Here is a 55,928-nt window from a genome sequence, read left to right on the forward strand (position 1 = left end):
TGGGCATAGCAAAACCTCCTCGTGTAGTTCTATTATCCTACACGGGGAGGTTTTTTGTCTATTGTCTACTTTTTACGGACCTGTTCATCGTTCCGGCGGCGGGATGCTTTTTATTTTTGTTCGGATTCCGCAAGAGGCGTGCCGTCCAGCAATTCGGAAAGCAGATTTTCGTCATGCAGAGCGATCAGATACTGTGTCTGTTCGGACAGATCGCCTTTCATGTCGTCCCGGATCCAGGGCATCAGAACACCCATGGCGGCACCGGACAAAAAGCGGGACAGAAATTCCAGTTCCTCGGAACGCATACCTGGACGGCATTCCAACAGGCGCTGGTGATAATACCGCTTCATGAAGTCATATATGTATTCCATGAGGCTGTTCTGGCCGGTGTAGGCCAGCGCGTTTTTATAAAACACTTTGTTCTGGCGAAAATATTCTTCCAGGCCGATCAGGAGGGATTGCCAACTGCCATACTTGGTGTGTTCAAAAAGGAACGGAGTGATTCCGGTTTGAAAATACCAGGTGACCAGATCATACTTGTCCGCAAAATGATAATAGAAGGTGTTTCGGCCTACGCCTGCCTTTTCCACAATGTCATTCACGGAAATCTTCTCCAGCGGCATGGCGAGCATCAGCTGCTGCAGACTTTCGGCGAGCAATAATTTGGTTCGGCTGGTTTTTGGCATGGTACGGTCCTCCTTCCGGAGCGGCAGACAAAGAACAGGGACAACACAAGGACAATATTTACTTATATTACACCATAATTACGAAAAAATAAAGTCAGGCACTTCTCCTTGTTTTGCCCGTTTTCTGTCCCGGAGGCTGTCGCTTTTTGCACAAAACCACCGTTTTGACCATGTACAATGGTTTGAATTTTGCGCTAAAATAGGCGTAAAAACAGGAGATATGTCGATTTTGGAACAAAAATGGAGGGACTCCTGTTTTTTAAAAAGGAGAGATGGTTATGCCAACCAATAAGATTGTACACGCAGCACAACGCGCGGCGTTCAGTGCTGCCATCGATGCGACCATTCACGCGGTGCGGGGGAAAGGTACCGAAAAAATGGCCGAAAACGCTGTGAAACTGATCGACCTGGGGGAGCCTCTGCTGAAAGACCGCTATCCCGCCAGCGCTTTTGATGCCGCCCGCAAGCTGGTGCAGGATCCCAACGGAAAATGGATGCAGTTTGCCTATCGCGCCATCAATGAAATTGACCCCAACGTCCTGAGGATGAACGTGCTGAACCTTGTCTTTGAAGGAATGCTCAGCGGCTACAACCAGGTGTGCGAGCTGCGGGAAAAGTACGACTGCAACATGCCCTGGATTTTGTTGTTTGACCCCACCTCGGCCTGCAACCTGCACTGCAAAGGCTGCTGGGCGGCCGAGTACGGCAATCGCCTGAACCTGAGCTATGAGGATATGGACCGCATTGTGACCGAAGGGGAAGAGCTGGGAATTCATTGGTATATGATGACCGGCGGGGAACCCATGTGCCGCAAGGACGATATCCTGAAACTGGCAGAAAAACACCAGACATCGGTGTTCCACCTGTTCACCAACGGTACTCTGATCGACGACGACTTCTGCGAAGCTGTGAAGAAGGTCGGCAATATGGCTTTCTTCCTGTCTGTGGAAGGCATTGAGGATGCCACCGATGACCGCCGCGGCGAGGGCGTCTTCAAGAAGGTCATGCACGCCATGGATCTGATGAAGAAGCACGGCTTGCTGTTCGGCACCTCCATCTGCTACACCAGCGCCAACTACAAGGCTGTCACCAGCGATGAGTTCATGGATATGCTGATCGATCACGGTGTTCGCTTCAACTGGTATTTCCATTACATGCCCATTGGTGCCGGCGCCAGCGTGGATCTGATGCTGAATCATGAACAGCGGGAATACATGTACCATCGTGTCCGCGAAATCCGCGGTCTGACCGGCGGCAAGCCGATTTTCTGCATCGACTTCCAGAATGACGGCGAATACGTGGACGGCTGCATTGCCGGCGGCCGCCAGTATGCCCACATCAACCCTAATGGCGATGTGGAGCCCTGTGTGTTCATTCACTACTCCGGCGCCAATATTCACGAGAAATCTCTGCTGGAATGCCTCCAGCAGCCGCTGTTCCGGGAATATCACAAGGGACAGCCCTTCAACAAGAATCATCTGCGTCCCTGCCCCATGCTGGAAAATCCGGAGTATCTGGCCGGGATGGTGGAGCGCAGCGGTGCCCACAGCACCGATCTGGAAAAGCCCGAGTCCACTTCTGACGTGTATCGCCGCTGCAAGCCTTATGCCGACCAGTGGACGCCCACCGCAGACAAACTCTGGGCAGAAGATCATCCCGCTGTGAAATCCTGATTACCTGCCATTGACAATCCCCTGATTCGCATACACAAAGCGCCCTGCCGCGGCTCACCCAGAGCCCGGCAGGGCGCTTTGTATTGCTGCGCGTTTTGCGCATTTTCTCACGCCGACAGGCATACACTGGGTATATCAACGCGAGGGGAAGGACGGTGCCGTGGTGAAAACAGTCATATACCTGGATATCCTTCTTTTGACAAACTTTCTCACGGCGTATGCGTTGCTGTCCGCAGCCGGACTTCTGGCGGGGCGTCAGGCGAGCTTTCCGCGTATGGTGGCAGCGTCGGTGCTGGCGGCGCTGTCAGCGCTGATCCTGTTTGCGCCGGAGCTGCCTTACGCGGCTCAGCTGGCCTATAAGCTGGGGACCGCAGCCATGATTGTGTGGTCGGCTTTTGGGCTTCGCCCGGTGCGGGCATACCTGACGGCGGTGTGCTGGTATACGGCGCTGAATCTGCTTTTGGCCGGGCTGTGCGTTCTGGCCATCCTGCAGACGGGAACAGACCTTTTGCAAACCGGAAACCTGGTGGTCTACCTGCGTATTTCTCCGGTACTTCTTCTTTTTCTGGCCGGACTGTGCAGCTTGACGGTATGGATTATTCTTCATTTCCTTGCTGCACCCCGGGGACAGGAGAAAACAGCGGGAATCGAACTGGAACTGTGCGGCGCCACAGTGCGCCTGCGGGCAGCTCTGGATACCGGTTGCCATCTCAAGGACCCGGTGACCTGCCTGCCTGTGCTGCTGGTCAGCTATCCGGATGCCCGTTCCCGTCTGCCGCAAGCGGTCTGCCGGTTTCTGGACGGATGGTTTTCCGGCAAGGATCCGGACACCGGGATGGAAGGGCTGACGCTCCGGCTGATTCCCTGCGCCACGGCGGCAGGGCCCAGCGTGCTGCCCGGGTTTTCGGTACGTCAGATCGGACTGATCACCTCAAACGGCGTGCTGGCGCTGGGGCGTACGGCTGTGGCTTTTACACAGCAGCCCTTTTTGGGCGGGTATGAAGCGTTGTATGGCAGTGACTTTCTATGATGAGGGGGAGGGTGCATATGAAACCGTTTCGGATGGTGGGACAGGCGTTGAGCCAGCTTTTTCTGCGATTGGGAATGCCCCAGGAGCTGTATTATATCAACGGGCCGGACACCTTACCTGCTCCGCTGGATCCACAGGCCGAAAAGCAGGTGTTTGCCGACCTGGCGGCGGGAAAGCCGGGCGCCCGGGACACCCTGATCACACATAATCTTCGCCTTGTGGTGTACATTGCCAAAAAGTTTGAAAGTCCTGCCGCCGGGGTGGAAGACATGATCTCCATCGGGACCATAGGGCTGATCAAAGCGGTCAATACCTTTGAGCCGGGCAAGAACATCAAGCTGGCCACCTATGCCAGCCGATGCATTGAAAACGAGATCCTGATGTATCTGCGCAAAAGTTCCAACCGTCGCCAGGATGCCAGCATCGACGAGCCGTTGAACACAGACTCCGACGGGAATGAACTGCTGCTCATGGATGTGTTGACCAGTGACGATGGGGAAGTGGGGGAAGAGCTGGAGCGCACCGCCGAACGGGTGGCCTTGCGCCAGGCGGTGGAACGATTGTCCGAGCGGGAGCGCATCATTATGGAAATGCGGTTTGGCCTGAACGGACAAAGTGAACACACCCAGAAGGAGGTGGCGGACAGCATCGGGATATCCCAGAGCTACATCTCCCGCCTGGAAAAGCGGATCATCAAACGGCTGCGGCGGGAAATCGAAACGGTGGTGTGAGCGGGCAGCTCAGAACGAAGCCGCCGAACTTTGCCGCACAAAATCCGTGGCCACACCTCCCAGCAGGTTCATCTCTGGGGTCTCGGCAAACAGGGCAAAGTCGAAGCCGTCCCTGGTCCATTGCAGCATGCCGTTGCGCCCCGGGGACTGACTTTGGATCACGGTGATGTCGTCAATGAGATAAGACTGAACGCTCTCATATTCCTGGTCGGTGAATTCATCCGGGATATCCATCGTACCGGTGGGGGCAGCACGCAGACGAGCAAAATTGTCCGGGGTGATCACGTATTCAATCTCAGCGGTTCCGTGGTTGATCAGCCACATGCGGTGGGGGACCAGAATTTCACTGTCGGGGTGTGATGTGATGGCAAAGCCGGCTGTGCGGGCATAATTGGGCGCAGTGTATTCTTGCTGTACGTTTCCGGTATCGGCTGTGTCGGTGGCGGGGTGCAGGGTCACAAACAGGGCGGCTGCCGTAGCCACAAACAGGGCGGAAGCCAGCAGGAAAAGATAAAACCATACGAATTCGGGCATACCGATCGACCTCCTTTGCGTCAGAGTATGCAGCTGGTCCCGGTTTTGTGCAGAATTTACCAGTCCGGTCCCTGTCTGCGTACAGTTGACTTTGCCCATACTGTCTGTACAAACAGACAGGGGAGGATTGGCTGAAATGTACGCAGGAAAAGTAGAAATCTGCGGGGTAAACACCGCACAGCTGCCGGTTTTGACCGAACGGCAGAAAACGGAACTTCTTTTGGCGGCCCGCAGCGGCAACGCCGCAGCAAGGCAGCAGATGATCCAGGGAAACCTGCGTCTGGTACTCAGCGTGGTACAGAAATTTGCCGGACGGGGAGAGAATCTGGATGATCTGTTCCAGGTGGGGTGCATCGGGCTGATCAAGGCCATCGATAATTTTGATCCCACCCTGAAAGTCCGCTTTTCCACCTATGGGGTGCCCATGATTGTGGGAGAGATCCGCCGCTTTTTGCGGGACAATACACCGGTGCGGGTCAGTCGTTCCATCCGGGACCTGGCGTACCATTCCATGCGCGCCCGGGAAGAATTGCAGAAGCAGACCGGGCGGGAACCCCGCGTTTCCGAAATCGCCAGCAAAGTGGGGGCCGCGCCGGAAAATGTGGCCATGGCCCTGGAATCGGTGGTGGAACCGGCCAGCCTGTCCGAGCCGGCTTACAGCGACGGGGAGGATTCCGTATGCCTGATGGATCGGGTCCCCGAAGCCGGCGGAGAGGACAGCTGGATCAGCGGCATCATGTTCAAGGATACCGTCCGGGCCTTGTCCGAACGGGAACGGCGCATTATTTCCCTGCGGTATCTGGCCGGCAAAACCCAGGTACAGGTGGCGCGGGAAATCGGCATCAGCCAGGCGCAGGTCAGCCGGCTGGAGAAAAACGCCCTGTGCCGGATCCGGGAACAGATTTCCTGCGGCTGACAACAAAAAAAGGTCCCACGGCAAACGTCCGTGGGACTCTTTTTATTGTTGCTGTTGCTGCTGTGCGGCACGCTGGGACTCTTCCTGCTCCCGCTTTTTGGCCCGAATCAGATCCCGGATGTTGCGGGAATCCGGCAGTTCCACCTTGCACAGACGCAAGGCGCGCTCAAAAGATTTGTGGTTTTTGTACAGGATACCGGTGATTCCCAGGTTGTAGGCTGCCTGGGCATTTTGCTTGTTGTCGTCGATGAAGATGGACTCATCGTAAGCCAGATGGTATTTCTGCATCAGCAGGGTATAAATCTGGGGATCCGGCTTGCAGACATGCACATCACAGGAGACGATTCCGCCATCGAAAAGCGGGAAAAAGTCCCGACGGCTGATTTCCTCGAAGGTATCCGACGCAATATTGGACAGATAATACAGGCGGTACCCGGCCAGCTTCAACTTGCACATGGTTTTTAAGGTGCGCTGGTTGGTCTGCAGAATGGACTCCCATTCGTCAATGACTGTCTGCACTTCAAAAGTGCGCCCGCACCTGGCTGCATTTTCCAGCATGATCCGGTTGGCGGTGCCGCGGGAGATCACACCCCGGTCCAGGTCTTCCCATTCTTTGCTGCCGAAGGTGAGCGTGTATACAATATCTTCGGCCTTTTTATTCATAAAACGGTCCATCAAAAAATCCTTCGGGGTAAAGTTCACAACGACCCCGCCAAGATCGAAGATGATGTTTTTGTACATAGATGTTGTCCTCCGCATGGAATGTTGCTCCTATTATACACGGAAATGGCAAAAGAAACAAACCCCAATCCGGTGCATATAGTAAATTCTGAGAGGAGGAGACGAGATGACTGTCTATGAGTTGAGCCAAAAAGATGTGATTCAGATTCAGTCGGGCGAAAACCTGGGCCGGGTAGACGATGTGGTGTTTGAGCAGGAAACAGCCAGAATCAGCCATCTGGTACTGCGGGGCAGGCCACACTGGCTGGGGTTGTTCGGTCGGGACGAAGACCTGGAAATTGCCTGGAAAGACGTGCAGAGCATCGGTGCCGATGTAATCATGGTGGATGTACAACCGGCGCCCGGACGAACCCAGCACCCCCGCCGCCGGTGCTTCGGCTGAGAGGCTTTACCCGATTTTGCAGGCATAAAAATTACCGTTTTCATCACAGGCGGCATAAAATGCCTCCCCGATCTGGCCGATTCCCTCTGCGTGCAGCTTTTGCTGCAGCCAGGCTTTGTCGCGGCCGCATTCCGTCAGGTTCCCCTCCATGATTTTTCCGTCCAGAATCAGGTCATACCAGAGGGAAGCGGGCGCAGGGGAGACTCCCACATCTGTGGCGGCTGCGGGCTTGTACTCACTGCGCGGCAAAAAGCTGATCTGACCGTTGGTTTCCAGAATGGCGCTGTCCAGCTCATTCAGGTCGTGATACCCGGAAACCCGGGCCTGTGCGAGAAACTCGTTCAGGTCAATGCCGGCTTTGCCCAACTGTTCTTTTCGGATGGAACCATGCTTCATCAGTACAATGGAATGCCCGTCAATGAGCACACGCAGCCATATACTTTTGCAAGCGCCATAGTGAACCAGCCAGGTGACAAGTCCGTATACAATCAAGGCGGTAAAGGGACGATACCAGCTTTCCAGGTTGGTGGCCATTTCAGCAGCGATGGATCCCACCGTGATGCTGTTGGCATAATCGAAGATGCTCATCTGGGAAATCTGGCGTTTGCCCCCCAAACGGGTGGTGATAAACATGACCACCAGAGATACAAAACTGAAAAGGACGACCTGAAGAATCTCCATCGTGATTTCCATACGCACAAAATCCTTCCTGCAGCGTTTTAAGCCGATGCGCAAAGTCATTGTCACAGGCATTTCGAAGACTTTATTTCAATATTTTGTACGTTTTGTAACATATTATACCAGTCCCTTGCTATTTGACGAAAAAGTCGCTACAATATACATTGTATTTTTGTACACCGGCGAAAAAACACAGGAACGGAAGGTTGTGTCCGCCTTGCAGCAGGTCTTTATCATCAACCCCGTGGCGGGCAAAAAAGATGCCAGTCACTGGCTGGTTCCGGCCATCCAGCAGGCGGCTTCCTTGGCAGGAATGACCCCGGAGATCCTGTGTACCGAGTATGCCGGCCAGGCCCGTCAGCTGACCGAAAAACTGGCCCGCTCCGGCCAGGAAGTGCACATTTATGCCTGCGGGGGAGACGGTACCCTGAATGAGGTTCTGCAGGCCGCTGCCGGACAGGAAACTGTGGCTGTAGGGTGTGTTCCGTGCGGAAGCGGCAACGATTTTGTGCGCAATTTTGGTGCGGCAGAGGATTTCCTGGATATGAACACCCAACTGCAGGCTGTGCCGGTGGTTTCGGATGCCCTGCAGACCAATCTGGGGGTGGGCGTGGCTATCTGCGCTGCCGGTGTGGATGCCCAGGTAGCCTACGGAATCCCCAAGTTCCGGCGCCTGCCGGGATGCGGCGGGACCATGGCCTACTCGTTGTCCATTGTACAAGCCATGTTGTCTCCGTTCGGACACCGGCTGCGGCTGTCCATTGACGGGGAGGAACACACGGGCACCTACATGATGATGGCTGTGTGCAACGGTCGGCTCTACGGCGGCGGGTACATGGCGGCTCCATACGCCAGAATGGACGACGGTCTGCTGGATGTGGTGCTGGTAAAGCCCATGTCCCGTCTGCGGATTGCGTCGGTGCTGGCTTTGTACCGGGAAGGAAAGCATCTGCGGGAAGACGGAACCGTACTTCCGTCGCTCACGCGCTGGATGTCTGTTTGCCGAGCACACCGGGTCAGCCTGGATGTGCTGGATTCACGCCCCATTGTTGCCACGCTGGACGGCGAATGCCGGCCGGTGCGGCATCTGGATATAGAAAATGTACCGGGCAGGCTGCGTCTGCTGCTGCCGCCCACGGTGCTGAAAAGTCAAACTGTTCTTGCCGGGGTCGACCCGTGCATGGCAGGGGACTCTGTCCCCGGGAGGGAAAAGAATGTCTGAACAGAAGGTCAAAATCAAGGTGACCCACAATGTCGTGCATTTGCCGGCCATTGCGCTGCGCGGGCTTGTGGTGTTTCCCAACAATATCATCCATTTTGAAGTGGGCCGCGCCAAGTCCATTGCAGCCATCGAAGCTGCCATGCACGGCAACAGCAGCATCTTCCTGGTTGCCCAGAAGGAGACCGACACCGAGGAACCCACCGCTGCCGATCTGTACAGCTTCGGTGTGATTGCCGAAATCAAGCAGGTGCTGCGTGTTTCCGATGAGCTGGTCAAGGTGTTGGTGGAAGGCAAAACCCGCGCCAAGCTCCTTTCACTGGACGATACCGGCAAGTATCTCATGGCCGAAGTGCGTACCGCGCCGGTGCGCGGCATTCCGGCGGCCAAGCGCAACCAGACCGAAGCGCTGGTGCGCAGTCTGAAGGATTGCTTTGAGGAGTATCTTTCCTACAGCCCGCAGATTTCCAAGGACATTGTCTATAACATTGTCTCTTCGGACAGTCCGCTGTACCTCAGCGAGTACATGCCCGCCAATCTGCTGTTCAAGTATGAGGACAAGCAGGCCATTCTCAACGAATCCACCCTGCTGGGCCGGCTGGAAAAGCTGCTGGTTCTGCTGCACCAGGAGTGCGACATCCTGTCCATCGAGAAGGATATCGACGATAAGGTCAATGTCCAGATGGACAAGAGTCAGCGAGACTATTATCTGCGGGAGCAGATGCACATTATCAGCGAGGAACTGGGTGACAGCGAGGATACCCGGGCTGAGGCCGACAATTACCGGGAGAAGATCCGGGCCCTGCATCTGGTGCAGGAGAGCGAAGAAAAGCTGCTGAAGGAATGCGACCGCCTGGCCCGCATGCAGGGCAACGCGGCGGAAATCAGTGTCATCCGCGGCTATCTGGATACCTGTCTGTCTCTGCCTTGGCATACCTATACCAAGGATGACTACGACCAGGCCCATGCCCGCCGTGTGCTGGACAAGGACCATTACGGTCTGCGCAAGGTCAAGGAGCGCATCCTGGAACTGCTGGCTGTTCGCAAACTGAACACCGAGGTCAAGGGGCAGATTATCTGCCTGGTAGGCCCTCCGGGCGTGGGCAAGACTTCCATCGCACGGTCCATTGCGTCCTGCATGGACCGGCAGTTTGCCCGCATGAGTCTGGGCGGTGTGCACGATGAGGCGGAAATCCGCGGCCATCGCCGTACATATATCGGCGCCATGCCCGGCCGGATCATCAACGCCATGATCAGCGCCAAGTCTGCCAACCCGGTCATCCTGTTGGATGAGATCGACAAACTGGCGGGGGACTACCGGGGCGATCCGGCCAGTGCCCTGCTGGAAGTGCTGGACCCGGAGCAGAACCGTACCTTTAAGGACAATTTCTTGGATATTCCGTTTGATCTGAGCGATGTGCTCTTCATCACCACGGCCAACGACGCATCCACCATTCCGGGGCCGCTGCTGGACCGTATGGATGTGATTGAGCTGCCCAGCTATACCCGCGTGGAGAAATACAATATTGCCAAGCGGCACCTGCTGCCCAAGCAGCTGAAGAACAATGGCCTGACCGGACGGGTCAACCTGACCTCCGGGGCCATTTATGCCGTTATCGACAGCTACACCCGGGAGGCTGGTGTGCGCAGCCTGGAGCGTACCATCACGGCGGTGCTGCGCAAGTGTGCCCTGAAAATCGCTTCCGGCGAGGCAGAGCATATGAGTGTGACCGCACCCATGCTGAAAAACCTGCTTGGTCCCGAAAAGGTCAAGCCCACCTTCATTTCCCGCAGTGACGCCGTGGGCATTGCCAACGGCCTGGCCTGGACCAGCGTGGGCGGCGAGATGCTGCCGGTGGAAGTCAGTGTGATTCCCAACGGCGCAGGTAAGATCGAGCTGACCGGCAGCTTGGGGGACGTGATGAAGGAGAGCGCCCACCTGGCGGTTACCTATGCCCGGGTTCATGCCCAGCAGTACGGCATTGCGGCCGATGCGTTCAAGAACATTGATCTGCATATCCACGCACCGGAAGGCGCTGTTCCCAAGGATGGCCCCTCTGCGGGTGTCACCCTGACCACGGCCCTGATTTCGGCGCTGTCCGGTCTGCCGGTGCGCCATGACCTGGCCATGACCGGCGAGATTACCCTGCACGGCAGTGTTCTGCCCATCGGTGGGTTGAAGGAAAAGAGCATGGCGGCTTACCGGGAAGGCATCCACACCGTGATGATTCCCAAGGACAACGAATCCGATCTGTATGAAGTGGATGAGGAAGTGAAAAAGGCCATCCGGTTTATTCCGGTCAGCGATCTTTCTCAGGTCCTGAAAGAAGCCCTGATCCGTCCCGCCGTGGCTACGCCCCGCGCGTCGGTCACGGTACCGCCGGCCACCCAGCTCATCGCAACGGATGCTTCGGCGGCCAAAGAGCCCGCTACCGTGATGTAAAGGAGGGTGGGCATGAATTACAATCGCAGTGAATTTCAGGCTTCCTATGGTATTTCCAGCCAGCTGCCCGAAGCCGACCGCCCGGAATTTGCCTTCTCCGGACGGTCCAATGTGGGCAAGTCCAGCCTGATCAACAAACTGTGCAACCGCAAGAATCTGGCCCGTGTCAGTGCCACGCCGGGCAAAACGGCTACCATCAATTTCTATCGGGTGGACACTGCCTATTTTGTGGACCTGCCCGGCTACGGCTTTGCCAAGGTCTCCAACGCTGAGCGTGCCCGCTGGGACGAGCTGATCAACGGCTACTTTGAGGCCGGCCGTCCGCTGAAGCTGCTGGTCCAGCTGCTGGACTGCCGCCACGATCCCAGTGCCGACGACCGCCAGATGCTGGAGTATCTGCGGTATCATGGCATTCCTTTCGTGGTGGTGCTGACCAAGGCGGACAAGCTGAAGAAGTCGGAGCTGGCGCCTTGCCAGGCCCGCTTTGAGGCTATCTGCGCCGAGTACGGCTGCCGCCGGGTCTTCCTCACCAGTGCCGAAAAAGGCACCGGCGTGGAGGAAGTGCGGGCCTGCCTGGATGCACAGCTGGAGGCCGCGGACTGATGGCGTACAACGAATTTGCGTACTTTTATGATGAACTGAACGAGGCGGCGGATTACGGCGCCTTGTATCGGTATGTTGTTTCGGAACTGGCAGCCCACGGCGTAACCGATGGGCTGCTGGCCGATCTGGGGTGTGGCACCGGGGAACTGACTCTGATGCTGTCCCAGGCCGGATATGATGTGATCGGCATTGACCGGTCGGAAGAAATGCTCAGTGTTCTGCGGGAAAAGGCGGACGAGCTGGGCATGACGGGCCGGGTCCTGCTGCTGCAGCAGGACCTTTTGCAGTTGGATCTGTACGGGACCATTCGGGCGGCGGTGTCCACCTTTGATACCTACAACCACATCGGCCCGCTGGAAAACTTTGAAAAAGCCATTGCCAAGGCGGCCTTTTTTATGGAAAAGGACGGTGTGTTCCTCTTTGATCTGAACACACCGTATAAGCACGCCGAAGTATTGGGCGGCCAGACCTTTGATCTGGATGCTGAGGACGCCCTGTGCCACTGGACCAACCGATACGATGCGGCCAGCGGCCGGGTGGATATTTCCATCGAAATCCGGGAAAAAGAAACCGGGGACGTATGGAAAGAGGAATTTTCCGAGTACAGCTATCCGCTGCCCACCGTAAAGGAACTGCTGGACAAATATGGGTTCACGGTGGCGCGGGTGGCGGACGGAGAGGATTTCGGCCCCGTGCGCCAGGACAGCCAGCGCTGGATCATCACGGCTGTCAAACGCTATACACAAGAGGAGAAGTAAACCATGGCTCAGGATAATTTGCTGCGCGGAATTTCCGAAAACGGCGGCATTGTATTTTATGGGGTGGATTCCACCGAAATCGTGCGCGAAATGGAGCGCATGCACAAGACCAGCGCTGTTACCACGGCGGCGCTGGGACGCCTTCTGACGGCGGCGGCCATGATGGGGGCAATGCTGAAGAGCAGCAAGGACTCTCTGACGCTGCAGATCAAGGGAGGCGGCCCTGCGGGCCGTCTGATGGCCGTTGCCGACGGGGAAGGTCATGTGAAGGGGTACGTGCAAAACCCCGTTGTGGAGCTTCCCCCGCGGGCTGACGGGCATCTGGATGTGGGCAGTGCCGTGGGCCATGACGGGACCCTGGATGTGATCCGGGATATGGGGCTGCGGGAACCGTATATCGGGCAGGTGCCGCTGGTCTCCGGCGAGATCGCCGAGGATGTGACCCGCTACTTTGCTGTCAGTGAGCAGACGCCTACCGTCTGCGCTTTGGGCGTGCTGGTCAACGAAGATCTGAGTGTGCGCTGCGCCGGCGGCTTTATTGTGCAGCTGCTGCCGGGAGCCACAGACAGCGAGATCGACCAGCTGGAAAAGAACATTGCCGCCATGCCCAGTGTGACCTCCATGATGGAGCAGGGGAAGAGCGTGCAGGATATGCTGGATATGGCTCTGGACACTTTTGCGCCCGAAGTGCTGGATACCAGCTCGGTGGTCTACCACTGCGACTGCAGTGAAGAGCGGGTGCGCCGTATGCTGAAAAGTCTTGGCAAAAGTGAAGTGGAAAAATTGCGGGATGAAGATCCCACGGCAGAGGTGCATTGCCAGTTTTGCGACAAAATCTACCGTGTTGACTTGAATGATTTTTTGAAAAATTGGCCTGACAACGCGGAAAATAAAAAAGTTTGATTTTTTTCAAAAAAATGGAGAGAAAATGCTTGACAAATCGGGCTGGATGCAGTAAAATAACATTCGTCGCCCGGAGAGAGCACGACAAGCTGAAAGAAAGCGAAGCAAGCTAAACTCTCCAATATGCGGCCGTAGCTCATCTGGTAGAGCGCCACCTTGCCAAGGTGGAGGTAGCGAGTTCGAGCCTCGTCGGCCGCTCCATTAAGGGAGTTTAGCTCAGCTGGGAGAGCATCTGCCTTACAAGCAGAGGGTCAGCGGTTCGAGCCCGTTAACTCCCACTTGTGGCCCGGTAGTTCAGTTGGTTAGAACGCTAGCCTGTCACGCTAGAGGTCGTCAGTTCGAGCCTGATTCGGGTCGCCATTTGCCTCTGTAGCTCAGTCGGTAGAGCAGGGGACTGAAAATCCCCGTGTCATTGGTTCGATTCCGATCGGAGGCACCATTTTTCTCTGGCGTTCTCTTTGTAAAGAGAACGCAATATGCGGCCGTAGCTCATCTGGTAGAGCGCCACCTTGCCAAGGTGGAGGTAGCGAGTTCGAGCCTCGTCGGCCGCTCCAACAAAATAGCAAAGTACCGGCGCTAAGCCGGTATTTTGCTCATAAGGTGACGTGGCCAAGTGGTAAGGCAAGGGTCTGCAAAACCCTCATTCACCAGTTCAAATCTGGTCGTCACCTCCAAAAAAGCAGAGCGGACAAATTGTCCGCTCTGCTTTTTTGTTTGTGGAAACTGCTAGAAATTTTTAATTTAGCATTAGAATGATGGATTCCGTTATCAGAGGTTGTAACATAAGCCAACAGGAGAAAAGGTGAAATACAAATTCTCCTGCGGCGTATAACATGGGATACCTGGCGTGCAGAAGCGGCAGCGTTGCACGGAAAAAAATCCCCCGCTGCACAAAAAGAAGACCTTGTTCCAGCACGTGCCAGAGTTGAAGGATGAAGGCACTGATACCTACGCACGCCAGGGCGGCAAGCAAGGTTGATCCTGTTCGTTCTGGCGACAGTACGCTGCCTGTCCAGCTCCAATCGATCGCTGCCTGAGCGGGCAGCGAAAAGATCATCCGGAGTCCCTGCGCAACGGTCAACCAGAACAGGGCACTGCGGGCTCCGCTCCACAGGATGCGGCCGGGACGCAACATGGTCACAAAGTCTTCCAGTGTTTCGTCCGAAGGCGCCTCCTGTGCGCTGCCGGCATGCATCAGCTGGGACAAACTCAGCCCTAGGGCGTCCGCCAAGGGCTCCAGGGTATTGATGTCCGGAAAGCCGATGCCACGCTCCCAGCGGCTGACGGCCTTGTCAGTCACATGAATCTGTTCAGCCAGTTCCGCCTGGGTCAAACCTCGTTCCCGCCGCGTTGCGGCCAGAAAAGCTCCGAAAGTTTTCGCATCCATTTGACGGTACCTCCTTTGGTATAACCATACCACGGACAAGGCTGAAAAGTAAATCGACGATTCCTTTACTTCGGATATTGGAGAATAGTATATATAGAAAACCGCCTCCCGATACCATAGCGGGAGGCGGTTTGACTCATTTCAGGGTTCCATTCAGGATTTGCTGGTAATACCAGGGCTTTGGCGCGTGGAATACTTTTCCGGCCAGGGAGGCAAAGCGTTCATCCTTGATCTGTTTGGGAAAAGCCAGCTCCCAGGCGCACAGCGCCTGATATTTGAGCTTCAGTTCCCGGTTGGCGGCGTTGTTGCCGTATTTGCTGTCGCCCAGAATGGGGCAGCCGATGCTGGCCAGATGTGCCCGGATCTGATGGGTGCGACCGGTAACCAGATTCACCCGTAGAAGGGCCAGGCGGCCGCTTACAGCGATGGTGTCATAGGAGGTGACAATCTCCTTTGCCCCGGGCTTGGGAGCGTCCAGAACGCGTACCAGCCCGCGCTCGGCGTCCTTCATCAAGAAGCCTTTTAGCGTATCCGCCGGGGGGATGGGTCTGCCAAAAGTGACACACAGATAGGTTTTGCGGATCTGGTGTTCCCGGATGGTGTCGGTCAGGAACTGTTCTGTCTCGGGATTCTTGGCCAGCAGAACCAGGCCGCTGGTGCCGGTATCCAGCCGGTGGCACAGCCGGATGGCACTCTCGTCTTTCAAGCGGCCCTCCTCGTACAGTTTGCGCAACACCCTGCCGCGCAGCGTGTCGGCGTCGTCTCCGTCCACCGGGATGCCCGCCGGTTTCAGCGCCACAATCAGGTCATCGTTTTCGTAGGTGAACTCTGCCGGGGCGCGGCAGGCAAGAAACCAGGGACCGTCCTGCGCGGTCAGCCCCAGCTGGTCGTCCAACAGATAGATGCGGATTACGTCTCCATTTTGCACACGGGTGGAAAGGGGCTGCTTTTTTCCGTTCAGTTTGATTTTGTTTTCCCGCAGGGCCTTGTTCAACCTGCCGGGGCCCAACACGGGGAATTGCTGCATCAAATACTTGTCCAGGCGGACCGGCAGCAAAGATTTCACTTTCAGTTCTTGCATGGGATCGTCTCCAGTTCCTGCCCCCACAAAACGGTGGCATCTTCAATGTTCAGGGTAACCATCAGCCAACCGGGATCACTGTCGTCCAGGTCGATGATTGCGTAGGTCTGGCCGTTGGCTGTTATGGCTGCAGCGTCTTCCAGCTTTTGGCGTGCAAAGGGAGAGTCGGCAAAACAGACGGTTTTCTTGGTGCTGTCCAGAACGCCCTTGTTCCACAAGGCGTCGGTGTAGTCGGCAATGCGCAGGGGATAGTTCTCATCATAAGGAATGCAGGCTTCGTCCAGGGAGCAGCCGGCCATGCCGGGGGCAATCACGTACCAGCTGCCGTCGGCGCCATCGATTCGCCCGCACCAGGCGCCGCTGTCCTTTACCGGCTCTACCGCCTGTAGGAAAGCGCCTTCTTCCGCGAACAGATACAAGGTGTCTTCCCGCAGAATGCCTTGTGCCAGCTCTTGGCGATAGGTCTCCCGCTGGGTTTCCAATGCGGCGGCGTCATACCGAGCGGCGAAGGGATCGTTGGTGGACATCCCGTGGTCGGCCGCATACAGCGCCAAGTGCAAGGCATCAGTCTGCAGACCATTCATGGAAACAATCGAAGCATACCGCCCCTCGGCCTGTTGCCAGAAAGAACTGGTCAGGGTGGAGGGAAAGGCCTGGGTGGTTTGTGCCTGGTCAAATGCCTGATGCCGCTGTACAAGACCAGGAGCGATGTCCAGCAATTGGATTGCGGCCATACAGGTGATGGCAATGCAGCAAACCCGTTTGCGGGACGACAACCGGAAAATTCCCACACAGGCACACAGAATCAACAGATAGTACACCGGCCAGAACATTCGTCCGCCGGACCGGAACACCGAAAAAAGCTTAATCAAAGAGGCAGGCAGGGGGAGAACCGCCAGGGTGGCGCCGTTGGCGGTAATGACGTGGCTGACCGCAAAAGCCGTCAGAACCAGATAGACCAAGCAGAGCGTCCAATGGTGGCACAGCGTTCGCCAGAAAGCTGTGGGGTGGTGGAACAGATGAACGATCAGGCAAAGGACCAGTCCGCACAGCACCCCGAACCCCAGATAGGCAAAGGCATCGTAGTTGCCGCCAACCTGGTTCTGCATGGGCAGGATTAGGCTCCAGTCCACGCCGTTGACTCCGGCCGGATTCCACAGGCTGTTCAGGTTCATGCCGAAGTAGCCGTACAGCGCATCGCTGCCGCCGGTGGCGGTGCCGTAAAACAAACCAAAGACCCACCCTGCGGCGACGGTCAGGGCAAGGTCAGCCCCAAGCCACAGACCGGGATACAGCCATTTGCGATTGGCGACAGCATGGTGAAGCAGCAGCGCAAAGGTGATGGCGTAGGTCATGGGAACGAAGTACGGGTGAATGGTAATGGTCAGAATATTCAGGGCAAACAGTCCGGGAAAGGCAAATCGGTTTGTCCGGAATCCTTTGCAATAGTAATACAGAGCTGCCAGAAGGAAAAATTGGGCAGACAGGGAGGTATGGCGGAACACCCGCTCCCACAAAACAGGGCTGAATACAAACAGCAGGTCTCCCATAAGTGGGCTGGCTACACCCTGGCAGAACAGCCCCAACAGCCGGGCGCCAAATGCCCCTTGTGCCATCAGGCAAAGCAGAGTAAACCAGCCGAAATACTGGAAAGTATCCGGCAAAACAGGAGAAAGCAACCGGAACAAGGCAGCCAGCAGGGGAATCGAGTCGGTATATGCCACGCTGAGACCCTGAGGAGCGTTGATGTTGGTGGCAATACACAGGGGAAACGAAAAACCGCTTTGCCTGTAAAACAGCCAGCCGGCATAATGCTGCTGGATGTCTTTCTCTATGTACCCGCCCCGACAGAAAGCGTCGTTGGTCACATCCAGGGGGCTAAACCCAAATATCAGAAAAAAGGCGACCGCCCCCAGTGCGGCACCACATAAAAGCAGCAGGCGCTCCCGGTGTCTGGCTGCGGCTGTGATCATAATATGCATCACCCCGTATAGCTTGTTGGAATGACCTCATTCTATCATAAAAACCGACGCTTGTACAATGTCGGCAATGGGCGATGGTGCGGCAGCATTCGGCAGGAAGAAGCCATTGGATTGACAAGCAGGCATGCGTGCGATACAATAATTAGGCTGAAAGCATTGGATGACAGAGGCCGCCATGGTGGAATTGGCAGACACAAAGGACTTAAAATCCTTCGGAAGTGATTCCGTACCGGTTCGACCCCGGTTGGCGGCACCAAAGGAAAGCAGAGCATTGCGCTCCGCTTTCCTTTTTTGTTTGCATCAATCGGGATGAAACGGCTTTTTCCCTGCATAAATCTTCATTTTCTTTTGAAAAAGGGCTGAAAAATCATAAAAAAGCTTGTATCTTTCACCAAATTCGTTTATACTTATGTGTTGTATGTTCGGCCTTTGTGCCGTGCTACATCCCGTATTATAGAGGGAGTACCCGCGGGGTGCTCAAGAACGAGTCTGCAGGAGGGGAAGCATCCATGTCTGATTACCGTAAGATGACCAAAGAAATGCTCCTGGCTGAAAAGGCCAAACTGGAAAAGACCTATGCCGATTTCAAGGCAATGGGCCTGAAGCTGAACATGGCCCGCGGCAAACCGGGCCCGCACCAGATGGACCTGGCCATGGATCTGCTCAAGATGAGCGATTACACCACCGAAGACGGTACCGATGCCCGTAACTACGGCAATCTGGAAGGTCTGCAGGAGGCCCGTGAACTTTTTGGCGAAGTGATGGGCGTCAAGCCGGAAAACGTTTTTGTGGGCGGCAACTCCAGCCTGCAGCTGATGTACAATCTGGTTGCCATCGGCTATACCTTCGGCTTCCAGGACTCTCCCTGCCCGTGGTCTGCGGTGGAAAAGCCCAAGTTCCTGTGCCCTGTGCCCGGGTATGACCGGCATTTCCGCATCACCGAAGAATTCGGCATCGAGATGATCAACATTCCCATGACTCCCACCGGCCCCGATATGGATATGGTGGAAAAGCTGGTGGCGGAGGATGCCTCCATCAAGGGCATCTGGTGCGTGCCGCAGTATTCCAACCCGGATGGGTACACTTACAGCGACGAGACGGTTCGCCGTTTTGCCAGCATGAAGACCGCTGCTCCCGACTTCAAGATTTTCTGGGACGAGGCCTACATTGTCCATCATCTGACCGACGAGATCATCGAAACGCCGGTACTGTTGGAAGAGAGCCGTGCCTACGGCAACGAAGACCGCGTCTTCATGTTCACTTCCACCAGCAAGATCACCTTCCCCGGCGCCGGCGTTTCTGCCCTGGCCTGCAGTGAAAACTCCATGAAGTATATCTGCAAGCGCTTCGAAGTTATGATCATCAGCTACGACAAGATGAACCAGCTGCGTCATGTCCGCTTCCTGAAGAACAAGGCCGGCGTTCTGGCACATATGCAGAAGCATCGCCGCCGTCTGGTGCCCTGCTTTGACGCGGTCAAGTGCACTCTGGACCATGAGCTGACCCCTTGCGGCGATATTGCCCACTGGACCGATCCCAAGGGCGGTTACTTCATCAGCCTGTATGTCATGCCCGGCTGCGCCAAGCGCGTGGCGGAACTGTGCAAGCAGGCCGGCCTGGTGCTGACCGGTGCGGGTGCTGCGTATCCGTATGGCCGTGACCCCGAGGATTCTCATCTGCGCATTGCGCCGACCTATCCCAGCCTGGACGAGGTCGAAAAAGCGTCTTTGCTGCTTACCGTCTGTGTGCGCCTGGCAGTGGTGGAAAAGCTGCTGGCGGAACAGGAGTAAGTTTCGGGCTGTGCGGCCCGGCATAGAAGTCCTGCCCACGTGGGCAAATTTTGGAGGTACCTAATGAACAAGAGAGGAAAGTCATGGCGCTTTATTGCCATGGCGGCGCTGATTATTGTGTTTTCACTTTCGGCGCTCTTCGGCTTCAGCTATCAGTATGGTGATATTAAAACCACCTATCTGAAAGGCGCCGGCGATATTCGATTCGGCATCGATATCCGCGGCGGCGTTGACGTAACCTTTATGCCGGCGGATGACATCGATGCCACCGACGCTCAGATGGAAGCGGCCAAGACGGTTATTGAAGATCGTCTGGTGGGTCTTGGCATCACCGACTATGAGGCCTATGTGGATAACAACAAGGACCGCATCATTGTGCGCTTCCCCTGGAAGAACGATGAAAGCGACTTCGATCCGCAGAGCGCCATCGATGAGATCGGTACCACCGCCCAGATGGTTTTCCGTAAGGGAAGCACGGCGGATGGGGAAGAGATCCTGACCGGTGACGACGTAGAATCCGCCATGGCGGGCTATCTGCAGAACGAAGGCAACGTCGTACAGCTGAAGTTCACCTCTACCGGTGCCGAGAAATTTGCAGACGCTACCACCGAACTGGCTCCCAGCAACGGCACCATCAGCATCTGGCTGGATGACGAGAACATCAGCACCGCCTCGGTGGAAACCGCCATCACCAATGGCGAAGCCATCATCAAGGGCAGCTTTACCACCGAAGAGGCCGCTACGCTGGCCAACCAGATCAACTCCGGCGCACTGCCTTTTGCGCTGTCCGCCGAGAGCTACTCCACCATCAGTCCCACTCTGGGCGCCCGCAGCCTGGAAGTCATGGTCCTGGCCGGTATCATCGCCTTTGTGGCAGTGGCGCTGATTATGATCATTCGCTACCGGCTGCCCGGTACCATTGCGGCGCTGGCCCTGTTCGGTCAGGTGGCTGCCACCCTGGCTGTGGTTTCCGGTTATTTCCCGGTGTTCTCCGGCTCTACGCTGACCCTGCCCGGCATTGCCGGTATCATTTTGGGTATCGGCATGGGCGTGGACGCCAACGTCATTACCGCCGAGCGTATCCGTGAGGAGCTGGGCAAGAAGAAGACGCTGGATGGCGCTTTGACCAACGGCTTCAAGATGGGCCTGACCCCGATTATCGACGGTAACGTGACCATCGTCATTGTGGCCGCCATTCTGATGGGCGCCTTCGGTCCCACCGACGGATTCTGGGCCAAAGTCTTCACCCCGGTGTTCGGCTGGTTCGGTCCTTCCACCGCCGGCACTATTTATTCCTTCGGCTTTACCTTGCTGACCAGTGTGCTGCTGAACTTCGTGTTTGGTGTGTTTGCCACCCGCGTCATGCTGCGCGGCGCGTCTGCCATCAAGGCTCTGCGTAATCCGTGGCTGTACGGCGGCGCAAAGTCCGGCGAAACCCCGCCGTACAAGATTCCGCACATTAACTTTGTGGGCAACCGCAAGAAGTACTATATCTTCTCTTCCGCGCTGATCGTAGTGGTTCTGGTGTACAGCCTGGTCTTCGGCGTGTCCATGGACGTGGAGTTCAAGGGTGGTGTTGTGCTGACCCTGGGCTATGAGAACAGCCTGGATCTGGATGCCGTCGAGGATGTTGTGAGCAGCAATGTGGGCCAGAGCAACCTGACTCTGCAGACCGGCACCGACATCACCGGTCGTCAGACCCTGACTGTGACCCTGCCCGGCAGCGAGAACCTGAGCACTGACGAGATGGACAGCTTGCTCACCACTCTGAACGAGCAGTTCCCGGACAATGCCTTCGAGGAAAACGAGATCAGCAACGTCAATCCCACCATCGGTAAGGAATTCCTCTTCAAGAGCCTGGTAGCTGTGGTTACGGCGTGCGTTTTGATCCTGCTGTACGTGGCATACCGCTTCCGCAAGGTGGGCGGTTTGCAGGGCGGTGCCACCGCTATCGTGGCTCTGCTGCATGATATGTTCGTGGTGTTTGGCGTGTTTGCCATTCTGCGCATTCCTCTGAACGGCAACTTCATTGCCGCCATGCTGACCATCCTGGGCTACTCCATCAACGATACCGTCGTTATCTATGACCGTATTCGTGAGAATACCGCTCTGTATGGCAAGCGCCGCATGTCTCGTGCCGAATTGGTCAACCTCTCCATCAACCAGAGCTTTGGCCGTTCTTTGATGACCTCCATCACAACCTGTGTGGCGTTGGGCATCGTGTGCGTGGTTTCCGTTGTCTTCAAGCTGGACAGCATCTTTACCTTTGCACTGCCGTTGTTCTTCGGTATGATCAGCGGTGTGTACAGCACGGTTTGCATTGCCAGCCAGCTGTGGCTTGATTGGCAGGAAAAAACCCATCCGGAAATTGTAAAGAAGTAAACGGTTGTCGGCCGGTGCTGCCAAAACCGATGGATGGCATGTTCAGAAATCCAAGACAGGAGGATTGCCATGAAATGTCCGTACTGCGGCGCGATAGATTCCAAGGTGATCGATTCCCGCCCCACCGAAGACGGCGAAAAGATTCGTCGTCGCCGTGAATGCCTGAGCTGCAAAAAGCGCTTTACAACCTATGAAATCGTGGAGACAGTTCCCCTGATGGTTGTGAAGAAAGACCATTCCCGGGAAGTGTTTGACCGCCAGAAACTGCTGAACGGCATGCTGCGGGCTTGCGAAAAGCGCCCGGTCAGTTTCCAGCAGCTGGATGCGGCGGTCAGCCGTATCGAACAGATGCTGCTGAACTCCTATGACCGGGAGGTATCGTCGATTCATATCGGCGATCTGGCCATGGAACAGCTGAAGCAGCTGGATGATGTGGCGTATGTGCGCTTTGCATCGGTGTATCGTCAGTTCAGTGATGTGAATACCTTCATGGAAGAACTCAAGGATATGCTGGACAACCGTTCCAAGATGAGCGGAAACTGAATCTGATTCCCCTTCAACAGCGGGCAACCTGTTTAGCAGGTTGCCCGCTGTTTTTATGCCTGCTTTCGGATTTATATTTGCCTTTTGGCTGGGCAGACTGAAAGAAAAGAGGAGGGAGCAGCAGTGAAGGAACATCCGGAGGAGCGAATCTCCGCCAACCTGCAGGAAAACAAACTGTTTTTGCAGGAACGGTTCGGTGATTCATTGGATTTTTACAGCAAGGATCTTACATTAGGGCAGGTATCTTGCTGTATTGTGCTGTTTACAGGTCTTGCATCGCCCGAAAAGCTGACGGTGATGGCCCTGTCTTTATTGGAACAGCAAAACGAAACATTTCAGAATGGCGCCCGGCTTTGCCGTTATCTCTTAAGGCAAAGCCGTATTCCCACCGAAGGTACCCCCATCACCACCCGTACCATGCTGGTAGAGCGTCTGGCCAACGGTCTGGCAGTGCTTCTGATTGATGGCTGCCCCTGTGCGGTGGGGATTTCCACCCAGGAGATGCCCCAGCGTTCGGTATCCAATCCTGGGGGAGAAGGCAACATGCATGGCCCTCAGGAAGCCTTTACCGAACTGCTGCGCAACAACGTTTCGCTGCTGCGACGGCAGTTCCGCACCGACTCTTTTGTGGCGGAGCTGCATATTTCCCACACCCACGCCAAAACAGAATATTGCTTGTGCTATGACCGGCTGCGTGCACCGGCGGATACGGTAGCGGCCTTGCGCCGCAGACTGGAAAAGGTTCGGCTTCCGGTGTTGCTGGACTCGGCGTATTTTGCCTCTTTTCTCAAGCAGGATAAGCTGAACCTGTTTCCGGCCGCTGCTTATACCGAGCGTCCGGCCACGGCATGCGCACGCATCTGTGAAGGAAAGGTAGCCATCCTGGTTTCCGGAAGTCCCTTTGCCATGATTGTGCCTAGCTTTTTCAGCGAACATTTTGAATCCTTGGACGATTATTCATCGGGGGCTGTTTTTGCGGGAATCATCCGGCTGCTGAAATATATCGCATTTTTGTTGTCGGTGTTTGGACCGGGCCTGTATGTCATGGCGCTCACCTATGCGCCGGAAATGATTCCCATCCGTCTGTTGGGGACTCTGGCGCAGGCGGAGGCCCACACGCCGCTTTCTCCCATGCTGGAGATGCTGACAGTGACATTGCTGCTGGAAATTGTGCGGGAGGCAGGACTGCGTGCTCCCAAGGCCATCAGTCATACGGTCAGCCTGGTGGGGGCCCTGATTATCGGCGAAACGGCCGTCAGCGCAGGGATTGTAAGCGTCCCTGTGCTGACCATGGCGGCAGCTGCCACGGTGGCCACCTTGGCGGTACCGTCTTTGTACGAACAGTCCATTTTGTTCCGGTTCGCCGTGATCTTGTTGGCGGGCTTGTTTGGCGTGCCGGGATTTGCCTGCGGTGCATTGCTGATTCTGGCCATGGCCTGCGGCAGTGACCCCTTCGGGTATGATTATCTATATCCGCTTATGCCGCCATGCCGCGCCAGCGTGCGGGACGGATTTGTGCGGACCATCTGGTCTTCACTGGCCAGATCGGAGGAAGAGGGGAGATTATGAAGCGGGAAGCACCGAATCTCTTTGCGGCGCTGCTGCTGGGGCTGTTTGGTAACATTGTTTTGAGTTCTCAGATCGGCTACTTTGCGCGTACGGGAATTCTGCTGCTGCCGGTCAGTGTGGCAATATTGACGGTTGCTGCATGGGGCTTTTCTTTTGGATGGCGGATGCTGGGACAAAGCCCAATCATGAGGTGGTCTTTGTTGGCATTGCTTGCCATGAGTTCCGCGCTGGAAATTCTCCGTCTGTGGCGGCTGTTTGAAACCGCTTACCCGGACGGTATGAACATGCTTGGAATCTGCCTGATGATTGTGGTGCCGGTGATTTATCTGCGGCGAGTTTCTTCCATTGCCCAGACCGCCAATGTGGTGCTGGCGGTTTTGATTCTGGCATGTGGCCTTTTGGTGGTTTCCATTGCACCGCAGCTGCATGTGTCCAATTTACAGTGCGCACCTTTTGACCGTACTGAGGTGCGTACAACGCTGTGGGCCCAGCTGATTCTCTATCCGGAGCTTTTGCTTCCGGCACTTTGGCCTGGATCGGCCCGGTTCGGCAAGCACACCTTTTTGCGTCTGGTGGGATGGTCGCTGATGTTTTCCGCGGCAGTGCACCTTTTGCTGGAACTGTTTTTCGGCACTGATGCCATCCGGCAGGAAAATCCTCTTCACACGGCGGCACAGAGCGGTGCTTTGTCCATCTTCAACCGCCTGGAATGGATGCAGCTGATTCTGTGGACCATGGTTGTGACCATAAAACTGGCGGTGTACCTGTATGCCGGTGTGCGCCTGATGGGAGGGCATGCCTGCAAAAGTGAGAACAACGCGGTAGGGTTGGACCGGTTTCCGTTCTATTTTGCTTTGATGCTCTTTTTGTGCGCTTTGTGGCGCTCTGCGGATATCGGTACCCTGACGGCGATACGCAATATTCTGATGGGGCTGTATGCCGGCATGGTGATCTTGGGAGGAGGAATACGATGGCTGCTTTCGCCAGACACAAGGCCGGAATCGTGAGATGGATACTGGGCCTTTTTTGCTGTGCAGCGCTTTGCGGATGTGAGCAAGCGCCGCTGCTTTCCCAGAGAGAGGTGGTGAATGCTGTCTTTTTCGAAAGCCAAAACAATGGGTGTAAAGTGCTGTTACTTGTCGCCGATCACACGTCTTCGGAACAACAAACGCAAGCAGGATTTCGGGCTGTTGAGGGCGTAGGAAAAACGCAGGCCCAGGCATTGGCTGCTGCGGAGGATGCTCTGGACGGACAGGTCTTTTACGGGTTGATGGATCTGGCGGTGGTGCCTGTTTCCTACGGATGGGAAGAGGTTACCGAAATCGGCCGGTTGTTATACCAGAACGCGAAACCGGCACCGCAGATCACATTGCTGATGACAGAGCGCTTGCCTGATGGGGAAAAGGCGGGGGAGCTTTATACCGAAATGAAAGACGGCGTAGCCAGATATGGTCTGACAAACGGCTTGCAGGAGCTGTTTTCGGCGCAAAATGAATGTGCCCTGCCGATCTGGCAGGGCACAGGGTACGGATTTTCTATTTTGCAAAAAGGCCAACAAGCTTCCCGCTGGAATGAGAAACTGGCTGCACAGCTGGCAGCTGTACTTTGCGGGCAGACAGACCGGATAATGTGTACCTTTGACCAAGGGAAAATCGCCTTACAGACAAAGGTGATGGTGCAGGCAGAGGTCAGCGGGAGGGAAACGGTTGTGCATCTAACATTGGTGGAGCCGGAGCTGCAGGACTTGGAAAATATAGGCTACAGTGACAGTCAATTGCAGGCGTTGCTTTGCGATGAGCTGCAACAAGCGTATGCAGATATGACCGCGGATAGTTATACGGGATCCTTCGATCCATTCCACACTCGTATCCAGCGTTTTTCCGTTGTGGGGCGGGAAGAAACGATTCCCGTGCCCGCCTTGTGCCTTCATCTGGAAAGTTGACTTATTCGCTCTTTGTCAGGGTGGTGGGACGGTCCATATATACCACCCGATTGTCGGCGATAAAGGTCTGAAAATTATAAAGAATCAGAATCTGATCGTATCCTTCCGATTCAATGGTGGAATCCAGACCGTAAGAGAAATTGCGCAGGTCCACCACCCCGATCTTTTCATAATTGGCGGTCAGGAACGGAACAAAGCAGTTGGCATAACTATCCTTCAACACCAGAATACTGCCTTCTCCGTTTCCTTCAATCACCGAATAGCCGTTGTTTCCGTCCAGGAACGCGGCGTACTTATCCCGGGTTCCGAATTTTTCGGTATTGATCATGCTTTCGGTTGTGCGCGGGGTGTATTCAGTCTCCGCACCGATGTCAAAGATCGTCATAGGATTATCCAGCGGATAGTAGGTGATGGTATCCGGCTGCACATTCCAGCGCCGTGTGGCGGAATAATGGGTGCCATAGAAACCGGGAACGCTTTCAGCCTGGTAGGCGTTGGTATCGAAGGGGGACAGGCCCTTCAGCTGGCAGAACTGTTCGTAAGCCAGGTAGGCGCCCTGTGTGGTCCAGTGGTGATCGGTCTTGTAATAAAGATACTGCTCTTTTTGCTGGGTAAAGACCGGGCGCATATCAATTACATCGGCGGCAGAAGAAACCTGGGCAAAAATATCGTCCAGCAGAGCATTTTCGTCCACCATCGGCGCTCCCGCCGGCAGCATTTCGGGATAAATCACACTGGCAGAGGGAGCCAGCAGAAAAGTGACTTTTCCGGGATGACGGGAAGCAAAACTGGTGACAGCCTGCAGGTTTTTGTCAAGCTGCTTTTGGGTGCTGTCCGAGATATCAAACAACTTGGTGAACATCCAGCCGTCCTTGCCCAGCAGGATACCGCCCTCTTCCGTTTTGGCAAACACCAGATTGTTGAAGGCGCTTTCCAGGTCGATCAGACCATCCCGAAAGGCTACCTGATCCTGGACATATTCAGACAAATCGCCGAACCAGGTTCCGTTCAGCAGAGCTTTCACGCTGAAAGCCGGGATCTGTGCCAGTTTGCGGTTCTCCAGCTCAGACATGTCCCGTTTGGGCCAGAAAAGATTGAGGACCGAGAAACCGACCAGAAGAAAGATAAACAATGCCAGAAGGGCACCGGGGCGTGCGCCCGTATCGCGTCCGGCTTTGCGGTGAATATAGCGAGACATCGTAACAGGAACACCTCCTTAAAAATCTGCGTACAAAGCGGTGGAACCGGTGGCGGCAACCACAAAAGCGGTGCACAGAACGGCAATGCCGGCAAACAGGATCAACCGTACCGGCAGAATACGCTTGGTTTTGTCCCAAATCCAGGAAGGTAGGGGCGTGGAGCACAGACAGCCGAAAACAAGCAATACCCCGTAATTGCGCAGGAAATAGAGAGCGGAAACCCCTCCTTGCGGGATAAACAGACGGTTCAAGAGCAATCCCAGGGGGGCGCCTGGGGCGTTGGCGGTAAAGATGCCCCAGCCAAGAACCACAAAAAACAGGGTATATATGTGGGGCCAGACCCGCCCCTTGTTCAGATATTTCAGCAGGAAGTTCTTTTCGATGACCAGCAGGACAAAGTAGTACAATCCCCAGACGATAAAATTCCAGTTGGCACCATGCCACAGACCGGTCAGGGCCCACACCACCAGCATGTTCAGAATCTGCCGCAAGGCACCGCGGCGGTTGCCGCCCAGGGGAATATAGATGTAATCCCGGAACCACTGGGACAGGGTGATGTGCCAGCGACGCCAGAACTCGGTGATGCTGGCGGAAATGTACGGCAGATTGAAGTTGGCGGGGCATTCAAAGCCCATCATCAGGCTGAGGCCGTTGCTCATCTCGGAAAAACCGGCAAAGTCAAAATATAGTTGCAGAGAGTAGGCCAGCACACCCAACCAGGCCAGGGGCGTGGAGGCGTTTGCCAGACCGATACCATCCGAAGGGGAGATAATGCCCTGCCACAGTGCCGACAGAGAATCGGCGAGAATGACCTTCTTGGCGAGACCGAAGACGAACATGACCGCGCCGTCCTCCATCTGACGCAGGGAACAGCGGCCGCGTGTGGTGTGCAGGGCCGGTGCCATATCGCGGTAGCGGACGATAGGACCTACGATCAGCTGAGGATACAGGATGACATAGGTGGCAAAGGTGATGGGGTTTCGCTCTGCCTCCACCTTGTGCAGGTAGACGTCCGCGGCGTAGCTGATCAGCTTGAAGGAATAATAGCTGATGCCCAGTGGCAGCACATCCAGGAAAGACAGGGAAGCCAGACCGGCGCCGGAAATCTGGTTGATGGTGTCCAGCAAGAAGTTGGTGTATTTGAAAAACACCATGGAAGCGCCGCTGATCACGACAGCGAGAACAAGAATCAGCCGCCGCATCCCCGCCGCATTTATGCGCTGCATCAGAAGTCCGGCAATGTAATTGACAAGAATCAGAATCAGGATCAAGGGCAGCCAGGTGATGCCGGTCCAGCAGTAGAAAAGGATGCTTTCCAGCAGCAACACCGCATTTTTGGCACGCCCCGGCGCCAGATAATACAACCCCAATGCCAACGGCATGAAACAGAACAGGAAGATCACACTGTTAAATGTCAAAGGGGAACTCCTCCTTTCTCCACCATAAAAATACGGCAGACCGTGTTCCCGCAAAAATGATTTTCACCGCAAGGAAAAATCATTATGATACGGGGACAGCAGCCTGCCGTTTTTCATTGCTTCAAACCAAAAACCGGATCAGGCAAGCGCGCTGTCAATGGCAGCGTCAATTTCCGAATAATCCGGGCCGTTGAGAGAACCGATCACCATCACCACGAAGTCGCCGTTTACGACAATGCGGGCGTCCTGTGCCTTGGCAACCTTATCTGCAAATTCGGCATACAGGTTGCTGCTGGCGGCCTCTTTGTAAGCTTCCAGTTCGGTCTTGACGGCATCAGCACAGCCGCTCTTGGCCTGAATGGCCAGCACCAGACCACAGTCGGCCTGGTCGTTGGTGATGTCGCCATCATATGCCAGAACGTTATCCATGGTCAGGTTCAGGTCGTTCTCCAGCATGAAATCATCCAGTGCAATGGAATTGGGGATTTCGTTGACAGCCTCAATGGAAGAAACGATGGATTCCAGCTTGGCGGTATCGGCTACGGCGGTTTCGGTGCTTTCCTCCGACGTGGCGGCCGAGGACGTGTCAGTCTGGGCTGCCGAAGAAGAATCGGAGCCGGTGCAGGCCGTCAACAGACCGGTCATCAGCACAGCGGCGCACAGAACAGCAATCAGTTTTTTCATGGTAGATCTCCTTTTGTGATGCTCCCTTATAATAAGGGTAGTATGGCACATATTGGCGGCATTTACTCCAAAGCCGCCCATGCAGGCGCTATACGACTGCATGCTACTAGGATACACCATTTACGGGTGTTTTTCAAGGGTTGGAAAAGGGCAACGGTTGTTGAACTTTGTAAAATTTTATGGATGGTCTGCCCGAAAAATCGGGGTTGACAAATTCCCCGGTTTGGCCGTACACTAGCTTTGTAAAGGATGTTGGGAATATACGATGCAAAGTCAAAAAGCAAAAACCGTCGCCCGCCTTGGCATGTTGTTTGCCCTGGCCATGGCGCTTTCCTTTTTTGAATCCGTAATCACGCCGCTTTTGGGATTGATGCCGGCCATGAAACTGGGCCTGGCCAACATTGTGGTCATGTATGCCATGCTCTTTATGAAGCGTCGGCAGGCGTTGCTGCTTGTGCTGCTGAAGGCGTTTTTTTCGTTGCTTGCGCGCGGCGCGACAGCCGGCTTTCTGTCCCTTTGCGGTGGGCTGCTCTCCTGGTTGGTTATGGCGATCCTGTTATGTCTGCCATTTCCTGTGACCGGCTACATTTTTTCGGTTTGTGCTGCGCTGGCCCATAACGCAGGACAACTGCTGGGAGCGTCCGTTGTCCTGAGCAGTGCTATGGCACTGGGATATGCGCCGGTCCTTCTGCTCGTGGGGCTTGCGGTGGGCAGCGTTACATGGTGGGTGGCCAAAGGCGTTTTTCCGGTGTTGAAGAGGCTGTACCCGGAAGACGGTGCGCCGAAAAGCAAAATTTTGTTTTAAGAATTTGTCTTAAAAAATAAATAGAAGTATTGACATTGTATTTTTTGTGTGCTATTATGTAGGCAAGACACAAGACTGTGTCTTAAAAATGAAGCGACCAATGATTCGGAGGTAATAAACATGGCTAAGTACGTTTGCACTGTGTGTGGCTATATCGCGGAAGGCTCCATCCCGGAATTCTGCCCGGTCTGCAAGGCTCCCGCTTCCAAGTTCATCGAAAAGAAGGATAACACCTATGTGACCGAGCATGTCGTTGGCATCGCCAAGGACGCTCCGGAAGAGATCATCCAGGGCCTGCGCGAGAACTTCAACGGCGAGTGCAGCGAAGTCGGCATGTACCTGGCCATGAGCCGTGTTGCCGATCGTGAAGGCTATCCGGAAATCGCCGAGGCCTGGAAGCGCTATGCTTTCGAGGAAGCCGAGCATGCTTCCAAGTTTGCCGAACTGCTGGGCGAAGTGCTGACCGACAGCACCCAGAAGAACCTGCAGATGCGTGTTGACGCCGAGTGCGGCGCCTGCGCCGGCAAGATGGACCTGGCCAAGAAGGCCAAGGAGCTGAACCTGGATGCGATCCATGACACCGTTCATGAGATGGCCAAGGACGAAGCCCGTCACGGCCGTGGCATGCAGGGCCTGCTGGATCGTTACTTCAAGTAATCCGGCATACTAAGTTGATGCAAGACAAGCCCCGGAAGGCGCAATGCACTCCGGGGCTTGTTCTGTTTGTTCCGGCAGTTGACAAAGCTCCCGGCCGGACGATATAATAAAAAAGCAATCGGCGGTGTTGGAGCCTATCCGGCACCGCCCGTTTTTTCGCCCGGCTGTTCTCCGGGTGCAGGAAAAGGAGAAAACTATGCCATATCGTCTGATCCGTCAAGAGGGAACGGCCCGCCGCGGTGAGTTCAAAACCGTGCACGGCACCGTTCAGACCCCCGCTTTCATGAATGTTGCAACGGCGGCAGCCATCAAAGGCGGACTTTCCGCATTCGATCTCAAGGAGATCCGTGCGCAGGTCATGCTGTGCAACACCTACCACTTGCATCTTCGCCCCGGCGACAAACTGGTTGCCGATCTGGGCGGACTGCATCGCTTTACCCGCTGGGACGGTCCTATTCTGACGGACAGCGGCGGATTCCAGGTGTTCAGCCTGGCGAAACTGCGCCATATCACCGAGGAAGGCGTCACATTCAATTCCCATCTGGACGGCCACAAGATTTTTATGGGCCCGGAAGAGAGCATGCAGATTCAGGCAAACCTGGGTTCCACCATTGCCATGGCGTTTGATGAGTGCGTGGAGAATCCGGCAGAGCATGATTACGCCGCCGCCAGCTGTGCCCGCACGGCCCGCTGGCTCTTGCGCTGCCAAAAGGAACTGGCTCGTCTCAAGCATGAAGGTAAAGCGGTCAATCCCGATCAGCTTCTGTTCGGAATTAACCAGGGCTGCACCTACAAGGATCTTCGGGTGGAGCATATGAAACAGATTGCTGAGTATGACCTGGATGGTTACGCCATCGGCGGCCTGGCGGTGGGGGAACCGGCAGAGGTTATGTATGATATGATTTCCGCCGTGGAACCCTATGCACCGAAGGATAAGATCCGCTATCTGATGGGGGTCGGCACGCCCGGCAACATCATTGAAGGCGTTTACCGGGGTGTGGACCTGTTTGACTGTGTCATGCCCAGCCGCAACGCACGCCATGGTCATCTGTTTACCTGGAACGGCATCATCAATATTAAAAATCTGAAGTATGAGCGGGACGAAAGCCCCATTGATCCGGAATGTGATTGCCCGGTCTGCCGCAATTTCAGCCGTGCCTATATCCGCCATCTGCAGAAAGCCGATGAAATGTTGGGTATGCGCCTGGCGGTTATGCACAACCTGTATTTCTACAACCACCTTATGGAGAGAATCCGGGAAGAACTGGATGCCGGGACCTTTACCCAGTTCCATGACAAATATGTCAAACTTCTTGATACAAGAATTTGATAAAACACTTGCGCAACGGCGTCAAATTCGGTATAATCTTCTTATGTCTTAACAAAAAGCAGAAGGAGCCATTGAATATGATTCAATTTTTGGAGCAGACTGCCGGCACCGGCAACATTCTTTTGACCATGGTCCTGCCCATGGTTCTGGTGATCGGCTTTATGTATCTCATTATCTATGTGCCGCAGAAGCGCCAGGATAAGAAGGATGCGGCCATGCGCAATTCTATCGAGATCGGCGATGAGGTTACCACCATCGGCGGTGTCGTGGGCCGTGTGGCAGCCATCAAGGACGATACCTTCGTTCTGGAAACCACCAGTGATCGCGTCAAGATTCGTTTCCGTCGCTCTGCTATTTCTTCGGTGGAAAAGCTGGATATGGGCAACGGCAAGGATGATGCCAAGAAGGACGCCAAAAAAGACGCTCCCGTCAAGAAATAATCCGTTCCCGATCATCACATAACCAAACGCCCCCTTGCATACCGTTTAATGCAAGGGGGCGTTTTTGTATGAACAGAAAGAAATCCGTATCGAAAAGATTCACTTTGCCGAGAAACAAGCAATCCAAAAGCCGGGCAAAGAGCGGTAAACAAGGGCTCATTTTTTTGATCCTGCGCAGCTTCCTGGCGGGCGTGGGGGTTGCAGGTGTTTGCCTGTGTCTGTTGGCCGAAATTTTCTCTGTTACAGCACTTCCGCTGGGATGGGCCGGTCCGGCGGCTTGTGGGGCAGCTGCGCTGGGTACTTTCGTGTCGGGAATGGTTCTCAGCGCGGGGCTGCCAAGGGGGAAATTGCTGGCAGGATTGGGCTGCGGCGTATTTTACTGCATGTGCGCCCTGATGTCCAGTCTGTTGACGATGCGGCTCCCTGTCTGGGAGGGCTCCAATATTTCCTTGCTGTTGTGCCTGCTGTTCGGTGCCTTGGCCGGTGGGGCCGCCGGAGCGATGCGTACAGGCTCAACTGCGGGGGTGCGGTGATGCGGGCCGCCAAGGCGGCGCTGCCGCGAATCACGCAACTGCCCATCCGGTCCTGGCTGTCCAAACGCACGGTGCCGGGTACGGCGAAACCGGAATCCATCCAGCGTTCCTCTGCCGGCTGGAAAGCCGCGCTGCTATTTGGTATCTTATTTTTTATTGGATATCTGTCGGGCATAGGAAAAGGCAGGGCGGGATCCTCGGAATTCGGGGCCGCACTGGCTTCCTATTATACGGATTCCGCCAACTTTGCCGCAGTCTCTCCGCTTTTTATGACCTTGTTCGGCGCGGCGTTTTTGCAGGCGGTTTTGGTGTTTCTCTGCGGATTCAGCGCCCTGGGGTCGCTGTTCCTGGGAACCTATTTTGCAGCGCGGGGAGCGGTGCTGGGGCTGTGTGCCGCCGGTGTTTTTGTAAGCGGAGGCACCCGGGGTCTGGTGGTGCATTGGATGCTGACCTGCCTGCCGGATATGGGCGTTTTTCTGGTTATGCTCTGGCTGGCCGTGCGGGCTAACCAGTGTGCCGTTCTCATCTTTCGCAGCCTGATCAATGCGGGCGGACATGTACGTTCTGTGCCGCCGCTTAAAGCTTTGCTGATACGCTTTGCCGTTGCTTTGCTGCTGGCGGCGATGGTATGCCTTTTTGGGGCGGCATCAGGTGTCGTCTTCGCCGGAGTCCTTCTCTGATGCGGCTTGCTGCGGTGTAAAACGATGAGAGGAAAGGGGAGAGGCGGCGACGGCGTCCCGCAGCTGCTGTTGGTTGATGTGGGTATAAATTTGGGTGGTGGAGACGTTCTCATGCCCCAGAATTTCTTTCAGGGCCAGCATATCCACACCGCCCTGATACATCAGCGTAGCGGCCGTGTGGCGCAGCTTGTGCGGTGAATATCCACGGCCGGACAAGCCGGCGCTTTGCAGGCAGCGCTCCACAATCTGCTGCACACGTCTTGCGGTCAGACGTTTTCCGGTATGCTTGGATACAAACAGGGCGTTGGAGTCCGCCAAGTTCGGCAACGCTGCACGGGCCGGTAAATAGTGCTCCAAAGCGTCCTGACAAGCGTTGTTCAGGTATACCAGGCGTTCTTTTCCGCCTTTGCCGGTGATCCGGATGGTTCCATCCTTGAAGTCGCTCAGATTGATGGTGATGAGTTCGGCCAGGCGCATGCCGCAGTTCAAAAACAAGGTCAGGATACAGAAATCCCGCTCATAGAAGTCGCTTTGTATATTATTTAACAATTCGATGCTTTCTTCGGCGGACAGATACTTAGGCAAAGATTTTTTTGGTGATCCCAGGCTGATGTTGGCTGTGGGGTCTTCCTGCAGCTGATTGACCTGGTTGCACAGATATCCGAAGAAGCCCCGAAGTGCGGACAGCTTGCGAGCCCGTGCTTTGGGGCCGTTTTCATTGGTTCGCACATAGTCCAGATAATTCAAAATATCCCGTTTGTGAATGGTCCGGATTTGACCTATTGTGATGTGGGTCAGGTCAATCTCGGCGGGAGCATTTTCCAGTGTCTGCTGAGAGCACAGGGACCATGTCATCATCATGTACCGAAAAAAGCCGCGCAGGTCCAGATAATAGCCGTTGACGGTTCTGGGAGAACGAAGTTTTACAAAGTCAAGGTAATGCAAGTATTCAATTACCGCATCCGGTACGTCCAGGTACGGAGCGTGGCGCTCCGGATGCGCCACATCAATATAGCTGCTCATAGAATAGCACTGCCTTTCTGAATAGATAGTATATAGATAGTACGGAACATGGGAAGCCGGTTCGTTCATGGATCGGGGTCTGAATAAGTCCATAACGACCTGAAAACACTCCCCCATATTTCGCTAAACTTACATTTAGCGAAATAATGCATTTCGCTTTTTACTATAGCATGGTTTTCCCTGCCTGTCAATCCGGCTTGCGAGATATCAAAAAGCACGTCCAAGCTCTGCCACATGGCAAAAGGTCTGGACGTGCTTTTTGTGGTTTCAGCGGTTGATGGATAGCGCCATACGATGGTAAGTGTGACGTTCTCCGCGTATGGCAATGGAATATGCCAGAATGTTTTGCGGCAAGGCCATACCGGGAACCCCGGTATCTCCAATGTGGTGCAGGTCAGCCCCGGCCATCTTGCACCACAAGGCAATCTGCCGGATGGTGGCGGTGTCGGCACCTTCCTGGGATGTACCGATGGCGGTCATCAGCAACGCGCCACGGCTGTGTGCATAATCTGCCAAGGCGTGTACAGACTCCACCGTAATTCCCGGAACCGTTCCGGGAGCCGGGACCAATACGATATCCGCACCGGCGTCAATGAACTCCTGGGCATCCTGCAAAGTCATAATGGCAGAGCCGCTTTGGGAGCGGATTCCGGCCCCGTGCATTTTGCCGGCTGCCAGAATGAGACGCTCCCCTGCCGCGGCCTTCATTTCCAGCAGAGCATCCACAATGGCTTCATTACAGACACCGTTGCCGGGGTTTCCGGTGAGGAGAATCATATCCACCCCCATGTCGGCAGCCAGGACTGCGTTTTCGGCGGTGGCCAGTCGTCCGGCAGACATCTGCCACAAGGTCCCATCGTTGGAAGCGGCCATTTGGGAATCCACCGGTTCCAGGTTGATTCCGATAATACGCCCGGTCAGGCGTTTGAGTTCGCGGACCGTATTCTGCGGAGCTACCTTGGGCAACGCCTGAATCACCGGCTGACGGACATCAAACATATTCAGAAGAAGGATATCTGCTCCCAGCGCGGCCGCGTATTCGGCATTGGTCACATCGTTCAGCAGCGGCTGGGTGATGCCGATGGTCTCGCTGACCATCACCCGACCTTCACAGCCGGCAATGGCGTCCAGCAAGTCCTCTTTGCCGAAAGCAGCCAATTCACTGGCGGTACAATCCAGCAGGCGTTTGGCCATTATTCGTCCTCCTCGTCCAGATCAACGCGGCCTTTTCCGCGTACATAGAAAGGTTCGCTGTCACGCATGCCCTGCTGGCCCAGAGGCGTTTCGGAAGTGGTAATGTTCAGATTCATCTTTTTGGCCACGTTTTCCGGCGAGGACATGAACGGCCGTGCGGCTTGGGCAATAGCGGCAAACAGTTTGTCATCCTTGGGGGCGTCCAGCACAAGCAGATAGTAATGATCGGTTTCATTGACCAGCATAATCTGCAGATAGGCAGCCGCTACCCCCTGCTGCTGTGCAAACAACTCACACAGCGGGTTCAACAGAGCGTCCGGGTAGACGGTCGGCTCCACGATGGTAATCTTGTCGCCGGGCTTGATCTGGGTCTGGCGCAGACCGGCCTTGGCGCGCAGAATGGCCGCATCGCGCTGCTGTTTGATGGAAGCCACCATTTTGGACTCAAAGCGCAGATTGTCACCGAAGGGATCCACCACAAAGCCGGCCACTTTCTCGTTCTGCTGCAGCATGCGGGCATAATCGTCAAACCGCAGCGCCATCACCTGCATGGGGCCGTTCTGTTTCCATTTCAGCATTTCTTCCTCATTGGTAAAGGCGGGAAAGAAGGAACGGCCATCCGCCGCCTTCACCAGAGAAAAAGTGATACGGGTGTCTTTGGGCATCTGTACCCGGCCGTTGGCATCAGGCTTGGGCATCTCCCCGGGAACCTCTACCTTGGCGGGGGCCAGGAAGATGGCACGGGTCAATTCATTGATGACGATGTTCAAATTCTGCGGGTTGTTTTCCTGGCGGAGCTTTTTAGCCGCGGCGTTCAGCGCGGGATTGCCGATCGGCTGCTTGGTCACCGGGTTCAGGATATGCTGACCGGCGGCCGGCGTGGGGGCGGCGGGTTGGTTGGTCTTTTTCATGTTTCTCTCCTCGTTTTTTTATCGCAACAGGATATTTATATTTTTTTAATCCTTCAGTTTGATGGCGTTGACGGCTTCGCGCAGATAGGAAACGCCCACCAGACGTAACCCGGGAAATTGATGAGGGTCCAGCATTTTCATGTTGTGTTTGGGGATGATGGCCGTGTCAAACCCTACACGCTGGGCTTCCCGCAGCCGGGTTTCCAGGTGAGGAACACTGCGCACCTCCCCGCCCAGGCCCACTTCCCCGATGGCCAGGGTCTTTTCCGCGATGGGCAGATCCAGCAGGCTGGAAACCATGGCCAGACAAGCCGGCAGATCGCAGGCGGTCTCGTCCAGGCGAAGCCCGCCGACCACGTTCAGATACACGTCCTGGTTGCCGAAGAAATGTCCGGTCCGCTTTTCCAGTACGGCCAACAGCAGATACATGCGGTTATAGTCGAATCCGCTGGCGGTGCGCCGCGGGCTGGGAAAGGAAGTCTTTGTCACAAGAGCCTGCAGTTCTCCCAAAACCGGGCGTGTGCCCTCCATCACGCAAGCCACACAGGTGCCGCTGATGCCCAGGGGGCGGCCTTCCAGCATGACCTGAGAGGGATTTTCAATCTGTTCCAATCCTCGGCCGGTCATATCGAACATGCCGATTTCGTTGGTGGAACCGTACCGGTTCTTGACAGCACGAAGAACACGATAAGGCAAGGTTTTGTCACCCTCGAAATACAGCACCGTATCCACAATGTGTTCCATGACCTTGGGCCCGGCGATGGCGCCGTCTTTGTTGACATGGCCCACAATGAAAGTAGGAATCTCGTAGGTCTTGGCCACGTTCAGGAATCGGGCAGTGCTTTCCTTGACCTGGGACACCGTGCCGGAGGAAGAAGCAATGTCGGTGCAGCGCATGGTCTGGATGGAGTCGATGACCACAAGGTCCGGCTTCATCTGCTCGATCAGACCGCAGATTTCATCCACATCGCTTTCGGCCACCAGGGAGATGTTGTCCTGGGGAACGTTCAGCCGCACCGCACGCAGCTTGATCTGGCGGACGGATTCTTCGCCCGTCACATACAAAACAGACCGGGTACGGGAAACTTCGCCGCACAGCTGCAGCAAAATGGTGGATTTGCCGATACCCGGCTCACCGCCGATGAGTGTGACACTGCCGATGACAATGCCGCCCCCTAGAACCCGATCCAGTTCGCCGATGCCGGTGATGATCCGGCTTTTCTCTTCGGTGGTGCTGACACCGCTGAGCTTGAGCGGCGTCAGGCTGGTCTGACCCGGCGTGCGCACGGCGGCGGCCGCCTTTCCGGAAGAGGACTTGGCGGGTTCCGCCACCACATCTTCGGTCATGGTGTTCCAGGCACCGCAGGAAGGACAGCGGCCAAGCCACCGCGGGCTGGTTTCTCCGCATTGGGTGCAGACGTAAATTGTTTTCAGTTTGTCTTTGGCCATAGCTTGCCCTCCCCTGTTCTGTCCCGTTTATTATAGCCCAAAACAGGACCTTGGGCAAGGGGCGCAAGAATACCACTTATTTGGAAGCTGAAAAATCATAGGCTTCGCGGACCCAGGCAAGAAGCTCGTCGTCCACTTCCTCCGGAGATTGCAGCAGTACGTGATGGGTCCAGCGGCGCGGATAGGCTTCTACAGCGGCGTCTATACGCGGAGATTCCAGCTTGTGATCCAGTCCGAAGGTGATCACCAGATAAGCGGGCGGACGAAATTTGGCTTTGCGTACTTTCAGAAAGGATGCACAGGCAAAGACGTGGGTGTTGGTGTAGGTGATCTGGGTTTTCTGGACCCTGACCCTGTAATCCCCTACCGTTTGTTGCAGCTTTTCCTCAAAAGCTTCATAAATAGGCAGCGCTCCCGGATTTTGCTCAAAGAAAAACAGGGCATCTGGATTGCACATGACAACCTCCCTTTTCTGTGTATAAAAGCACAACCGTCCCACGAATGGCGCGGAACGGTTGTGAGTAAAGACGGAATTACAGCATCACTTTATGATAGACCTTTTTGCCTTTTTTGATGACGATGCCCTTCTGCAGGGCTTCCACAGACAAACCGGTAGCCGGATCGGTGACCTTTTCACCATCCAGCAGCACGCCGCCCTGCTGAACCAGTTGGCGGGCTTCCCGGTTGGAGGAGCACAGCCCGGCCGCCACCATGGCGGCCAGCAGACCGACCTTGCCGTCCTTCACAAGGGCAGCATCCAGCACGGTGGAAGGCATATGCTCCTGATCGGCAGCACCGCTGAACAGGCCACGGGCAGTCTGCTGAGCCTTGGCGGCTTCCTCCTCACCGTGCACCATCTTGGTCAGCTCAAAGGCCAGAATCTCCTTGGCCTGGTTGAGCTGTTCACCCTGCCAGTGATCCATCTCGTCAATCTGCTCCAGCGGCAGGAAGGTCAGCATGCGGATGCACTTGAGCACGTCGGCGTCACCCACATTGCGCCAATACTGGTAAAACTCGAAGGGGCTGGTCTTGTTGGGATCAAGCCAGACAGCGTTGCCGGCGGTCTTGCCCATCTTCTTGCCCTGAGAGTCGGTCAGTAGGGTGATGGTCATGGCGTAGGCATCCTTGCCCAGCTTGCGGCGGATGAGCTCGGTGCCGCCCAGCATGTTGGACCACTGGTCGTCACCGCCGAACTGCATGTTGCAGCCGTAGTGCTGGAACAGATGGTAGAAGTCGTAGCTCTGCATGATCATGTAGTTGAATTCCAGGAAGGAAAGGCCCTTTTCCATGCGCTGTTTGTAGCATTCGGCGCGCAGCATATTGTTCACGCTGAAGCAGGCGCCCACTTCCCGCAGCAGTTCCACATAATTCAGGTTCAGCAGCCATTCGGCGTTGTTCAGCATCAGAGCTTTGCCTTCCCCGAATTCGATGAATCGCTCCATCTGACGCTTGAAGCAATCGGCGTTGTGTGCGATGTCTTCCATGGTCAGCATCTTGCGCATATCGGTACGGCCGGAAGGGTCACCGATCATGGTGGTGCCGCCGCCGATCAGCGCGATGGGCTTGTTGCCGGCCATCTGCAGCCGCTTCATCAGAGTCAGGGCCATAAAATGGCCAGCGGTCAGACTGTCGGCAGTGCAGTCAAAGCCGATGTAAAAAGTTGCCTTGCCGTTGTTGATGAGATCACGGATCTCGTCTTCGTCCGTGACCTGGGCAATCAGGCCGCGGGCTTTCAGTTCTTCGTAAATGGTCATGAGTCAAAACCTCCCGATGTTTGCGGCAAGAGCGCAAAAAAGAAAACGCCCCTGCCAAATGTGAATTTGGCAGAGGGCGATGAATACGCGGTACCACCTCTGTTCGCCCGTACCTCACGGTAACGGGCCTTCGCGGGTGCGGAACGGCAAAGTGTGACCGAACGACACCCAAAACGCTGTAACGTGCGCACACGGCACAGCCTACTGCCGCCTGAGCGGGTTCAGCCTGCTGCTCCGGGACGTATTCCCCACCGGTCCTGTCGGCTTCTTGCACCAACCGAAGCTTCTCTGACACAGCACGTGGCGGGTACTGGTTCCCATCCATGCATTTGAACATGTTTAACCCTATCACAACCGGCGCCAAATGTCAAGTGTGCCGTTATCGGGATTTTTCGATCAGTTCCCGCGCGCTGGCCAGGCTCAGCTCCGATACTTTGTCGCCGGAAATCATGTTGGCCAATACCCGGACACGTCCATCCATATCCAGGGTGTGGATTTCGGTAAAGGTGCGGCCATCCCGCACGTTCTTCTGGATCAGAAGCTGGTTATCCGCAAAGGCGGCAACCTGGGGCGTGTGGGTGATGCACAGTACCTGATGGCCGTGGGCCGTCTGATGCAGCAGTTGGCCGATGCGCCCCGCGGCAAGACCGGAAACACCGGTGTCGATTTCGTCGTAAATCACCGTAGGCAGAGCGTCCCGGTCGGCCAGGGCACTCTTGAAGGCCAGCATGATGCGGGAAAGCTCGCCGCCGGAGGCAATCTTGGCCATGGGTTTGGGGTCCTCACCGGGGTTGGTGGAGATCAGAAATTCCACCTGATCCTGCCCATGAGAAGAAAGCGGGCCACGGGCATGGCGCAGGGCAAAGCGGATTCCCGGCATGTTCAGAAACTCCAGTGCCTGTTTCATCTGACGGTTCATGGCAGTAAAGCCTTTCAGCCGGCTCTGGGTCAGAGCCTCCGCTGCTTCCTTGGCCTGACGGTACAATGTCTGGGTCTGGGCCTTGTATTCGGCAATTTTCTCGTCGGATGTCTGGATGGTTTCCAGTTCCTGCTCATCCCGGTCACAGCGGGCCAGCAGGTCTTCCACTTCCAGGCCATAGCGTTTTTTCAGCCGGTAAATGGTGTCCAGGCGGCTTTCGATCTGGTCCAGTTCCCCGGCGTCGAAGTCGTAGGCGTCCAGGCGGTCGGCCAGGTCGGTGGCCAGTTCCCGGGCTCCGTAATACAGATCATTCAGTCGTTCGGCCAGGGGGGCCAGACTTTCGTCCAGGCGGGCGCTTTGCTGCAGACCGCCTACGGCTTCTCCCAGCAGATCGGCCGCCCCCGCACTCTCGTCGGAATCATCTCCGGAAAGGGCCGCGTGGGCACCGCTGAGCCCTTCCAGAATGCTTTGGGCATGGGTGATGATGGTCCGGCGCTCTTCCAAGGACTTCTCTTCACCGGCCGAAAGATTGGCAGAACGGATCTCCTCAATTTCGGCGGTAAGCTGTTCCATGCGTTGCTGCTTACTGGCCTCTCCGGCCTGCAGAGCATCCAGCTGGCGTTTGACTTCCACCAGCTTGCGGTAAAGCTGGTAATATTGCCGGAACAGATCCTGGTTGTGAGCATACTGGTCCAGCAATCCCAGGTGTGTGGCCGGATTGGTCAGGCTCTGGCTGTCATGCTGGCCGTGGATGCTCAGCAATCCGGCAGAAATATCCCGCACCACAGCCGCGGTGGCGGGCATGCCGTTGACACGGCAGGATCCCTTGCCCTCGGCGTTGATCTCCCGGTACAAAAGCAGATCATCCGCATCCTCGTAGCCGAATTTTTCCAGCTGCTTGTGGACGGAGGCGGGAATCTGTTCAAAGGTGGCCCAGATGCAGGCTTTTTGCGCACCGCTGCGGACCAGTTCCCGGGAAGTGCGGTTGCCCAGAATGGCATTGATGGAATCGATCAGGATGGATTTGCCGGCGCCGGTTTCACCGGTCAGTACGTTGAGCCCTTCGGTAAAACGGACCTCGGCTTTTTCAATCACCGCCACATTTTCAATTTTCAGTTGTGCCAGCATGTGGACACTCCCCTTTTGATCAAGTGTGGCGCGCGGTGTATTGCTGAAGCTGACGGCAGATATCGGCGGCGGCTTCCTCCGAGCGCATCAGGATAAAGAAGGTATCATCCCCCGACAAAGTGCCCACCACTTTGTCCCAGCTGCGGGAATCAAATACTTCGCAGGCGGCATTGGCCATGCCGGAAAAGCACTTGACCAGGACCATATGTCCGGCATAATCCACGCCAATGACCGATTCACGGAAGATGGTTTCGAAGCGGCTGGCCGAATGGGCCGTTTTTCCGTTGCCGGTGGCGGCCATGTAACGATACGTTCCGTCACCGGAGGCTGTTTTGATGAGTCTCAATTCCCGTATATCCCGGGATACGGTGGCCTGGGTCACATCAAAGCCTTCCCGGCGCAGATGGGCCAGAAGATCTTCCTGGCGATCAATGGGATAGGTTTCAATCAGATGCAAAATGGCCTGGTGGCGTGCACTTTTCATAGTATCGGGCTCATCTCCTCATCAGCTTTGTCTCGATGGCGCGGAACTGTTCGGCGTGGCTGAATTCAATCAGCCCCAACTTTTGCGGCGCCGTGTAAATTCGAATGGATGCACCGGGCGAAAGCAGGCAGGGAGCCTGGCTGTCGGCGCAGACGGTGGCAGAAGAACGGTTCTGCTCTTCTACCAGAATACGAAGCTTGCGTGTGGCGGCAAATACGATCGGCGCACTGCGTACGCCATGGGCACAGATGGGGGTCAGCACCATTACCGAGGCGTCTGCGTCCAGAATGGGACCGCCGGCGGAAAACGAATAGGCGGTGGACCCGGTGGGGGTGGCCACAATCAGGCCGTCCCCGCGAAAACGACTGACGGGAACTTCGTCGCAGTACACGGTGAAGTCGGAAGGATGCAGGCGGGAGGTACCGAACAGGACGATATCGTTCATGGCAATCTTTTGCCATTGTCGATCCTGGGTTTCGGCGTGCAACAAAGAGCGGGAAGCCACCGTGAAATTACCCGCCGCCAGACGCGCCAGTTTTTCCGGCAATTCGCTGACCTCGCAGGTGGCCAGAAAACCTGTTCGTCCCAGATTAACGCCAAGCACGGGCTTGCCTGCCGTCAGGCAAAAAGGCGCGGCCTGTAAAAGCGTGCCGTCACCGCCCACCGTCAGAACCAGATCCGCTTTGGCAAAAGCTTCGTCCTGGGGCAAAAATTCCATGGGAAGCTTTCCCATGTCGGCCTGCAGATCTGGCAAGGCCAGCAAAGGAACCCCCAAATCATGCAGCAAACGCGCCGCACGCTTGGTGACAGTCAGTTTGTCATCCTTTGTTCGGTTGGAGTACAGAAGCACCGCCATGTTGTTGTCCTCGGTTCAGTGAAGATTTGGGGCTTTGTCAAGAGTTTCATGTGCAGCCTTGACGGTCTGCTCGATCAGACCGTCGGGCAGCGGCTTCGGATCACTGTCATGACGCACAAACAGCAGAAATTCGATGTTGCCCTCCGGACCCTTGATAGGTGAAAAATCCAGACCGGCGGCCGTAAAGTGGTTCTGCAAGGCGTATTGCTGCGCCATATACAAGACTTCCCTGTGAGTGTCCGGCTCCCGGACCACCCCTTTCTTGCCCACCTTCTCCCGGCCGGCTTCAAACTGCGGCTTGACCAGGCAGACACCGCAGGCGTCCGGCGTACAGATGGCATCGGCCACCGGGAAAATATGTTTCAAAGAAATAAAGGAAACATCCACGCTGAAAAACTCGATGGGTTCAGCCAGGTCATCCGGGGTTACGTTCCGGATGTTGGTGCGCTCCATGTTGACCACACGTTCGTCAGTGCGCAGGCTCCAGGCCAGCTGGCCGTACCCCACGTCCACCGCATACACCTTGACGGCGCCGTTTTTCAGCATACAGTCGGTAAAACCGCCGGTGGAGGCCCCGATGTCCATACACACCTTGCGGTCGGGGTGCATGGGGAAAACCTGCATGGCCTTTTCCAGCTTCAGGCCGCCGCGGCTGACATACCCGATGTCATGCCCGCGCACTTCGACCTTGGCGTCCTCCTTGATCATTTCTCCGGCTTTGTCCACTTTCTGCTCATCCACAAAAACAATGCCGGACATGATCAGCGCCTTGGCGCGCTCCCGACTCTGGGCGTACCCATTCTGACAAAGATATTGATCCAGACGTATTTTCAAACCTGTACCGCCTTTCCTGCCTGTTGAACCGACCGCACCAGGGCGGCGGCGTCCAGCGCCTGATCACGGCGCAACTGGGGGACGTTGGCATGCAGCAGATGGGTGTTGTCTACCGCATGTACGATCATCTTGCCATGCCAGCCGATGCTTTGCATAGCGAACGAAAGCTGCTGGCCGATGGCGCCCGTGAGGACGGCTTCCTCGGCAAACAGAATGGTGTCATAAGATTGCAACCGATCGCACAGTCCGTCCGGCAGCGGATAAATCTGCACAAGCTTGCAGCAATCCACCGCAATCCCCTGCTGTGCCAACAGATCCGCAGCGGCCAGAATCTCTTCGCTCTCCGCGCCGTAACTGACCAGCACAATCCGGGCACCCGGCGTTGTGTGAATGAAATCAAAGGTGTTGCCGGTACATTCCAGCGCTGCCAGGGCGGGACTTTCCTTGCCCCGGGCGTAGCGAATGGCGCGGGGGCCGCGGGGTTCCCGGATGAGCTTGTCCAGCCAGAACCGCAGTTCTGCGTAGTTGGCGGGCGAATAGGTGGGGATGCCGATCTGGCTGAAATAGCCGGGATCATAAATCCCCTGGTGGGTTTCGCCGTCTCCGGGCACGAGCCCCGCGCGATCCACGGCAAACAAAACATTCAGGTGCATCAGATTGACGTCATGAATCATCTGGTCGTAGGCGCGCTGGAAGAAGGTGGAATAGATGGCCACCACCGGCAGAAGCCCCTGGCTGGCCAGGCCCGCCGCGAAGGTCACGGCATGTTCCTCCGCCATGCCTACGTCAAAGAAGCGTTCCGGATGATCTTTTTTGAAAAAGTTCAAGCCGGTGCCGTATTTCATGGCAGCCGTAATAGCGCACAGGCGGGTTTCCTTGTCGGCCAGACGGCTCAATTCCGTGCCGAAACAGGTGGAGAAGGAATCGCTGGGGGAAACTTCCGGGTTGGTCAGATGGTTCAAATCAAAGGCGGACACGCTGTGAAACTCACCGGGGTTTTCTTCAGCAGGCTTCAGACCCTTGCCTTTCTGGGTGACCACATGCAGAAAAACCGGTGCAAACTGCTCCTGCAGGTTGGCAAACAAGCGGGTCAATTCCAGCACGTCGTGTCCGTCCACGGGACCGATATACTGGAAGCCCATCTCCTCAAACATGGTGGAATGGTAGATACCGCGGCGGATCAACTGTTTGCCGCCCTGCAAGGCCTTGACCACCCCACTGCCCACCACGGGAATGCCTTCCAGCATATTTTCCATCTGGGCTTTGGCGTGAAAATATTTGGGATCGGTGCGCAGCTTGGTCAGGTAATTGGCCATCTGGCCGACGTTTTTGGAAATGGACATCTTGTTGTCGTTGAGCACGACGATCAGGTTGTTGAGCATGCTGACATTGTTCATGCCCTCATACACCATCCCGCCGGTGAAAGCACCGTCCCCGATGATGGCGACCACCTTGCCGGGTTCGCCCTTGATCTTTTTGGCGCGTGCCACACCGATGGCCGTGGACAGAGCGGTGCTGCCGTGACCGGCCACAAAGGTGTCGCAGATACTTTCCTTGGGGTTGGGAAAACCGGACAAACCATCTTTCTGGCGCAATTCCGAAAACCCGGCACGGCGTCCGGTGAGAAGCTTATGGGTATAACATTGATGCCCCACGTCGAAGAGAATTTTGTCCCGGGGCAGGGTCAGAACCCGGTGCAAAGCCACCGTCAGTTCCACCACGCCCAGGTTGGAGGAAAGGTGTCCGCCGGTAGCGGAGACACTCTCAATCAGAAACTGCCGGATATCGGCACACAAGGCGGGCAAATCCTGCGCCGCCAGCTTTTTTACATCCCCTGTTTGCTTGATTTGATCCAGCAAAGGATATTTCATTATCGTCCACCTCGTCATACCATCGGCATAAGCAAGCCAATCAGGCAGCCGAACACGGCACCCGTGAGAACCTGAATGGGGGTGTGCCCCACCATCTCTTTGAGTTTCTTATGCCCGAGAATCGGCCAGATTTCGGATTCCTGATCCATCCATTCGCTCAGCAGGTGGTTCAGAACTTTTGCCTGTTCCCCGGTTTCCCGCCGGACACCCATGGCGTCGTACATGACAATGATCGAAACGATCAGTGCAATGGCAAACAGAGTGGAATGGATGCCGCAATAGCGCCCGGTCGCCACAACCATGGCGCAGACCGTGGCGGAGTGGGCACTGGGCATGCCGCCGGCACCCCACATGCGCTCCGGAATAAATTTTCCTACAATAATCAGATTCAGAATGACCTTGATCAATTGAGCGGAAAAGGAACTGAGCAAGGCCGTTACCAAAACATAATTCCAGCTCAGGGCCTCCATCAATAAAGACATACGGTTCCAACTCCTTGCGGCGTATGTGCCGCGTTTTATTTTCTGCGTTGCAAAAGCTGCCGGGCCAGTTCCTGCAGGAACCAGGCGCTTTCGCCAAGAGGATCCAGGGCTTGCAGCGAATCCCGGTTGTTCTGCGCGGCCAGTTCCTGTGCACCGCCCAGACCGTACAGAGTCACAAAAGTGGTTTTGTCGTTTGCTTCGTCGCTGCCTGCCGGTTTGCCCAGCTCCTCGGTGGTGGCGGTGACGTCCAGAATGTCATCCACAATCTGGAACACCAGGCCGACTCCGGCCGCATAGCGGGTCAAAGCATCCCGAACAGACGGTTCGGCATCGGATGCCAGGCAGCCGAGCTCCGCCGCCGCCACGATCAGGGCCCCGGTCTTGTGCCGGTGCAGGGCCAGCAGCTGCTCCTCGGTGGCGCGCGCATGCTCGTACTTTTTATCCAGTTCCTGGCCGTACAGCATCCCACGGGCGCCGCCGCCGGCTGCCAGACAAGCCGCCGCACCCACACGGCTTTCCGCAGACAAGGGAGCGTTGGCAATCACCTCAAAAGCGGCGGTTACCAGGGCGTCTGCCGCCAGCAAGGCGGTGGCTTCATCATACTGGCAATGGCAGCTGGGACGTCCCCGGCGGGTATCGTCGTTGTCCATACAGGGCAGATCATCATGGATCAGAGAATAACAATGCAGCATTTCCAGCGCGCAGGCATAATCCACAGCCAGAGCCGGGTCTTTCCCGCTGATTTCACAGCTGGCCAGAGTCAGCACGGCCCGCACACGCTTGCCGCCGCCCAAAAGGCTGTACCGGGCGGCCTGCCCGATCCGCGCAGATTCCGGCAGGTACAGGTCACACAATTCCAGAAGACGGCGCTCCACGGCCGAAACGTATGCTTTATACTGTGCGGTGTAGTCGTTGGACGGCATGATATTCACTCTCCTGCGGTTTCTTTGGGCGCCGCGGCGGCATCAATCTCTTCTATCTGCAGCTTGGCATTTTCCAAAGTGGTGTTGCAATAGGCAATCAGCTGTGCGGCTTCGGCATACAGTTTGACGGATTTATCCAGCGTGGTTGTCTCGTCCTGCATCTGCTGCAAAATCTGCTGCAGGCGGGCCAACCCTTCTTCAAAGTTTTTGGGCGTTTTCATCTTGGTCCTCCCCGGAAAGCGGCCTTACCATGTTGACGGTGCAATCTGCGGTGACATGAATCCCTTGCAGGGTGATTTCCTGTCCCGCTTTCAGCTGGTCAACGGTGCGGCATTGTCCCTTCCGGTCTCGTACAATTGTATATCCTCTGGCCAGAACGCCATAGGGATTCAAAGATTCGGCCACGGCGGCCGCATGCTGCAAGGCAGTCTGTTTTTGACGGAACAGCATCTGTTTTTGGCTCAGAATAGCATCGCTCAGCTCCTGCAGGGTCTGGGCGCGATTCTCCACTGCGGTCTTTTGCGCATCCAACACACGCCGGGATGCCAAGGCATTAAGATTATTATAACACATTTGCCAGCGGGACTGTATATTTTTTTGAATATTTTGTCCAAGAATGAATAAATTCTGTCGAACCTGGCGCACATCCGGCACACAGAGTTCCGCCGCGGCCGAGGGAGTGGGCGCACGCAGATCAGCCACATAGTCCAGAATGGTGTAGTCGATTTCGTGCCCTACGGCGGAAACAACCGGTTTACGGCATTGGCTGACCGCGCGGGCAATGCGTTCACTGTTGAACACCCACAGATCTTCCTTGCTGCCGCCGCCGCGTGTGACCAGAATGAGTTCCGGGCGCGGGTCCGCATCCAGGGCATGGATGCCGGATACGATGCTCTGCTCCGCTTCCAGTCCCTGGACGTTGACCGGGGCCAGCAAAAGCCGGGTCAAGGGCCAGCGGCGGGAAATGATGTTGCAGACATCCTGCAGCGCCGCACCGGTTTTGGAGGTGACCACGCCGATACAGCGGGGCATGGGGGGTAAAGGACGCTTGCGCGCCGGATCAAAGAGACCTTCCGCTTCCAGCTTCCTGCGCAGGGCGTCAAAAGCCATCTGGGCAGCCCCGGCGCCGAAAGGACGCATATATTCGGCATATACCTGAAAGGCTCCGTCCCGCTCATAGAGAGTGGCACGTCCGTATACAAGAACCAGCATACCGTTCTGAGGGGCAAACCCCAGAAGCCGTGCCTTGTCGCGGAACATGACCGCCTTCACGCTGGCCTGGTCATCCTTCAGGGTGAAATACAGATGTCCGCTTTTGCTGTGACGGGTGAAGTTGGATATTTCCCCGCAGACAATCAGGTTGTTCAGCGGTTCGCAGTTTTCCAGCACACGGCGCGCCAACGCGTTGAGGGCACTTACGTGGATGTATTCGGCCATGCACCTACCTCCCTTGCGGCCAGGATGGAAACACCGATGGCATTGTCGGAAGCAAATTTACCGGGAACAAAGTATGCCGCAGGAATGCGGTGGGTGATGTAAGTTCGGACCAGATCACTGCTCATGACGCCGCCCGCAAACACCACCGGAAGTCCCGGATACTGCTGTTGGGCTGCAGTACACATGCGGCGAAGGGTTTCGGCAACGCAAAGCAAGCAGTATTTGCAGACGTATTCGGGAGAACGCCCTTCTGCCAGCAGATGTTCGCACTGATTTTGCAGACCGGAAAGGCTGCAGTTCATGCCCTGAACGCTGACGCGGGGGCGCACGGATTCTGCGCACCGGGCGGCCAGCTCACTGACCTGTACACCGGCAGGGAAACCGTAGCCAAGCCGGACGCCAAGACGGTCCACAGCCTGTCCGGCATACAGATCGGAGGAGGTGCCCAAGCAGGTCAGGCGCCCTTGGTTGTCGCAGTGCAGCAGGTCGGTGGTGCCGCCCGAAACATGGAAGACAAGCAGCTCCTTCCCAAAAAAAGCGTCGCCGGCGGCGGCAAACATGGCGGCAGTCACATGTCCCTGCTGGTGGGTTGTCCGTATCAGGGGGATGCCGCGAGCCAGGGAAAAGGCGGTAGCTGCGTTGAGTCCTACCAAAAAACAAGGCATATAGGAACCTTCCGCATCCCGTGGACGGGCGGAAACCCCGACGGCACCAATCTGGGTCAGGTCGGCCTTTTCCGCGATGGTCTGCAAAAGCTGGGGCAAAGCGGCCGTGTGGTGGAACACCGCATCACTTTGGCGCAGACCAAGGTGGCCCTCCTTGACCGGCAAAAATTGCTTGCAATCACAAACAACCTCCCCGGCTGTTGTGTCAAAAACCGCCAGAGAGGTTGCGTAGTTGCTTGTATCAAACCCTAAAATCAGCATGTTTCGCCTTCGGATTCCTGGGCAAGGCCCTTTTCCCGCGCAACGGACCCCAGCAGACCGTTGACAAACTGATGATCGTTGTCGGCGCCGTATTTTTTCACAAGTTCCACGGCTTCGTTGATGGCTACGGCGGGCTTTTTCTCTTCCCCGTACAGCATTTCGGCCAGGCAGATGCGCATGGCGGTCAGGCTGACACGAGGCAGACGAGACAGAGTCCACCCCTTCAGATGGCCGGAAATCATGGCATCAATTTCCTCACTGTGCGCAGACCAATCGTCCAGCAGACGTTTGGAAAATGCGTCCAGCGTCAATTCGCCGCTCTCTCCCCCGGCCTGCAGCGTGTCCTGCATGAGGTCGGTGTGAAAGGTGGCGGCGAAAGCAGCCAGAAAGGCGTTTTCACGGGATTCGCGGCGGGTCAATGATTGTTGGGTCATATTCCAGTTTCCTAACTTTCCGTTTTGTATTCTTTTGGCAGGTGCCAATCAGGCTTCCTTCTCTTCGGCCAGGCCGCAGACAATCACATCCACACGGGAAACGGTGATTCCGCACATGTTCTGGATGGTCTGCTTGACGTTTTCCTGCACCTTTTTGCATACAGACATAATCTTGCATCCGTATTTGGCAACGATATGCAAAGTCACCATGGCAACGCCGTCTTCCATCTCCACGGAAACAGGCTTGCGCAGGCTCGTTTTGCTCAAAAGACCGCGCACGCTCTGCATTCCGCCGGAAGCCACGGCATCCACGCCTTCCACTTCCATGGCGGCCGTACTGGCGATCTTGGCGATTACTTCGGTGGATATCTGCAGGCTGCCAGCCACGGTATTACGCACATCCATGGGTCTTACCTCCTGTTTATGTGGGGCATGAGACACACGCCCCGATATTCATTGTTTAATTAAACATACTATACCATACAAAACTTTTTTTGTAAATATCAGCCGGCGGGTTACTTCACTTCGGTGATGGTGATGTCCGAAGCCTCCAGCCCCCGGCAGCTGGTCAGAAGAACATCCCGGATCTGGGTCACCTCATCAGCGGTCAGGGCGTCGTTCTCGGTCATGACGGTCACGTCGGCACGGCTGACACCCAGTGTGACCACACAGTCGGCAAATCCTTTCGCCTTGATCTTGTTTTCCAGACTGGTTTCCGATGTGATGTTGCTGACCTGCAGTTCCAGCTCCTCGGTGAGTTTTTCTTTCTCCTCCTCACTCAGGCTGGCGTTTTTCAGTGTTTTCTGGATGGAGTCCAATGCTTCATCCCGGGCTTTGGTGCGGGCCAGACGAGCGGATTCAAAAAAGTCGTCGCCGGAATCCTGGCTGGCACTGACCAGCTGCGCTTCCCCGTAATTTTTGTTGCCTGTGGGTTCTGCAGCTTCGGTTTCCAGCGGGTCCAGTACCGCCACACTGTCTCCGGTGTTGGCGGATACGGCGGCAGCCTCGGGCTCCGCACTGACCGTCTGCGGAACATTTTGCGTAAAGTTCCAGTTCATATAGACGGCGGCTCCCAGCGCCAGAACCAGTGTGGCCAACGTAACGCCGCGCCCTTTTGCTTTGAATTTCATCATGACATGCCTCCTTCATTGTTGCGCTGCGACCATTTTTTCGACCGTGATGTGATTGGCCCCAACGCCCGTCAGAGCGCGGACCAGTTCGGTTACTGCATTTTGAACGCTGCTGTCGTCACCGCCTTCACACAATACCGCCACTCCCTGTATGGTGGGGGGCTGTACACGCTCCACCAGGGCTTCTTCGCCCAGAATTACGTGTTCGCTGCGGCTGGTTGTCTCCCCCTGTTCCAGATCGGTGGCATAGACGGTTTCTTCTCCGGAAGCCAGTGTTACCATAACACTGCATCGTCCGGCACCGTCCACATCTTCCAGCAGAGTCTGCAAACGTTGCTCCAGCTGTTGGATGTAGGCAGCATTATCTTCCCCGGCGGAAGTTGTGGTCGTTGGGGCGGTGCTGCTCTGCACAGCGGGAGCGCTGTCCGGTATCCACTCCGAAAGGCAGAGAAGCAGCATTCCGCCCAACCCGAGAACGATCAGCAGGTTGACTCTGGATTTTTCATCCTTCAGATGTTGACGCACACGGTTAGAAATCGGTTCCAGTATCTTTGGCCATTGCGGCAGCATCTCACTCGCCCCCTTCCAGCACATAAGGCAGGGTGCCGCAGTTCGCTTCCAGAAGCGCTTGGGCGGCGGAATAATCCTGTGCGTTCTGCAACCCCACATGCAGCGTGTCGCCGCGCCAGAGGCAGGAAGCTTGGATGCCGTTTTGCTCCAACAGATTCTGTAAAGCGGACAGGGAGGTTTGCCGGCTGAGCTGCGCTTCGTACTCTGAAAAATCCGCCGGGGATGCGGTGGCTGGCTGAAATCCGCCGATTTCCGAGGCCACTGCATGCCAGTCCGTCTGTGTCCCCATCTGAAGTACCGACGTTAGAATATATAGCAGCAAAACCGTGTTTATGACGGGCTTGAACCGATTATCCGGCCAAAAGATGCGAATGATTCCGGCTGCCGCACAGAGCAAACAGACCCCCAGCGCGGTTTGACGAAGTATTTGCATGGATTTACCCTCCCGTTCCGGTAATGAGCAGTAAGGCGGTGGACAGAAATACCATAAAAAAAAACAGAGTCAGAATGGAACCGCACAGCCGGGCGCCCTGGGCAAAATGGTGGCAGATCTGCAGGCATTGCTTTTGACCGCTGCCGGCAGCCATGATACTCGCCAGGGAAAAACTCAGATAATAGAGCAGACACCGCAGAAAAACCGGCACAAAAAGCCCGCCCAGGGCCAGCACCGCAGCAAGAGCCAGGGAACCCTTCAAAAGCTGTACGGCACTGAGCGCTCCGGTGAGAGCGGCCGCTGCGGCATCCCCAACTACCGGAATGGCTCCGCTCAACACACCCCGGCCCATTCGAACAGCCGCGTTGTCCATTCCCCCGGCCAGGATGTTTTGCAACCCCAGCACAAAGCTGAATAAGGCAGCGCAAAGCTTGAGCAACCAGGAAAGACACCTGCCAAACAAGGCGGAGGCTTCCTCCATACCGGCGTTTCCCCAGACAGCGGCAGAAATGCCAAAGCAGAAATAAATCTGCATGACCGGGAGAAGAATCAGCCGTATGGCGCCGGCCAGAAAGTTGGACATGGCATAAAACATGGTGCTGTACACGGCGGCACCGGTGGTTTGTCCGCCGGCGGCCGCTGCGGCGCTGTAGACAGGCACAAAGGCAATGAGGTAGGTCTGGCAATCCTGGGCGGTTTGTCCCACCAGCGTCACCAGTTCCATCATACCGGAGAGACTGAGAGCCCCGAATCCCAACACCGAAACGGCATCCACACATTTTTGCCAGCTCCCCTGCCCCACGGTCAAGCCGGCGGCACAGGACAGAAGCAAAAAGGCGATGGCCTGCGCCGCAAAGCGCAACGGGCCGCCCAAGGCTTTTTGCACGGCGTCCAGAACCATATCCCACAAGGAGCCCAGATCCCACTGGAGAACAGCAGAAACATCGCTTTGGGACAAAAGATCTTCGGCCTGCCGCGGCAGCTCTGCGGCGTGTGCCGCAATGGGCAAAACCAAGGCACATAGCGTTATTACAAAAAAGCAGACAGCGAGGCGACCAGACTTTGCAGCAAAGGCAAAGCCTGCATCATGGCCAGCAGGCGCCCGCACAGTTCCACGGCACCGGCTGCGGCCGACATGCCGGCTTCCCGGCAGAGATCGGCAGCTGTCTGGGCCGCCAAGGCAATTCCCAATACCTGCAAAACGCAGCCGAAACTTTGTCCGGTTTGGGCACCGGTATAGTCGGACAGCGTGTGGATGAGTTCCAGCAGCGGTGTTATCTGCTGAAAGGCCAGCGCCAGGACGGCCCCGGCACCGCACACCGATACCACAAAGGCGAAAGCGGGCTGGTCTTTTTTCAGAGCAAGGACCAGCAATCCTGCAACCACGGCAAGCGCGGCGATCTTGAGCATCAACATAGTTCATATCACAAATCAAACAGCGCCTTGATCAGCACAAACAGATCACTGATCTGACGCACCAGCATGGTAAGTACCACAATCAAACCGGCCAGGGTTGTCATCATGGCCTGGTCTTCCCGGCCGGAACGGATCAGCAGCTGGTTCAGCACGGCAACAATGATTCCGATCGCGGCGATCTTGAATACCAGATCGATGTCCATGGTAAGAAACTCCTTTACCCCGTAGAGAAGAAAATCAGGCCAAAACAATGGCGATCAGAACACCGAGGCAGACACCGACGCGCGGATACAGTCGTTGCGCGGCCCCGGCGGTTTCCTGCATCCGGAATTCTTCCCGGCGGCATAACTCGCACAGATGTTCCAGTGTGTCGCAAACCGTTTGCCGTGGGGCCGTTTCCATCGTATGCAGACCATCCCGCAATTCTGACCCGAACAGATGCTGAAGATAAGCCGGTGGCCTGATCTGAGAAAACGCGGCTGTGTGTCCGGGGCAAAAGGGGGCAAAGTCCTCGTGCTGCGATGCCATTCCCAACACCATGTTCCCCGGCAAATGCCGGAACCGGATGGCGTCCAGAAGGTATTGCAAAAACCGCTCAAAGGCAACGATCTGCTGCCAGATCGCCTTTTTTCGGCAGGCCGCCATCCAACCGATGCCGCCGCAGCAGCACGCCAACAGGAAGGCACCCACAAATTTCAAGGTCAATGGTATCATGTAAGATTCACCATTTTGGTTACGGTTCCCGGCCTTTCCCTGCCACTGAGAAACACAGCTGTGGAAAAGGCCCCGGTTTTCAAAAGCCGAACCAGCTGCGGTTTCTGATACAGATGTTCCGGTGTATCACAGTGTACGGAAGCCAGAAAAGCGACCCCGGAGGCCAGACCTTCTTCCAACGCGCCTGCGTCTGCGGCGGTGCCCAGTTCATCGCATACAATGGCCTGGGGATTCATGCACCGGAGCGCCATGCGGATACCCTCCGTGCGGCTGACACGGGTGTAGACGTCGCAGTTCAGGCAAGGCCTGTCCTCTTGTGATGTATTGGTCTGCGGCACCAGCTCCCCACGCTCATCCACAACGCAAAAAATGCGATCCCATTGTGATAAGAACGCAATCATACTGCGCAGGAAAGTTGTCTTTCCACTGCCGGGAACACCTGCCACCAGAATGCCTCCGCGCAGTTTCCGCAAAGCCTGCTGGATGTGTGGCGGCAAGGGACAGGTGATCCAGCGGGCCACACGCAGATTCAGGGCGTGTACAACGGCAATTCCTTCGGGAGAATACAGCCCTGCCACGCCGATGCGACTGCCATTGGCGGCTGTGAAGTATCCCTGGCGCAATTCCTGTTCATAGGCGTAGGCACTGTGCCCGCACAGGGCAAGAAAACACTGCTGCACCATCTCCGGAGACAGAATCCCCGGATCACAGGAGGAAGGCAGCAGCGCTGCCGCCCGGACAAGTCTTCCTTCTATAGTAAATTGTACAGGTCGGTTGGCCCGGAGACGGATTTCCTGTACCATGGTGGCCTTGCGCGAAGAAAGACACAGCAACGTGGTACGAAGCTGCTGGGGCAGATCCTGTACGACGGTATAGTACTCGTCCATGTTTCTTCACCTCACACCACCACTGTATGTGGCGACCGGACAACCTAGAACCTCAAAGATCGTTGGAACTTCGAAAGAGTTATGCGCAAATCCGGCCTGCGCATAAACTGGAATGTCGCCCGAACTGCATAATCTGCGGCGGCTATGCCACACTACCAACCATGAGGAAAGAGAACGGCCAGAGGTAGAAGATATGAAACGACTTGCCAATTTTCTGATGCTGTGTCTGCTGCTGAACTTTGTTGTGGTTGCCAGCTTTTTCGGGTATGTGTATGTGCATCGGGATACCGGGGCGGTATCTTCCGCATTGCTGGCCGGGTTCACATCCCTGAGCCCTTATCCTGTTTCGTATGCAGGGCCGCAAAGTCAAGAGTCCTGCCTGGATGCGTATTGCTTCCTGAAAAAAAATACGGAAGTGTGTCTGATCGAAAGGC

General features: G+C 55.9%; 59 protein-coding genes, 7 tRNA genes and 1 other annotated feature (1 of these 67 running past the window's edge). Of the genes, 30 read left to right on the forward strand and 36 right to left on the reverse strand.

From position 1 onward, the window contains the following. Positions 1-110 precede the first annotated feature (110 nt). Positions 111-686, reverse strand: a complete 576-nt coding sequence (locus tag H6B15_RS10010; protein WP_204647851.1) for a TetR/AcrR family transcriptional regulator C-terminal domain-containing protein — start codon at positions 684-686, stop codon at positions 111-113. A gap of 278 nt (positions 687-964) precedes the next feature. On the opposite strand from H6B15_RS10010, the gene H6B15_RS10015 reads away from it, so the two are divergent. The 3 genes from H6B15_RS10015 to sigK all read left to right on the forward strand — a co-directional run bounded on the left by H6B15_RS10015 (position 965) and on the right by sigK (position 4,120). After that, positions 965-2,359 (forward strand): radical SAM protein, encoded by a 1,395-nt coding sequence (locus tag H6B15_RS10015; RefSeq protein WP_204647852.1) that lies wholly within the window; start codon positions 965-967, stop codon positions 2,357-2,359. Between the two features lie 163 nt (positions 2,360-2,522). Next, positions 2,523-3,389, forward strand: coding sequence for a sigma-E processing peptidase SpoIIGA (locus H6B15_RS10020; protein ID WP_204647853.1), 867 nt, complete (start codon positions 2,523-2,525; stop codon positions 3,387-3,389). A gap of 17 nt (positions 3,390-3,406) precedes the next feature. After that, positions 3,407-4,120 (forward strand): RNA polymerase sporulation sigma factor SigK, encoded by a 714-nt coding sequence (gene sigK / locus H6B15_RS10025; RefSeq protein WP_204647854.1) that lies wholly within the window; start codon positions 3,407-3,409, stop codon positions 4,118-4,120. A gap of 9 nt (positions 4,121-4,129) precedes the next feature. Here sigK and H6B15_RS10030 read toward each other — a convergent pair whose 3' ends face one another. Next, complete coding sequence (locus H6B15_RS10030) at positions 4,130-4,654, reverse strand: hypothetical protein (RefSeq protein WP_204647855.1); 525 nt, start codon at positions 4,652-4,654, stop codon at positions 4,130-4,132. Positions 4,655-4,790: 136 nt separating this feature from the next. Between H6B15_RS10030 and H6B15_RS10035 the strand changes: the two genes are divergently transcribed. Then, positions 4,791-5,570, forward strand: coding sequence for a SigB/SigF/SigG family RNA polymerase sigma factor (locus H6B15_RS10035; protein WP_204647856.1), 780 nt, complete (start codon positions 4,791-4,793; stop codon positions 5,568-5,570). A gap of 42 nt (positions 5,571-5,612) precedes the next feature. On the opposite strand, the gene H6B15_RS10040 is transcribed toward H6B15_RS10035, so the two are convergent. Continuing rightward, on the reverse strand, positions 5,613-6,311 hold the full coding sequence (locus H6B15_RS10040) for an HAD family hydrolase (RefSeq protein ID WP_204647857.1): 699 nt from the start codon (positions 6,309-6,311) through the stop codon (positions 5,613-5,615). A gap of 106 nt (positions 6,312-6,417) precedes the next feature. Here H6B15_RS10040 and H6B15_RS10045 point away from each other — a divergent pair, with 106 nt between their 5' ends. Further along, positions 6,418-6,693 carry a YlmC/YmxH family sporulation protein gene (locus tag H6B15_RS10045; protein ID WP_204647858.1) on the forward strand — a complete coding sequence of 92 codons (276 nt, stop codon included), beginning with the start codon at positions 6,418-6,420 and terminating at the stop codon, positions 6,691-6,693. Positions 6,694-6,699: 6 nt separating this feature from the next. Here H6B15_RS10045 and H6B15_RS10050 read toward each other — a convergent pair whose 3' ends face one another. After that, positions 6,700-7,386 carry a DUF421 domain-containing protein gene (locus H6B15_RS10050; RefSeq protein WP_204647859.1) on the reverse strand — a complete coding sequence of 229 codons (687 nt, stop codon included), beginning with the start codon at positions 7,384-7,386 and terminating at the stop codon, positions 6,700-6,702. Between the two features lie 202 nt (positions 7,387-7,588). Between H6B15_RS10050 and H6B15_RS10055 the strand changes: the two genes are divergently transcribed. The 11 genes from H6B15_RS10055 (at position 7,589) to H6B15_RS10105 (ending at position 13,971) form a co-directional block, all read left to right on the forward strand. Next, on the forward strand, positions 7,589-8,593 hold the full coding sequence (locus H6B15_RS10055; protein ID WP_204647860.1) for a diacylglycerol/lipid kinase family protein: 1,005 nt from the start codon (positions 7,589-7,591) through the stop codon (positions 8,591-8,593). Further along, positions 8,586-11,033, forward strand: coding sequence for an endopeptidase La (gene lon / locus H6B15_RS10060; RefSeq protein WP_204647861.1), 2,448 nt, complete (start codon positions 8,586-8,588; stop codon positions 11,031-11,033). The genes H6B15_RS10055 and lon overlap by 8 nt, the downstream gene beginning before the upstream one ends. A gap of 12 nt (positions 11,034-11,045) precedes the next feature. Further along, complete coding sequence (gene yihA / locus H6B15_RS10065; RefSeq protein WP_204647862.1) at positions 11,046-11,636, forward strand: ribosome biogenesis GTP-binding protein YihA/YsxC; 591 nt, start codon at positions 11,046-11,048, stop codon at positions 11,634-11,636. After that, entirely contained in the window at positions 11,636-12,394 is a 759-nt protein-coding gene (locus H6B15_RS10070; protein WP_204647863.1) for a class I SAM-dependent DNA methyltransferase, read from the forward strand. The genes yihA and H6B15_RS10070 overlap by 1 nt, the downstream gene beginning before the upstream one ends. A gap of 3 nt (positions 12,395-12,397) precedes the next feature. Beyond that, positions 12,398-13,297 (forward strand): Hsp33 family molecular chaperone HslO, encoded by a 900-nt coding sequence (hslO, locus tag H6B15_RS10075; RefSeq protein WP_204647864.1) that lies wholly within the window; start codon positions 12,398-12,400, stop codon positions 13,295-13,297. Between the two features lie 125 nt (positions 13,298-13,422). Next, positions 13,423-13,498: transfer RNA gene (locus tag H6B15_RS10080), tRNA-Gly, on the forward strand. Positions 13,499-13,502: 4 nt separating this feature from the next. Further along, positions 13,503-13,575: transfer RNA gene (locus tag H6B15_RS10085), tRNA-Val, on the forward strand. 5 nt (positions 13,576-13,580) lie between these two features. Further along, a tRNA-Asp gene (locus H6B15_RS10090) sits at positions 13,581-13,657 on the forward strand. A 3-nt stretch (positions 13,658-13,660) separates the two neighbouring features. Continuing rightward, positions 13,661-13,736: transfer RNA gene (locus tag H6B15_RS10095), tRNA-Phe, on the forward strand. A gap of 39 nt (positions 13,737-13,775) precedes the next feature. Continuing rightward, a tRNA-Gly gene (locus H6B15_RS10100) sits at positions 13,776-13,851 on the forward strand. A gap of 45 nt (positions 13,852-13,896) precedes the next feature. Then, positions 13,897-13,971 (forward strand) — tRNA-Cys (locus tag H6B15_RS10105). Between the two features lie 62 nt (positions 13,972-14,033). On the opposite strand, the gene H6B15_RS10110 is transcribed toward H6B15_RS10105, so the two are convergent. The 3 genes from H6B15_RS10110 to H6B15_RS10120 all read right to left on the reverse strand — a co-directional run bounded on the left by H6B15_RS10110 (position 14,034) and on the right by H6B15_RS10120 (position 17,738). Then, on the reverse strand, positions 14,034-14,684 hold the full coding sequence (locus tag H6B15_RS10110; protein WP_204647865.1) for a helix-turn-helix domain-containing protein: 651 nt from the start codon (positions 14,682-14,684) through the stop codon (positions 14,034-14,036). Between the two features lie 136 nt (positions 14,685-14,820). Next, complete coding sequence (locus tag H6B15_RS10115; protein ID WP_204647866.1) at positions 14,821-15,765, reverse strand: RluA family pseudouridine synthase; 945 nt, start codon at positions 15,763-15,765, stop codon at positions 14,821-14,823. Continuing rightward, positions 15,753-17,738 (reverse strand): DUF6311 domain-containing protein, encoded by a 1,986-nt coding sequence (locus tag H6B15_RS10120; protein WP_204647867.1) that lies wholly within the window; start codon positions 17,736-17,738, stop codon positions 15,753-15,755. Before H6B15_RS10120 ends, H6B15_RS10115 begins: the two co-directional genes overlap by 13 nt. A 178-nt stretch (positions 17,739-17,916) precedes the next feature. Between H6B15_RS10120 and H6B15_RS10125 the strand changes: the two genes are divergently transcribed. From H6B15_RS10125 to H6B15_RS10155, 7 genes are all read left to right on the forward strand, one after another. Then, positions 17,917-18,003 (forward strand) — tRNA-Leu (locus H6B15_RS10125). A 253-nt stretch (positions 18,004-18,256) separates the two neighbouring features. Next, positions 18,257-19,537 (forward strand): aminotransferase class I/II-fold pyridoxal phosphate-dependent enzyme, encoded by a 1,281-nt coding sequence (locus tag H6B15_RS10130; RefSeq protein ID WP_204647868.1) that lies wholly within the window; start codon positions 18,257-18,259, stop codon positions 19,535-19,537. A gap of 63 nt (positions 19,538-19,600) precedes the next feature. Continuing rightward, positions 19,601-21,919, forward strand: a complete 2,319-nt coding sequence (secF, locus tag H6B15_RS10135; RefSeq protein ID WP_204647869.1) for a protein translocase subunit SecF — start codon at positions 19,601-19,603, stop codon at positions 21,917-21,919. A 69-nt stretch (positions 21,920-21,988) separates the two neighbouring features. Further along, a complete protein-coding gene (gene nrdR / locus H6B15_RS10140; protein WP_204647870.1) occupies positions 21,989-22,462 on the forward strand; it encodes a transcriptional regulator NrdR in 474 nt (157 codons plus the stop codon). A 123-nt stretch (positions 22,463-22,585) separates the two neighbouring features. Next, positions 22,586-24,031 carry a spore germination protein gene (locus tag H6B15_RS10145; RefSeq protein WP_204647871.1) on the forward strand — a complete coding sequence of 482 codons (1,446 nt, stop codon included), beginning with the start codon at positions 22,586-22,588 and terminating at the stop codon, positions 24,029-24,031. Further along, positions 24,028-25,038 carry a hypothetical protein gene (locus H6B15_RS10150; protein WP_204647872.1) on the forward strand — a complete coding sequence of 337 codons (1,011 nt, stop codon included), beginning with the start codon at positions 24,028-24,030 and terminating at the stop codon, positions 25,036-25,038. Before H6B15_RS10145 ends, H6B15_RS10150 begins: the two co-directional genes overlap by 4 nt. Further along, complete coding sequence (locus tag H6B15_RS10155) at positions 25,002-25,973, forward strand: hypothetical protein (RefSeq protein WP_204647873.1); 972 nt, start codon at positions 25,002-25,004, stop codon at positions 25,971-25,973. Before H6B15_RS10150 ends, H6B15_RS10155 begins: the two co-directional genes overlap by 37 nt. A 1-nt stretch (position 25,974) precedes the next feature. On the opposite strand, the gene H6B15_RS10160 is transcribed toward H6B15_RS10155, so the two are convergent. The 3 genes from H6B15_RS10160 to H6B15_RS10170 all read right to left on the reverse strand — a co-directional run bounded on the left by H6B15_RS10160 (position 25,975) and on the right by H6B15_RS10170 (position 29,274). Beyond that, positions 25,975-27,171 carry a DHHW family protein gene (locus H6B15_RS10160; protein WP_204647874.1) on the reverse strand — a complete coding sequence of 399 codons (1,197 nt, stop codon included), beginning with the start codon at positions 27,169-27,171 and terminating at the stop codon, positions 25,975-25,977. Between the two features lie 18 nt (positions 27,172-27,189). Then, positions 27,190-28,590: an MBOAT family O-acyltransferase gene (locus tag H6B15_RS10165; protein ID WP_204647875.1), complete on the reverse strand. Its 1,401-nt coding sequence runs from the start codon at positions 28,588-28,590 to the stop codon at positions 27,190-27,192. A gap of 138 nt (positions 28,591-28,728) precedes the next feature. Beyond that, complete coding sequence (locus H6B15_RS10170) at positions 28,729-29,274, reverse strand: DUF4358 domain-containing protein (protein WP_204647876.1); 546 nt, start codon at positions 29,272-29,274, stop codon at positions 28,729-28,731. 304 nt (positions 29,275-29,578) lie between these two features. On the opposite strand from H6B15_RS10170, the gene H6B15_RS10175 reads away from it, so the two are divergent. From H6B15_RS10175 to H6B15_RS10200, 6 genes are all read left to right on the forward strand, one after another. After that, entirely contained in the window at positions 29,579-30,079 is a 501-nt protein-coding gene (locus tag H6B15_RS10175) for a Gx transporter family protein (protein WP_204647877.1), read from the forward strand. Between the two features lie 120 nt (positions 30,080-30,199). Then, positions 30,200-30,736 carry an NADH peroxidase gene (locus H6B15_RS10180; protein WP_204647878.1) on the forward strand — a complete coding sequence of 179 codons (537 nt, stop codon included), beginning with the start codon at positions 30,200-30,202 and terminating at the stop codon, positions 30,734-30,736. A 196-nt stretch (positions 30,737-30,932) separates the two neighbouring features. Then, a complete protein-coding gene (tgt, locus tag H6B15_RS10185) occupies positions 30,933-32,066 on the forward strand; it encodes a tRNA guanosine(34) transglycosylase Tgt (RefSeq protein ID WP_204647879.1) in 1,134 nt (377 codons plus the stop codon). Between the two features lie 77 nt (positions 32,067-32,143). Continuing rightward, positions 32,144-32,506: a preprotein translocase subunit YajC gene (gene yajC / locus H6B15_RS10190; RefSeq protein ID WP_204647880.1), complete on the forward strand. Its 363-nt coding sequence runs from the start codon at positions 32,144-32,146 to the stop codon at positions 32,504-32,506. Between the two features lie 68 nt (positions 32,507-32,574). Next, positions 32,575-33,039 carry a TIGR04086 family membrane protein gene (locus H6B15_RS10195; RefSeq protein ID WP_204647881.1) on the forward strand — a complete coding sequence of 155 codons (465 nt, stop codon included), beginning with the start codon at positions 32,575-32,577 and terminating at the stop codon, positions 33,037-33,039. Then, positions 33,039-33,719, forward strand: a complete 681-nt coding sequence (locus tag H6B15_RS10200; protein WP_204647882.1) for a hypothetical protein — start codon at positions 33,039-33,041, stop codon at positions 33,717-33,719. Before H6B15_RS10195 ends, H6B15_RS10200 begins: the two co-directional genes overlap by 1 nt. Here the strand turns inward: H6B15_RS10200 and H6B15_RS10205 are convergent. From H6B15_RS10205 to H6B15_RS10330, 26 genes are all read right to left on the reverse strand, one after another. After that, positions 33,687-34,742 (reverse strand): tyrosine recombinase XerC, encoded by a 1,056-nt coding sequence (locus H6B15_RS10205; RefSeq protein ID WP_204647883.1) that lies wholly within the window; start codon positions 34,740-34,742, stop codon positions 33,687-33,689. The genes H6B15_RS10200 and H6B15_RS10205 overlap by 33 nt on opposite strands. Before the next feature lie 267 nt (positions 34,743-35,009). Beyond that, entirely contained in the window at positions 35,010-35,936 is a 927-nt protein-coding gene (locus tag H6B15_RS10210) for a haloacid dehalogenase-like hydrolase (RefSeq protein ID WP_204647884.1), read from the reverse strand. Beyond that, complete coding sequence (locus tag H6B15_RS10215) at positions 35,936-36,847, reverse strand: enhanced serine sensitivity protein SseB C-terminal domain-containing protein (protein ID WP_204647885.1); 912 nt, start codon at positions 36,845-36,847, stop codon at positions 35,936-35,938. The genes H6B15_RS10210 and H6B15_RS10215 overlap by 1 nt, the downstream gene beginning before the upstream one ends. Positions 36,848-36,892: 45 nt before the next feature. Then, the gene (gene radA / locus H6B15_RS10220; RefSeq protein WP_204647886.1) at positions 36,893-38,296 is read right to left on the reverse strand and encodes a DNA repair protein RadA; all 1,404 of its coding nucleotides are present in this window, start codon (positions 38,294-38,296) and stop codon (positions 36,893-36,895) included. 76 nt (positions 38,297-38,372) lie between these two features. Continuing rightward, on the reverse strand, positions 38,373-38,753 hold the full coding sequence (locus tag H6B15_RS10225) for a DUF5655 domain-containing protein (RefSeq protein ID WP_204647887.1): 381 nt from the start codon (positions 38,751-38,753) through the stop codon (positions 38,373-38,375). Positions 38,754-38,829: 76 nt separating this feature from the next. Further along, on the reverse strand, positions 38,830-40,050 hold the full coding sequence (tyrS, locus tag H6B15_RS10230; RefSeq protein ID WP_204647888.1) for a tyrosine--tRNA ligase: 1,221 nt from the start codon (positions 40,048-40,050) through the stop codon (positions 38,830-38,832). 69 nt (positions 40,051-40,119) lie between these two features. Beyond that, positions 40,120-40,383, reverse strand: a binding site (T-box leader). Between the two features lie 46 nt (positions 40,384-40,429). Next, on the reverse strand, positions 40,430-42,097 hold the full coding sequence (recN, locus tag H6B15_RS10235; protein WP_204647889.1) for a DNA repair protein RecN: 1,668 nt from the start codon (positions 42,095-42,097) through the stop codon (positions 40,430-40,432). A gap of 19 nt (positions 42,098-42,116) precedes the next feature. Continuing rightward, complete coding sequence (locus H6B15_RS10240; protein WP_204647890.1) at positions 42,117-42,581, reverse strand: arginine repressor; 465 nt, start codon at positions 42,579-42,581, stop codon at positions 42,117-42,119. Positions 42,582-42,591: 10 nt separating this feature from the next. Beyond that, positions 42,592-43,437 carry an NAD(+)/NADH kinase gene (locus H6B15_RS10245; RefSeq protein ID WP_204647891.1) on the reverse strand — a complete coding sequence of 282 codons (846 nt, stop codon included), beginning with the start codon at positions 43,435-43,437 and terminating at the stop codon, positions 42,592-42,594. Between the two features lie 15 nt (positions 43,438-43,452). Further along, on the reverse strand, positions 43,453-44,271 hold the full coding sequence (locus H6B15_RS10250; RefSeq protein WP_204647892.1) for a TlyA family RNA methyltransferase: 819 nt from the start codon (positions 44,269-44,271) through the stop codon (positions 43,453-43,455). Continuing rightward, a complete protein-coding gene (gene dxs, locus H6B15_RS10255; protein WP_204647893.1) occupies positions 44,268-46,142 on the reverse strand; it encodes a 1-deoxy-D-xylulose-5-phosphate synthase in 1,875 nt (624 codons plus the stop codon). The genes H6B15_RS10250 and dxs overlap by 4 nt, the downstream gene beginning before the upstream one ends. A 14-nt stretch (positions 46,143-46,156) precedes the next feature. Further along, positions 46,157-46,624, reverse strand: coding sequence for a divergent PAP2 family protein (locus tag H6B15_RS10260; protein WP_204647894.1), 468 nt, complete (start codon positions 46,622-46,624; stop codon positions 46,157-46,159). A 35-nt stretch (positions 46,625-46,659) separates the two neighbouring features. Continuing rightward, positions 46,660-47,547, reverse strand: coding sequence for a polyprenyl synthetase family protein (locus H6B15_RS10265; protein ID WP_204647895.1), 888 nt, complete (start codon positions 47,545-47,547; stop codon positions 46,660-46,662). A gap of 5 nt (positions 47,548-47,552) precedes the next feature. Next, positions 47,553-47,768 (reverse strand): exodeoxyribonuclease VII small subunit, encoded by a 216-nt coding sequence (gene xseB, locus H6B15_RS10270; protein WP_204647896.1) that lies wholly within the window; start codon positions 47,766-47,768, stop codon positions 47,553-47,555. Continuing rightward, positions 47,746-48,984: an exodeoxyribonuclease VII large subunit gene (gene xseA, locus H6B15_RS10275; protein ID WP_204647897.1), complete on the reverse strand. Its 1,239-nt coding sequence runs from the start codon at positions 48,982-48,984 to the stop codon at positions 47,746-47,748. Before xseA ends, xseB begins: the two co-directional genes overlap by 23 nt. Continuing rightward, complete coding sequence (locus tag H6B15_RS10280) at positions 48,963-49,814, reverse strand: glycoprotease (protein WP_243424367.1); 852 nt, start codon at positions 49,812-49,814, stop codon at positions 48,963-48,965. The genes xseA and H6B15_RS10280 overlap by 22 nt, the downstream gene beginning before the upstream one ends. Before the next feature lie 89 nt (positions 49,815-49,903). Continuing rightward, positions 49,904-50,344 (reverse strand): transcription antitermination factor NusB, encoded by a 441-nt coding sequence (nusB, locus tag H6B15_RS10285; protein WP_204647899.1) that lies wholly within the window; start codon positions 50,342-50,344, stop codon positions 49,904-49,906. 48 nt (positions 50,345-50,392) lie between these two features. Further along, complete coding sequence (locus H6B15_RS10290; RefSeq protein ID WP_204647900.1) at positions 50,393-50,749, reverse strand: Asp23/Gls24 family envelope stress response protein; 357 nt, start codon at positions 50,747-50,749, stop codon at positions 50,393-50,395. A 110-nt stretch (positions 50,750-50,859) separates the two neighbouring features. Beyond that, a complete protein-coding gene (locus H6B15_RS10295; protein WP_204647901.1) occupies positions 50,860-51,477 on the reverse strand; it encodes a SpoIIIAH-like family protein in 618 nt (205 codons plus the stop codon). A gap of 12 nt (positions 51,478-51,489) precedes the next feature. Then, positions 51,490-52,044, reverse strand: a complete 555-nt coding sequence (locus H6B15_RS10300; protein WP_204647902.1) for a stage III sporulation protein AG — start codon at positions 52,042-52,044, stop codon at positions 51,490-51,492. A gap of 1 nt (position 52,045) precedes the next feature. After that, positions 52,046-52,477: a hypothetical protein gene (locus H6B15_RS10305; protein ID WP_204647903.1), complete on the reverse strand. Its 432-nt coding sequence runs from the start codon at positions 52,475-52,477 to the stop codon at positions 52,046-52,048. 4 nt (positions 52,478-52,481) lie between these two features. After that, positions 52,482-53,435, reverse strand: coding sequence for a stage III sporulation protein AE (locus H6B15_RS10310; protein WP_204647904.1), 954 nt, complete (start codon positions 53,433-53,435; stop codon positions 52,482-52,484). 71 nt (positions 53,436-53,506) lie between these two features. Then, the gene (locus H6B15_RS10315; RefSeq protein WP_204647905.1) at positions 53,507-53,893 is read right to left on the reverse strand and encodes a stage III sporulation AC/AD family protein; all 387 of its coding nucleotides are present in this window, start codon (positions 53,891-53,893) and stop codon (positions 53,507-53,509) included. A gap of 8 nt (positions 53,894-53,901) precedes the next feature. Continuing rightward, positions 53,902-54,096 carry a stage III sporulation protein AC gene (spoIIIAC, locus tag H6B15_RS10320; protein ID WP_204647906.1) on the reverse strand — a complete coding sequence of 65 codons (195 nt, stop codon included), beginning with the start codon at positions 54,094-54,096 and terminating at the stop codon, positions 53,902-53,904. A 34-nt stretch (positions 54,097-54,130) separates the two neighbouring features. After that, positions 54,131-54,583, reverse strand: a complete 453-nt coding sequence (locus H6B15_RS10325; protein WP_204647907.1) for a hypothetical protein — start codon at positions 54,581-54,583, stop codon at positions 54,131-54,133. Positions 54,584-54,603: 20 nt separating this feature from the next. Beyond that, positions 54,604-55,494: an ATPase, T2SS/T4P/T4SS family gene (locus H6B15_RS10330; RefSeq protein WP_204647908.1), complete on the reverse strand. Its 891-nt coding sequence runs from the start codon at positions 55,492-55,494 to the stop codon at positions 54,604-54,606. Positions 55,495-55,687: 193 nt separating this feature from the next. On the opposite strand from H6B15_RS10330, the gene H6B15_RS10335 reads away from it, so the two are divergent. Then, positions 55,688-55,928, forward strand: the start of a protein-coding gene (locus tag H6B15_RS10335) for a hypothetical protein (protein ID WP_204647909.1). It continues 512 nt past the right edge of the window; 241 of the gene's 753 nt are visible here — the first part of the coding sequence; its start codon is at positions 55,688-55,690; its stop codon lies beyond the right edge, outside the window.

The sequence above is a fragment of the Gemmiger formicilis genome (assembly GCF_016900095.1).
Taxonomy (GTDB): domain Bacteria; phylum Bacillota; class Clostridia; order Oscillospirales; family Ruminococcaceae; genus Gemmiger; species Gemmiger formicilis_A.

Bases quoted from the DNA above. Each gene is read 5' to 3' on its own strand.
- H6B15_RS10300 (WP_204647902.1), bottom strand. From the start codon at position 52,044: ATGCTGCCGCAATGGCCAAAGATACTGGAACCGATTTCTAACCGTGTG.
- H6B15_RS10295 (WP_204647901.1), bottom strand. From the start codon at position 51,477: ATGATGAAATTCAAAGCAAAAGGGCGCGGCGTTACGTTGGCCACACTG.
- xseB (WP_204647896.1), bottom strand. From the start codon at position 47,768: ATGAAAACGCCCAAAAACTTTGAAGAAGGGTTGGCCCGCCTGCAGCAG.
- H6B15_RS10035 (WP_204647856.1), top strand. From the start codon at position 4,791: ATGTACGCAGGAAAAGTAGAAATCTGCGGGGTAAACACCGCACAGCTG.
- H6B15_RS10070 (WP_204647863.1), top strand. From the start codon at position 11,636: ATGGCGTACAACGAATTTGCGTACTTTTATGATGAACTGAACGAGGCG.
- H6B15_RS10245 (WP_204647891.1), bottom strand. From the start codon at position 43,437: ATGGCGGTGCTTCTGTACTCCAACCGAACAAAGGATGACAAACTGACT.
- H6B15_RS10015 (WP_204647852.1), top strand. From the start codon at position 965: ATGCCAACCAATAAGATTGTACACGCAGCACAACGCGCGGCGTTCAGT.
- H6B15_RS10175 (WP_204647877.1), top strand. From the start codon at position 29,579: ATGTTGTTTGCCCTGGCCATGGCGCTTTCCTTTTTTGAATCCGTAATC.
- H6B15_RS10110 (WP_204647865.1), bottom strand. From the start codon at position 14,684: ATGGATGCGAAAACTTTCGGAGCTTTTCTGGCCGCAACGCGGCGGGAA.
- H6B15_RS10315 (WP_204647905.1), bottom strand. From the start codon at position 53,893: ATGTTGATGCTCAAGATCGCCGCGCTTGCCGTGGTTGCAGGATTGCTG.
- H6B15_RS10265 (WP_204647895.1), bottom strand. From the start codon at position 47,547: ATGCCGTCCAACGACTACACCGCACAGTATAAAGCATACGTTTCGGCC.
- lon (WP_204647861.1), top strand. From the start codon at position 8,586: ATGTCTGAACAGAAGGTCAAAATCAAGGTGACCCACAATGTCGTGCAT.
- H6B15_RS10170 (WP_204647876.1), bottom strand. From the start codon at position 29,274: ATGAAAAAACTGATTGCTGTTCTGTGCGCCGCTGTGCTGATGACCGGT.
- H6B15_RS10010 (WP_204647851.1), bottom strand. From the start codon at position 686: ATGCCAAAAACCAGCCGAACCAAATTATTGCTCGCCGAAAGTCTGCAG.
- nusB (WP_204647899.1), bottom strand. From the start codon at position 50,344: ATGACCCAACAATCATTGACCCGCCGCGAATCCCGTGAAAACGCCTTT.
- H6B15_RS10330 (WP_204647908.1), bottom strand. From the start codon at position 55,494: ATGGACGAGTACTATACCGTCGTACAGGATCTGCCCCAGCAGCTTCGT.
- H6B15_RS10260 (WP_204647894.1), bottom strand. From the start codon at position 46,624: ATGTCTTTATTGATGGAGGCCCTGAGCTGGAATTATGTTTTGGTAACG.
- yajC (WP_204647880.1), top strand. From the start codon at position 32,144: ATGATTCAATTTTTGGAGCAGACTGCCGGCACCGGCAACATTCTTTTG.
- H6B15_RS10205 (WP_204647883.1), bottom strand. From the start codon at position 34,742: ATGAGCAGCTATATTGATGTGGCGCATCCGGAGCGCCACGCTCCGTAC.
- radA (WP_204647886.1), bottom strand. From the start codon at position 38,296: ATGGCCAAAGACAAACTGAAAACAATTTACGTCTGCACCCAATGCGGA.
- H6B15_RS10045 (WP_204647858.1), top strand. From the start codon at position 6,418: ATGACTGTCTATGAGTTGAGCCAAAAAGATGTGATTCAGATTCAGTCG.
- recN (WP_204647889.1), bottom strand. From the start codon at position 42,097: ATGCTGGCACAACTGAAAATTGAAAATGTGGCGGTGATTGAAAAAGCC.
- H6B15_RS10305 (WP_204647903.1), bottom strand. From the start codon at position 52,477: ATGCAAATACTTCGTCAAACCGCGCTGGGGGTCTGTTTGCTCTGTGCG.
- H6B15_RS10180 (WP_204647878.1), top strand. From the start codon at position 30,200: ATGGCTAAGTACGTTTGCACTGTGTGTGGCTATATCGCGGAAGGCTCC.
- H6B15_RS10040 (WP_204647857.1), bottom strand. From the start codon at position 6,311: ATGTACAAAAACATCATCTTCGATCTTGGCGGGGTCGTTGTGAACTTT.
- H6B15_RS10120 (WP_204647867.1), bottom strand. From the start codon at position 17,738: ATGATCACAGCCGCAGCCAGACACCGGGAGCGCCTGCTGCTTTTATGT.
- H6B15_RS10195 (WP_204647881.1), top strand. From the start codon at position 32,575: ATGAACAGAAAGAAATCCGTATCGAAAAGATTCACTTTGCCGAGAAAC.
- H6B15_RS10150 (WP_204647872.1), top strand. From the start codon at position 24,028: ATGAAGCGGGAAGCACCGAATCTCTTTGCGGCGCTGCTGCTGGGGCTG.
- H6B15_RS10160 (WP_204647874.1), bottom strand. From the start codon at position 27,171: ATGTCTCGCTATATTCACCGCAAAGCCGGACGCGATACGGGCGCACGC.
- H6B15_RS10225 (WP_204647887.1), bottom strand. From the start codon at position 38,753: ATGTGCAATCCAGATGCCCTGTTTTTCTTTGAGCAAAATCCGGGAGCG.
- H6B15_RS10240 (WP_204647890.1), bottom strand. From the start codon at position 42,581: ATGAAAAGTGCACGCCACCAGGCCATTTTGCATCTGATTGAAACCTAT.
- H6B15_RS10050 (WP_204647859.1), bottom strand. From the start codon at position 7,386: ATGGAAATCACGATGGAGATTCTTCAGGTCGTCCTTTTCAGTTTTGTA.
- H6B15_RS10030 (WP_204647855.1), bottom strand. From the start codon at position 4,654: ATGCCCGAATTCGTATGGTTTTATCTTTTCCTGCTGGCTTCCGCCCTG.
- tyrS (WP_204647888.1), bottom strand. From the start codon at position 40,050: ATGACCATTTACGAAGAACTGAAAGCCCGCGGCCTGATTGCCCAGGTC.
- yihA (WP_204647862.1), top strand. From the start codon at position 11,046: ATGAATTACAATCGCAGTGAATTTCAGGCTTCCTATGGTATTTCCAGC.
- H6B15_RS10115 (WP_204647866.1), bottom strand. From the start codon at position 15,765: ATGCAAGAACTGAAAGTGAAATCTTTGCTGCCGGTCCGCCTGGACAAG.
- H6B15_RS10155 (WP_204647873.1), top strand. From the start codon at position 25,002: ATGGCTGCTTTCGCCAGACACAAGGCCGGAATCGTGAGATGGATACTG.
- H6B15_RS10215 (WP_204647885.1), bottom strand. From the start codon at position 36,847: ATGAAAAAGACCAACCAACCCGCCGCCCCCACGCCGGCCGCCGGTCAG.
- H6B15_RS10290 (WP_204647900.1), bottom strand. From the start codon at position 50,749: ATGGATGTGCGTAATACCGTGGCTGGCAGCCTGCAGATATCCACCGAA.
- xseA (WP_204647897.1), bottom strand. From the start codon at position 48,984: ATGGCCGAATACATCCACGTAAGTGCCCTCAACGCGTTGGCGCGCCGT.
- dxs (WP_204647893.1), bottom strand. From the start codon at position 46,142: ATGAAATATCCTTTGCTGGATCAAATCAAGCAAACAGGGGATGTAAAA.
- sigK (WP_204647854.1), top strand. From the start codon at position 3,407: ATGAAACCGTTTCGGATGGTGGGACAGGCGTTGAGCCAGCTTTTTCTG.
- H6B15_RS10130 (WP_204647868.1), top strand. From the start codon at position 18,257: ATGTCTGATTACCGTAAGATGACCAAAGAAATGCTCCTGGCTGAAAAG.
- H6B15_RS10200 (WP_204647882.1), top strand. From the start codon at position 33,039: ATGCGGGCCGCCAAGGCGGCGCTGCCGCGAATCACGCAACTGCCCATC.
- nrdR (WP_204647870.1), top strand. From the start codon at position 21,989: ATGAAATGTCCGTACTGCGGCGCGATAGATTCCAAGGTGATCGATTCC.
- tgt (WP_204647879.1), top strand. From the start codon at position 30,933: ATGCCATATCGTCTGATCCGTCAAGAGGGAACGGCCCGCCGCGGTGAG.
- spoIIIAC (WP_204647906.1), bottom strand. From the start codon at position 54,096: ATGGACATCGATCTGGTATTCAAGATCGCCGCGATCGGAATCATTGTT.
- secF (WP_204647869.1), top strand. From the start codon at position 19,601: ATGAACAAGAGAGGAAAGTCATGGCGCTTTATTGCCATGGCGGCGCTG.
- hslO (WP_204647864.1), top strand. From the start codon at position 12,398: ATGGCTCAGGATAATTTGCTGCGCGGAATTTCCGAAAACGGCGGCATT.
- H6B15_RS10210 (WP_204647884.1), bottom strand. From the start codon at position 35,936: ATGGCCAAACGCCTGCTGGATTGTACCGCCAGTGAATTGGCTGCTTTC.